Below are 51,044 nucleotides of genomic sequence, written 5' to 3' on the forward strand. Positions count from 1 at the left end.
GGTTGCAGTCGCGGCAGGCCATTCCTCTCGGAACACCCCGACAATATCTGATTGCGCTATTACAAGGGTGGGTTAGCGAAGCGTAACCCACCGCTTATCTCGCCAGTGGCGTGGTGGGTTACGCCTTCGGCTAACCCACCCTACGAAACCGTACGTGTGCGACAGCAATGCCGATCAAGCGCGTTGCAGCGGCGAGGTGCAACATCGCCGCGCTTCGAATGAGGACCTCTAGTTCATGAACCCAGCCCAGCGTGCACTCTGGTTCATCGAAAGCCATCTCGCCGAGCCGCTGACGCTCGACGAGATCGCCGAGATCGGTGGCGTGTCACGCTTCCATATGGTGCGGGCGTTTGCCGCGGCGACCGGCTTTCCGGTGATGCGCTACGTGCGGGCGCGGCGGCTCACCGAGGCCGCGCGTAACTTGGCGCGCGGTGCGCCGGACATTTTGTCGCTGGCGCTGGATGCGGACTACGGATCTCACGAAGCCTTCACCCGCGCGTTCCGCGACCATTTCGGCGTGACACCCGAAGCGGTCAGGGCGGCGACGTGCGTCAAACACCTCAAGCTTCAGGAGCCGATCCTCATGGACTCAACCATGCTCGACAATCTCGCACCGCCTCGTTTCGAAACCGCCAAGGCGTTCCTCGTCGCAGGCATCGCTGAGCGCATCTCCTGTGACAACGGCGCCGCCATCCCGGGCCTGTGGCATCGCTTCCATCAGGAGGTCGCCGACATTCCAGCGCAAGTGGCGCAAGGGAAAGGTCAAGTCGCCTATGGCGTCTGCTGCAACGGCGACGATGCCGGCAATTTCGACTATATCGCCGGCGTCGAGGTCTCCGATTTCTCTGACCTGCCGCGGCGCTTCGGACGCATCCGGATTCCCGAACAGCGCTACGCGGTGTTCACTCACACCGACCACGTCGCCTCGATCCGCCGAACCGTCAACACGATCTGGAATCAGTGGCTGCCGGCATCGAGCCTGAAGGCCGCGGACGCGCCGAATTTCGAACGCTATGACGAAAAGTTCGATCCCAAGACAGGCAATGGCGGCTTCGAGATTTGGGTGCCGGTGAAGGAGTAGGGCTGCGCAACGCTGGCATACCCGGCCGCTTGCTTGGCAAACGGAAGCGCCTTTGTCATAACGGCACGCAAACCTGCGTGCCGGACCGCCATCGGACATCCCGGCGACGCGATAAAAAGCCGGGAGGTTTCCGATGTCCAGCATCCGCCTAATCGCCACCGATCTCGAGTTTCCGGAAGGCCCGGTGGTGATGCCCGACGGCTCGGTCGTACTGGTGGAAATTCGCGGGGCACGGCTCACGCGCGTTTATCCCGACGGACGGAAAGAGATCGTCGCAAAAATGCCGGGCGGACCGAACGGCGCGGCGCTCGGCCCCGACGGCAAGATCTACGTCTGCAACAATGGCGGCTTCTCCTGGATCCCGACCGGCAAGATGATCATGCCGGGCCCGCAGCCCGACGATTATCTCGGTGGCTCGATCCAGCGGGTCGATCTGCAATCGGGCAAGGTCGAGACGGTCGTGACCAAATGCGGCGAGCATGACCTGCGCGGTCCCAATGATCTCGTCTTCGACCGGCATGGCGGCCTGTGGTTCTCCGACCTCGGAAAGCGTCGTGCGCGCGACATGGATGTCGGCGGGATGTATTATCTCAAGCCCGGGATGCAGGAGATCGTCGAGGTCGTGCACGGCGTGCTGCCGGCGAACGGCATCGGCCTGTCGCCGGATGAGAACACCGTCTACATCGCGGAGACGCCGACCGCGCGGCTCTGGGCCTATGAGCTCGCAGCGCCCGGCAGCCTGAAGCCGCGCGAAGTGATCTATCGCGGCGAGCGCGGCAAGCCGATCGCGGGGCTCGGCGGCTATCAGATGTTCGACTCGCTTGCGGTCGAGGCCAACGGCAATGTCTGCGTTGCAACGCTGGTCTCAGCTTGCATCTCGGTGATCGCGCCGGATGGCAGGCTGGTCGAGCAGGTCCCGACCGGCGACCGCGTCACAACCAACATCGCCTTCGGTGGCCCCGAGCTCAAGACCGCCTACATCACGCTGTCGGGCAAGGGTGAGCTGATCGCCATGGACTGGCCGCGCGGCGGATTGCCGTTGAATTTTCTGAATAAGTGAGACAAGTCGTTATTGCGAACGAAGCGAAGTAATCCAGAAGACCCTCACCCTGAGGAGCGCGCCATCGGCGCGCGTCTCGAAGGGCGAGGCCACCGGCCGGGCCTTCATCCTTCGAGACGCGCGTTCCGCGCTCCTCAGGATGAGGGCTTGCAGCCTGGATTGCTTCGTCGCTTCGTTGCTCGCAATGACGAAGGAGACACCATCAATGCCCTGGCCTGATCCAATCACCCTCCGCGGCGAGCATGCGCGGCTCGAGCCGCTGTCGCATCAGCATCGCGACGCCTTGGTGGAGGCCGTGAAGGACGGCGAACTCCAGAAGCTCTGGTACACCGCGATCCCCAAGCCTGAGAACATGGCGAAGGAAATCGACCGGCGCCTTGGCCTCCAGGCCGCGGGCTCCATGCTGCCTTTCACCGTGTTCGACGCCGAGGGCAAGATCGTCGGCCAGACCACCTACATGAACATCGATGCGACCAACCGCCGCGTCGAGATCGGCTCGACCTGGTACGCCAAGAGCGCGCAGCGCGGCCCGCTCAACACGCAGTGCAAGCTGCTGTTGCTGACCCATGCCTTCGAGCAGCTCAACTGCATTGCGGTGGAATTCCGCACGCACTTCTTCAATCACCAGAGCCGGCGTGCCATCGAGCGGTTAGGGGCCAAGCAGGACGGCATCTTGCGCAGCCATCAGGTGGCGCCGAACGGCACGCTGCGCGACACCGTGGTTTACAGCATCACCGCAGCCGAATGGCCGACGGTGAAGGCGCATTTGACCTATCAACTCAACGACAAGCCGCGCTGAGGCGGTTCGAGGCAAGATGGACAGATTTGATTATGTAATCGTCGGCGCCGGCTCCGCCGGCTGCGTGCTCGCGAACCGGCTCAGCGAAGACTCCAACACCAGCGTGTGTGTGCTCGAGGCGGGCCCGAGCGACTGGCATCCCTACATCCATCTGCCGGCGGGCTTCATCAAGACCTTTCACATGAAGAGCATCAACTGGGCCTACGAGCAGGAGGTAGGGCCCTGGACCGGCGGCCGCAGCATCTACGCGCCTCGCGGCAAGACGCTCGGCGGCTCGTCCTCGATCAACGGTCACATCTACAACCGCGGCCAGAATCTCGATTTCGACACCTGGGCGCAGATGGGCAATCGCGGCTGGAGCTATGCCGATGTGCTGCCATATTTCAAGCGGCTGGAGAAGCGGGTCGGCGAGGGCGAGGCGCTTTATCGCGGCCGCGATGGCAGCCTCACCGTCACCACCATGGAGTGGCGTGATCCGCTCTGCGAAGCCTTCATGGACGGCGCCGTGTCGCTCGGCATCCCGCGCAATCCCGATTACAACGGCGCCAAGCAGGAAGGCGTTTCCTATTGCCAGCGCACCATCGAGAAGGGCCTGCGCGTCTCCGGTGTGACTGCGTTCCTCAAGCCCGCGATGAAGCGGTCCAATCTGCATGTGCACACGCATGCGCACGCGACCGAGATCATCTTCGACGGTAAGCGCGCCGTCGGCGTACGCTATAGCAAGGGCGGCCGGGGCGGCACGCCGGTCGAGGTGCGCGCCAACAAGGAAGTGATCCTGTCGGGCGGCGCCTACAACTCGCCGCAGCTCCTCCAGCTCTCCGGCGTCGGCTCGCCAGATCTCTTGCAACAGTACGGCATCGCCGTGCGTCATGCGCTGCCGGTCGGCGAAGGCCTGCAGGATCATTATGCGCCGCGCACGGTGGCGCGGGTGAAGGACATCAAGACCATCAATGAGCTCCGCCGCGGCTGGCGTCTCTGGGTCGAGGCGATGAAATGGGCCACCGCACGCCGCGGCCTCCTCTCGCTGTCGCCGACCATGGTCTATTGCTTCTGGTATTCGGGCGAGAGCCCGGATCGCTCGGACCTCCAGCTCACCTTCACGCCGGCGAGCTACAAGGAAGGCGTGCAGGGACAGCTCGAGGACGAGCCCGGCATGACGGTCGCCTCCTGGCAGCAGCGTCCCGAAAGTCGCGGCCATGTGCGCATCCGCTCGAGCGATCCCTTTGCGCCGCCAATCATCCAGACCAACTATCTCGACGCCGAGCTCGACCGCCGCGTCATCGTCGGCGGCATGAAGCTCGCGCGCAGGCTTTTGAAGTCGGCGCCGCTCTCGCCCTATTACGCCTATGAGGATTTCCCCGGGCCCAACGTCAACAGCGACGACGAATTCCTGCACGCCGCCACCGAGCGCGGCACCACCACCTTCCACCCCGGTTGCACCTGCCGCATGGGCCCGGCCGAGTCCACCTGGGCCGTGGTCGACGACCAGCTCCGCGTCCACGGCCTGCAGGGCCTGCGCGTCGTCGACGCCTCGGTGATGCCGCGCATGATCTCGGCGAACTTGAACGCATCCACGATGATGATCGCCGACCGCGCCTCCGACCTGATCCGCGGCAGGAAGCCTATGGAAGCGGCAAACGTGCCGGAAACAGCGGTGGCGTGAGGGCGCTTCTTCGTAGGGTGGGGTAGCGAAGCGTAACCCACCTCTTTGCTTTCCACCCGTTACGGAAGTGGTGGGTTACGCTGACGCTAACCCACCCTACGAGCTGGCCCGGCTCAGTTGTAGTCGTGAGCGGCTACGTGCCGGTTCAAACGGAGATAGTCTGGATTGCTTCGTCGCTCCTCGCAATGACGAGATTGGAGCACGCGCGCACCACGCCCTCGCCGTCATCGCCCGCGAAAGCGGGCGATCCAGTAATTCCAGAGGCAGCGCGAGGGTACGGAGAGACCGCGGCGTACTGGATTCCCCGCTTTCGCGGGGAATGACACCGAAGTTTTGAGCAACGGCGCTGCGCCGTTGCAACTGGGGAGGGCTTAAACCTCCCGCCGGCTCAAGAATGCCAGCCGCTCGAACAGGTGCACATCCTGCTCGTTCTTGAGCAGGGCGCCGTGCAGCGGCGGGATCAGTTTGCGCGGGTCGCGTTCGCGCAGTTGCTCCGGTGTCATCTCCTCGTTGAGCAGCAGCTTCAGCCAGTCGAGCAGCTCGGAGGTCGAGGGCTTCTTCTTCAGACCGGGCACCTCGCGCACCTCGAAGAAGATGCGCAGGGCCTCTTCGACGAGGCGCTTCTTGATGCCGGGGAAGTGGACGTCGACGATGCGGCCCATGGTCTCGGCGTCGGGGAACTTGATGTAGTGGAAGAAGCAGCGGCGCAGGAAGGCATCCGGCAGCTCCTTCTCGTTGTTGGAGGTGATCATCATGATCGGGCGCTGCTTGGCCTTGATCGTCTCGCCGGTCTCGTAGACATGGAATTCCATGCGGTCGAGCTCGAGCAGTAGGTCGTTCGGAAACTCGATGTCGGCCTTGTCGATCTCGTCGATCAGCAGCACCGGGCGCTGCTCGGCGGTGAAGGCGTCCCACAGCTTGCCGCGCTTGATGTAGTTCTTGATGTCGGACACGCGCGCGTCGCCGAGCTGGCTGTCGCGCAGGCGCGATACCGCATCGTATTCGTAGAGGCCCTGCTGCGCCTTGGTGGTGGACTTGATGTGCCAGGTTAGAAGCGGGGCGTTCAACGCTTTCGCCACTTCCTCGGCGAGCACGGTCTTGCCGGTGCCGGGTTCGCCCTTCACCAAAAGCGGTCGCTCCAGCACGATTGAGGCGTTGACGGCGACCTTGAGATCGTCGGTCGCAACATAGTCCTTGGTGCCGGTAAACTTCATCGAGCGTCCTTGTTGATCATCGGGCGAGGTGTACCTCCGCCACAACATGAGAACGGCCGCTTCGAGCGGCCGTTCCGGATTAGGTCAAGCTGTTCAGGCCCGTCTTATCAGCGAAAGGATGACCAGCACAATCACCGCGCCGATCGTAGCGTCCAGGATCGAGCCGAACGTGCCGGTGGCGAGCCCGATGCCGAGCTGCGGCAGGATCCAGCCCGCAACCAGCGCGCCGATGATGCCGACCACGATGTTGCCGACCAGTCCAAATCCCGCCCCGTGGACAATTTTCCCCGCGAGCCAGCCGGCGATCGCTCCGATGATCAGCGCTGCGACAATTCCCATGGCAAAGATCCCCAAAACCAAGCCTCAACTGCAGCAATTCTAGAGCAAAAAGCCTCCCGGTCCAGAGCGTGGCGACCCGTCTCGCCCCTTGACGGGAGCAATCCGACGGGCAATCTCTTACTCATGTTCCTCCAATTCTTCACCTCATTGCGCGACGCGCAGGTCCCTGTGACGCTGCGCGAATACCTCACGCTGATGGAGGCGCTCGACGCCGACCTCGCGGACTTTACGGTCGAGAATTTCTACTACCTGTCGCGCGCCTCACTGGTGAAGGATGAGCGGAATCTCGACAAGTTCGACCGCGTCTTCGGCACCGTGTTCAAGGGACTGGAAAGCCTGCTCGACGCCATGGACAAGGCGGAGATTCCCGAGGAGTGGCTGAAGAAGCTCGCCGAGAAATACCTCACCGAGGAAGAGAAGAAGCAGATCGAGGCTATGGGCTGGGACAAGCTCATGGAGACCCTGAAGAAGCGGCTCGAGGAACAGAAGGGCCGCCATCAGGGCGGCAGCAAATGGATCGGCACCGCCGGCACCTCGCCGTTCGGTGCCTATGGCTACAATCCCGAGGGCGTGCGCATCGGGCAGGAGAAGAACCGCAACAACCGCGCCGTGAAAGTGTGGGACAAGCGCGAGTTCAGGGATCTCGACGGCAATGTCGAGCTCGGCATCCGCAACATCAAGGTCGCGCTGCGCCGCCTTCGCAAGTTCGCCCGCACCGGCGCGCCGGACGAGCTCGATCTCGACAATACGATCAAGCAAACCGCCAACCACGGCTATCTCGACGTCGTCATGCGCCCCGAGCGGCGCAACGCAGTCAAGCTCCTGGTGTTCTTCGACATTGGCGGCTCGATGGATTCGCATATCGAGCAGGTCGAGGAATTGTTCTCGGCGGCGAAAAGCGAGTTCAAGCACATGGAGTATTTCTACTTCCACAACTGCCTCTATGAGGGCGTGTGGAAGCAGAACAAGCGGCGTTTCACCGACCGCACGCCGACCTGGGACGTGCTGCATAAATATCCGCACGACTACAAGGTCGTATTCGTCGGCGACGCCTCGATGTCGCCTTATGAGATCATGGTGCCGGGCGGCTCGGTCGAGCACGTCAACGAGGAGCCGGGCTCGGTCTGGCTCGATCGCATCATCCGCACCTATCCGCATGCGGCGTGGCTGAACCCGGTGCAGCAGAAGCACTGGGACTATTCGGAATCGACCACGATCATTCGCCGCATCTTCGCCAACCGCATGTTCCCGATCACCATCGAGGGGCTTGAGGGGGCGATGAAGGAGTTGACGCACTAGCATCCCGTCATTCCGGGGCGCGCGTAGCGCGAGTCCGGAATCTCGAGGTCGTAATTGTTGATCGAGGTTCCGGGTTCGATGCTATGCATCGCCCCGGAACGACGAGCGTGACAACAAGAGGGAGAAGCACATGCCCCAAAATATCACCCGCGGCATCAAGGCGCTGATCGACGAGGCCAATGCCGAGATCGAAACGCTGTCGGCCAAGGACGCCATCGAAATCTCCAAGAACGGCGACGTTGTCATCGTCGACATCCGCGACCCCCGCGAGATCGAGCGCGACGGCCGTATCCCCGGCGCGTTTGCCTGCACCCGCGGCATGCTCGAATTCTGGATCGATCCGCAGAGCCCCTACGCAAAACCGATCTTCCAGGAGGACAAGAAGTTCGTTTTCCACTGCGCCGGCGGCCTTCGTTCCGCGCTCGCAGCCAAGACCGCGCAGGACATGGGCCTCAAGCCCGTTGCCCACATCGCCGGCGGCTATGCTGCCTGGCGCGACGCCGGCGGCCCGGTGGAAAAGTGGGAGCCGAAGAAGAAAGCCTGACTGGGACCGAGCTATCAGCCACGACGTCATGCCCGGGCTTGTCCCGGGCATCCACGTTCTTTCGCGACACAAGCAAGGCGTGGATGGCCGGGACAAGCCCGGCCATGACGACCTAGAAAGTTGCCGGAGACTACATCAATGACTGACGCCACCACCACCGATCCCCTCGTCTCCACCGAATGGCTCGCCGCCCACATTGGCGACGCCAAATTGACGGTGCTCGATGCCACCTTCAAGCTGCCGGGTGTGCTGCCGCTGCCGAAGGACGACTATCTCGCCGCGCATCTGCCGGGCGCGGTGTTCTTCGATGTCGATGCTGTATCCGACCACTCCAATCCGTTGCCGCACATGTTTCCGAGCGCCGAGCAGTTCGGCCGCGACGTCGGCAGTCTCGGCGTCAGCAATGCCGATACCGTCGTGATCTACGATGCCGGCGGCTGGGTCGCGGCGCCACGCGCGTGGTGGATGTTCCTGTCCTACGGCCACAGCAATGTGCGTATCCTCAACGGCGGCCTGAAGAAGTGGCGCGCCGAGGGACGTCCGGTCGAGAGCGGCGAGGTGAAGCGGAAACCCGCAACATTCAAGGCGAGCTATGATTCGAAGCGCGTGCGCAGCATGCAGCAGTTGATCGCGAACGTCGAAAGCCGTGCCGAGCAGGTGATCGATGCGCGTCCGGCCGAACGCTTCGAGGGCCGCGCCGCGGAGCCACGGCCGGGCATCCGCTCCGGCCACATCCCGGGCGCCCGCAACGTGCCCTATGCCCAATTGTTCGATGCCGCGACCGGCGAAATGAAGTCGCTCGCCGATCTCAAGCAGGCCTTCAGCGGCGCGGGCGTCAAGCTCGACGCGCCGATCGTGACGAGTTGCGGCTCCGGCGTCTCTGCCGGCGTGCTGACGCTCGCGCTTTACCGGATCGGAATCACCGACACCGCGCTTTATGACGGCTCATGGTCGGAATGGGGCCAGGAGGGCGGCCCGGTGATCGCGACCGGGCCGGCCTGAGGCCCGCTCAACGGGCGCGGGTGGTCGCCGCGTAGGCCGGCTGCCGGTATTGCTGCAGCGGCTGCGTGGCAAAGGGACTGAATATCTGCTGCACCTGCACTGGCAGCGGTAGCGGCCGGCGCACGATCCGCTGCCGCTTCTTGTTCGCGCGCCGCTTGGCGGCCTGCTTGTCGGACGTGTCGCTCGCGGCCTTGGCTTTCGTCGGCGGATCCTGCGGAGCGGCCGTCGCTGGATCGGCGAGCGCCGCGACCTCTCTGGTCCCCTCGGACGGCGGAGGCACGGTCGCTCCGGCCTGCTGCGGCTCGATTGCTGTGGCCGGCGTTGGGGCCGCCTCGATGATCGCGAGCGGGTCGGTGACTGGGGGCGTCGGCTCGGCCGACGCGGTTTGCGTCACCGGAGCCTCGGCTGGCGGAGAGGGAGCCTCAGTCGCGGGGGCTTCCCCGGCGACCGGCACGACCGGCGCGCTGCTCACCTCGGATGTCAGTGCGGCAGCCTGCTCAGGTCCGCTTTCGGGAAGGCCGATGGTCGGGACTTCATCCCGCACCGAGGTCGAGGGCGGCAGCGGCTCGGTGCGCAGCGTTGCGAGCACCGGCTGCGGCGGCTCGCTCGCCTGTGCGAACACCTGCTCCTGCGGGCCGTTTCGCCAGGACGGATTGCTGACGAACTGCTCATGCGTCGCCCGCAGCAGCGCGGCGGCCCCTAAGCCGAACACCAGGATGGAGGTTGACAACAGGATCGCGGCAAACAGGAAGCGGAAGCCGGGAAGCATCGAAGGGCAATTTCCGCCTTGGCAAGGTTGGTGCCGAGGCCCTTGAGCCATCTGAACGCGGTGACGGTACTGGCTTGCCGCCTTCGCCGCGCGGGAAATAGGTCAACGCGGAGGACGAATCAGGCTGATTCAAGAATACCCGAACACTCCTGAGCCTTTCCGTAAAAATCGGGGGCGGAGAGACCGGCAACCTGCGGCCCGTGCGATTTCCGTTTCGTGATGCACCTGAGCAACGGTCGCGCCGCCGATCACAAATCACCAAATCAGGCCCAAACCGGCCTGTTTTGTCTTGAATGCGCCGCGATCTTCGTCCATTTGCCCCTTAACGGTCCGGTCGGGCCTGGGGACTAAACTAGGGCGATGATGATCAAACATTTTCTGACGATTTGCGCTGCCGCAACAGCCGCTGCGGCGGGAGCCTCGCTCGCGCAGGCTCAGCAGAGCTATCCGGTCCAGCAGGCCCCGGTCTATCAGCAGGGCTATCCGTCCGAATATCGCCCCGGCGACCGCGTGCCGAATTTCGACGCGCTCGAGGATGACGACGACGCGATGCCGTCGCAGCCGCGGAACTCCGCCGCGCTGCCGCCGCCCGGCCCGTCCGGTCCCGTGATGTCGCCTGACGATCCGCGCTATGGCCGCCCCGCCGGCGCTCCGCCGGTCTATTCCAATAATGCGCCGCAGGGGCCGGTGATGTCGCCGGATGATCCCCGATATGGCCGGCCCGCCGGCCCGCCTGCGGTGATTTATGCCGACCGTCCGGCCGCGCCGCAGGGCGCCGACGACGGCCTGCGTCCGCCGGAAGGCGTCGGTGGACCCGCCGCGACCGGCGGTGTCCAGCAGCAGCCTGCCGGTCCGAATGGCCCGCCGATGACGGTTGCGGCGCTTCCCCCGGAGGAGCAGCCTGACGCGGCGCCCACGGAGTTGCCGGCGAACCTGCGTCGCCAGGAGGTCGCGTTCCAGACCAAGGAGCCGGCCGGTACGCTCATCGTCGATACCCCGAACACCTACCTCTATTACGTCCTCGGCAATGGCCGCGCGATTCGCTACGGCGTGCGTGTCGGCCGCGACGGTTTCACCTGGACCGGTGTGCAAAAGATCACCCGCAAGGCGGAGTGGCCAGATTGGCATCCGCCGACGGAAATGATCGAGCGCCAGCCCTATCTGCCGCGCTTCATGGCTGGTGGTCCCGGCAATCCGCTCGGCGCGCGCGCAATGTATCTCGGCTCGACGGTGTACCGCATCCACGGCACCAACCAGCCCTCGACGATCGGCAAGTTCGTCTCCTCGGGCTGCATCGGCATGCTGAACGAGGACGTCTCCGACCTCTTCGATCGCGTCAAGGTCGGTACCCGCGTCGTCGTGATGCCGGGCGGCCCGTCGCCGGGAACGGCGACCGCATCTGCCGCGCCGGCGCCCGGCGCTGCCGCACCAGCGCCGATGGCAGCCCAGGCCGGCCCGGCCCCGGGCAGGCAGCCGACCGTGGTGCCACCGCTGCCGGCGCCCGTCACGGTACGCTGAGCGCTTCGAAAGATCCTTATTGCGAAGGGCGTGCCATCGGCACGCCCTTTTCGTTTCAGGCCAGCCGCTTCGGCGGCTCGCTACCCTTCGTCCAGGCGTCGATCGCCTCGACCATCTGCCCGTAATGGATGCGCAGCCCGTCCGCGGTGGCGTAGCCGAGGTGCGGTGTCAGCACGACATTGTCGAGCTTGCGGATCGGATGATCGGTCGGCAGCGGCTCGACCGAGAACACGTCGATGCCCGCACCCGCGATCTTCTTCTGTTGCAGCGCCTCGAGCAGCGCTGCCTCGTCGACGATCGGCCCGCGCGCGGTGTTGACGAGATAGGCGGTCGGCTTCATCCGCGCGAGATCGGCGCCGCCGACCAGCCCGCGCGAGCGCTCGCTCAGCACCACATGGATGGTGATGATATCAGCCTTCGCAAACAGCTCCTCCTTGCTGGCGTAGCCGACGTCGATCTCCTTGCATTTCTCAGCAGTCAGATTCGGGCTCCAGGCGATGACGTTCATCCCGAACGACTTCGCGATTCCCGCGACCTTGCTGCCGAGCTTGCCAAGCCCGACAACGCCAAGCGTCCGGCCCTCGATCTCGATGCCGGCAAAACTCTGCCAGGGTTCGCCCGCATGCATGCGGGCGTTCTCGCGGCCGATGCCGCGGGTCAATTCCAGGATCAGGCCCATGGTGAGCCCGGCGGTCGGATCGCGGGAATATTGCGTGCCGCAGACAACGACGTTGCGCGCTTTCGCCGCTTCCATGTCGATCGCGGCGTTGCGCATGCCCGAGGTCAGCAGCAGCTTCAGCTTGGGGAGCACCTCGAACAGGCTCTTGGGAAACGCCGTGCGTTCGCGCATCGCACAGACGATCTCGAAATCCCCGAGCGCGCCTGCCGTAGCCTGCTCGGAGGCGAAGGGGTGATTGAACACCGTCACGTCGACACGATCGGAGATCTTCGACCAGTGAGCGACGTCTTGGGCGATGTTGAAATAGTCGTCGAGAATTGCACAGCGCAGCCGCGTCATCGGGAAAACCGTCCATCCATGGCGAGGGGCGATGGCGCGCGAAGGAGGCGCCATCGATCGAACCTTGCCATGCTTGCGCACAATCGGCGGCCGGCGCAAGCAGCAGGACTCTTCAAAAATCCGGCAGCAGGCGGGGCGTCAGAGGTCGCGCGGTTTCAGGCGGAACGGCGCGTCCATGCCGTGCTTGGCGCGCCAGGCGGGGCCGGGGCCGCGCATGTAGTGGAGTTCCGGGCGATAGGGGTTGAAAGCCGTGGCGAAGAACCGGACCCAGAACGCGCGGAGCTCGGCGAAGAGGGTGGAGCCTCCGGCTCCCGCCGGGACGGGATGAGCGGTTGTCTCGATCATTGCCATGATGCGGCCTCGCTGTTCTCCCCGCCGCTTCTGCCGCGGGTGGCGCTTTTTGTGGCGTCACGACCAGCTTTGGCCTGCTTTATTAAAAAATGGTTTCAATTGTAGGGATCGGCTGCCCGGATGGTGTCCATCCCGTATTCATCCGTGGTGAACGGAGGGAAAACGTTGCCCTTTAGGGGCAGGATCGCTACATCGGCGACAAGCAAGTTTCCTCAAATCGAAGGTTTCACGGGACCGATGGCGCGCCAGTTCGTCTATTTCATGGAAGGCCTGACCAAGAGCTACCCGACCCGCAAGGTGCTCGACAACATTCGCCTGAGCTTCTACCCGGACGCCAAGATCGGCGTGCTCGGCGTCAACGGCTCGGGCAAGTCGACGTTGCTCAAGATCATGGCCGGCCTCGACAAGGAGTACACCGGCGAGGCCTGGGTCGCCGAGGGCGCCCGCGTCGGCTATCTCGAGCAGGAACCGCACCTCGACCCCAAGCTCTCGGTGCGTGAAAACGTCATGCAGGGCGTCGCCAAGCAGAAGGCGATCCTCGACCGCTACAACGAGCTTGCGGTGAACTATTCCGACGAGACCGCCGACGAGATGACCAAGCTCCAGGACGAGATCGAGGCCCAGGGCCTCTGGGATCTCGACAGCAAGGTCGACCAGGCCATGGACGCGTTGCGCTGCCCGCCCGACGATGCCGATGTCACGAAGCTCTCCGGCGGTGAGCGTCGCCGCGTCGCGCTGTGCCGGCTGCTGCTCGACCAGCCCGAGCTGCTGCTGCTGGACGAGCCGACCAACCATCTCGACGCCGAATCCGTGTCGTGGCTTGAAGGGCATCTGCGCAATTATCCCGGCGCGATCCTGATCGTCACCCACGACCGCTACTTCCTCGACAACGTCACGGGCTGGATCCTCGAGCTCGATCGCGGTCGCGGCATTCCCTACGAGGGCAACTACTCGTCGTGGCTGGTGCAGAAGCAGAAGCGGCTCGAGCAGGAAGGCCGCGAGGAGGCCGCGCATCAGAAGACGCTGGCCCGCGAGCAGGAATGGGTTGCGTCCTCGCCGAAGGCGCGTCAGGCAAAATCCAAGGCGCGCTATCAGCGCTATGAAGAGCTGTTGAAGCAGGCGAGCGAGAAGCAGACCCAGACCGCGCAGATCATCATTCCTGTCGCCGAGCGGCTCGGCGCCAATGTCGTCGACTTCGAAGGCCTCAGCAAAGGCTATGGTGACCGCCTTTTGATCGACGATCTCACTTTCAAGCTGCCGCCCGGCGGCATCGTCGGCGTGATCGGCGCGAACGGCGCCGGCAAGACTACGCTGTTCAAGATGATCACCGAGCAGGAAACCCCGGACAGCGGCACCATCACGGTCGGCGAGACCGTGCATCTCGGCTATGTCGACCAGTCGCGCGATGCGCTCGACGGCAAGAAGACGGTGTGGGAGGAAATCTCCGGCGGTAACGAGCTGATCCTGCTCGGCAAGAAGGAAGTGAATTCGCGCGGTTACTGCTCGTCGTTCAACTTCAAGGGCGCCGACCAGCAGAAGAAGGTCGGCGCGCTGTCAGGCGGTGAACGCAACCGCGTGCATCTCGCCAAGATGCTGAAATCGGGCGCCAACGTCCTGCTGCTCGACGAGCCGACCAACGACCTCGACGTCGATACGCTGCGCGCGCTGGAAGAGGCGCTGGAGGATTTTGCCGGCTGCGCCGTCATCATCAGCCACGATCGCTGGTTCCTCGACCGCATCGCGACCCACATCCTCGCCTTCGAAGGCGACAGCCATGTCGAATGGTTCGAGGGCAACTTCCAGGACTACGAGAAGGACAAGATGCGCCGCCTCGGCCAGGACAGCATCATTCCGCATCGCGTGAAGTACAAGAAGCTGACGCGGTGAGTTCAGTATGATGCGGCGGACGCTCATTGCTGCGGTGATGGTGATCACCTGCTGCTGGTCGTCCGCTCATGCCGCCGACGCCGCCTTTACCCAGTTCATCGCTTCGCTCTGGCCGGAGGCGCAGGCCGCAGGCGTGTCGCGCGCGACGTTTGATCGCGAGACCGCAGGGCTCGAGCCGGATTACAAGCTGCCTGATCTGATCCTGCCGGGACGGCCCGCAACCGGCGCGCCGTCCCAGGCCGAGTTCGTGCAGGTGCCGGCTGATTACATCAAGGAAGCCTCGATCGCGCGGCTTGCCGGCGAGGGGCAGCGGCTCCTGCAGAAATATCGTGACGCGCTGACCCAAATCGAGAAGAGCTCCGGCGTGCCTGCCTCGGTCATGCTCGCGATCTGGGGACGTGAGACCGATTTTGGCCGCTACACGCTGCCTTATGATCTCGTGCGCGTGCTCGCGACGCAGGCCTATGTCGGCCGACGCAAGGACACGTACCGCAACGAGTTCATCCTCGCGCTGAAGATTCTCGGCGAGGGCGTGGTCACGCGCAAGGACATGCGGGCGTCATGGGCCGGCGCCACCGGCCTCACGCAGTTCCTGCCGTCCGAATACTACAAGCACGGCGTCGATTTCGACGGCGACGGCCGCATCGACATCTGGCATTCGGTGCCGGACGCGCTGGCCTCCGCCGCGCAGCAACTCGTCAACAAGGGCTGGCAGAGCGGCGTACGCTGGGCCTATGAGGTGCAGGCGCCGGCGAAGGTCGATTGCACCAGCGGCGTGCCGGAGGTGACGAAGCCGATTGGCCAGTGGCTGCGCGAAGGCTTTGTGCCGGTGCGCGGGCAGAAGCTGAGTACGGCTGAACTGGCGCAGCCGGCATCGCTGCTCCAGCCTGAAGGCATCTACGGCCCGTCGTTCCTGACCACGAAAAACTACTTCGTCATCAAGGAGTACAATTTCTCCGATCTCTACGTGCTGTTCGTTGGCCATCTCAGCGATCGCATGACGAGCCCGCTGCCGTTTGCGACACCCTGGTCAGCCTCGAAGCAGTTGCGAACAAAGGACGTCGAGGCGATGCAGCGCGGGCTGACGCGGATCGGGCTCTACAAGGACAAGGTCGACGGCAAGGCGGGCATGCTGACGCGCGCCGCGCTCGGCGCCTATCAGAAGTCGGCAGGGTTGAAGGTCGATTGCTGGCCTAGCGAAGAGGTGCTGCGCTCGATCCAGGCAACGCCTTAAAGCGCGATGAGATTAGGATGAATCGTCATCGCGCTTTAGGTTGTTGTGTGAGCATGATCTTTTCGGAAAACCGCTCCACACTTTTCCGGATCATGCTCTAGCGAGCACGAAAGAAAAAAGCCCGGCCGATGATTTCGGCCGGGCTTCGATCGCGGCGCGAGGTGCGCCCGTCGATCAACTCAGTAGCAGACGCGGACCGGGCGAACGACCCAGCCATAACCGTCCCAGTAACGCTGGCGCTGCCAGTAGCAGGGCGCGGGCGGCGGGGGCTCGGCCACGTAGACCGGGCCGCCATAGGCGGGGCGGCTTGCCGCGATGGCGCCGCCGACGATCGCACCGCCGATCAGCCCGGCAGCGAGGCCGGCGCCGACGCCGTCATGGGCCTTGGCGGGCGGAGTGGCGGTCACCAGCGAACCGGCGACCGTCGCAACCGTGAGGGCGGCAACTAAAGTCTTCTTCATGCTAAGGGCTCTCCTGGGAGAAGGCGCTCAAACGAGCGCCGGGTTTCAAAGGCTCACGCACACTCTGATGGAATTGGCCGTCCCGCTAGGAAGCGCGCAAATGGTCAATCCACCGTAAACGCACGCGGAGCTGTGACGAGAAAAAGCGGTCTTTTTCAGGCTTTTGGCTGAACGAAAGCCCCGCAAAAAACCGGCCGTTCCGGCACAAATCTGTGGGAAAGGTGGCCTCCTCAGCCGCAGACGCGAACGCGGCGCACGCGCCAGGCATAGCCATCCCAGAAGCGCTGCCGCTGCCAGACGCAGCCGCCGTAATAGTCGTCAGCGGCATAGCCGGGGCCCGGGCCGTAGTAGCGGGGCGGGGGCGGATAGCCGGGACCATCATAGTAACCGGGACCGGGTCCGTAGTAATACGGGGATGCCAGTGCGCCCCCGACGATGGCGCCGCCAACGATGCCGGCGGCCACGCCCGCGGCGACACCGCGCTGCGCATGGGCCGGCGCCGGCGCAAGTGCCGATGCGGCCAGTGTGGCGGCGGCAGCGAGTGCCAGGAGCGATTTCTTCATAGATTTTACCTTTCACAACGGACGCGGACGTGGTTCCGCACCCAAGGTTCCATATCCTGCTTGAATGATCAATGAACGGAATGCCCGCGGGAGGCGACGAACGCGTGCGGGAGGCGGCTCCCGCGAGGGCACGAAATCCGAGCAACAAGCCATGAACAGTCTGATGATGAGCGCCCTGATCGCTGTCGGGGCCACCTCGGTCTGCTTCGTCCTGATGACCCATGTGCAGAACCGCAGCCGGCGGCGCTCGCGCGCGGGTGCCGATGGCGGCGACAGCTACTCTGGCAGCACTGACGGCTTTTCGCTGGGAAGCTGGTTTTCCAGCGACAATTCATCGTCGTCAGTCGATAGTTCCAGCAATCCGATCGATAGCTCCTGCAGTTCCAGCAGTGACAGCGGCAGTGGTGACAGCGGCGGTAGCGACTGCGGCGGGGGCGGTGACAGCGGTGGTGGCGGAGGCGGCGACTAGGCCTGCGTTCGATTGCACCTTGATCCAGCGCAAATTGCCTCTTTAGATCCGTTCTAGGCTGAATCGCGGCTCAGTTTGGAATAGCTTCAAATACCGGTTTTTCCTTTTGCATCCGGCCGAGCCCTTAAATATCGATGATGGTGCATCACCGAAGGGCCTGCCGTTTTCCATGATCGTCTGTTCCTGTAACGTGCTGAGCGATGACGACATCCGCGCCGCCGTCGCCGATTCCGACGACGCCGTGCGACATGCCAAGCAGGTCTATGGCTGCCTCGGTTGTAGCGCCGAATGCGGACGCTGCGCGCGCACCATCAAGACCATCATCGATGAAGCTCTCGGCCCATGTGCCAAGTCCTGCTGTGCCGGCTGCCCGCACAGCCACCAGGTCGCCGCCAACGACGAGATCGTCGAGCCCGCCGAGTTCGCACTCGCAGCCTGCTGACTTCTTTTTTCTTCAATCGGCCGAGCTTATCCCCGGGTGCGACCCCGCGACGGGTTGCTCCCGTTCCAAACTTGTTTTAGATGCGTTCTAAATTCGGTTTATTACCGATGAGGCCGCAAGAGCTGGAGTGAATCATGCAGGGCGACGCGAAAGTTATCGAATATCTCAACAAGGCACTGCGTCACGAGCTCACCGCGATCAATCAATACTGGCTGCACTACCGCTTCCTCGACAATTGGGGCCTGCGCGACATGGCCAAGGTCTGGCGCAAGGAATCCATCGAGGAGATGGAGCACGCCGACAAGCTCACCGAGCGCATCCTGTTCTTCGATGGCTTCCCGAACATGCAGGTGCTCGATCCCTTGCGCATCGGCCAGAACGTCAAGGAGATCATCGATTGCGATCTCGCCGCCGAGATCAGCGCGCGCGCGCTCTACCAGGAAGCGGCCACCTACTGCCACAGCGTGAAGGACTACGTCACGCGCGACCTGTTCGAGAAGCTGATGAGTGACGAGGAGCACCACATCGACTTCCTGGAGACCCAGCTCGACCTGATCGGCCGCATCGGCCTCGAGCTCTACACCCAGAAGCACGTTGGTGGACTTGAGGGCGAGGGGCATTAGGCTCCGCACTCGCAACATGCACCGATGTCGTCCCCGCGAAGGCGGGGACCCGTAGTCACGGGCCGGTATTGTTGTGCGAGCTGGCAATTGCCAGTCTTGGTCTAGCCCGTGCGTCGATCCGTATCGTTGACGCAATAACGCCCGAGCGGCGGGCCCATGCTCAAATCATATGCGGCGCATGCGCGGCGGTTGATGCGATGCGAAATCAACGGCCGCGCGTTGCTCTCACATCGTCCGCTGCGGGGCGGTTTGGAGCAATTGCCGGAGCTGCTCGGCGTAGAACTTTGCGTTGCCGGTGGTGCCGTGGCCGCGCGTCTCCGTGCTCGCAGGGATCAGGAATAGGCGGCCGTTCTTGACCCGCTTCATCGCCGCTTCCGTAACGCCCGTCTCCGGCGGATTGCGCTCGTCGTCAGCGGCGTTGATCAGCAGCAGCGGTGCCTCGATCCGCTCCAGTCGTTCCGAAGCATCGTAGTCGTGCGAGGACTCCCACTGATAGACGAAGTCATTGGCATCCGCGGTGATTGGTGCGGCGAGCCGTTCGTCAACCATCTTGTCGGCCTTCGCCGCCGTCGGCGCCTGCGCCTGATAGGCGAGCGTCCCGCCGATGCTGGCGATGCCATAGGCGACGATGGCATATTTCATCATGCGCGGCTGGCTCGTGTAATTGCCACCGTTGTAGTCGGGATCGCTGCGGATGGTGTCGAGCATGATCCGCCGCATCATCCAGTTGCGTGATGCCATCTCGGTCGGCTGCGAGGCCATCGGCACCAGCGCATCCATGCTTTGCGGATATTTCTCGCCCCACAGCCAGGTCTGCATGCCGCCCATGGAATTGCCGATCACGAGGCGCAAGTGCTTGATGCCGAGGCCTTCCGTCACGAGGCGGTGCTGCGCCTCGACCATGTCGTCGTAATCGTACTTCGGAAAGCTCGTCTTCATTCCGTCGGACGGTTTTGACGATTTACCGTGGCCGACCGCATCGGGAATGATGATGTAATACTTGGACGCATCGAGGGGCTGTCCGGCGCCGAACAACTCGCCCGCGAAAGCCGGTGTCAGCATGCCGGCGGCCGATTGGCCGGTGCCGTGCAGCACCAGCACCGGCTGACCGGTCGGCTCGCCGATCGTGGTGTAGTGCAGTTTCAGCTCCGCCATGGTCTCACCGGTGTGGAACTTGAAATCCTTCGCGATCCAGTCGCCTTGTTTCGGAGCCGGGTAATCGGCCGCCATCGCCGGGATTGAGATGGACAGCAAAACGGCAGTAAGCATCGCGCCCGAAATCTTCATGTGTCTCTCCGCGCTGCGGCCGCCTTCATCCGGGCCGCTTCGCGGGCGATCTTATCAGCGTCACTTTGAGGATCGAGGGCGGATGCACCGCTGGCCACCAGAACATTTTCGCAATGTTGCGTCGCGCAAGTGGAATATTCGGCGGCCGGCCCAAGAGCCTGCCGGCTCATTCGTGCTTGAGAAAACCGAGTGCGTACCAGCCCCAATAAACCCTGTGGCGCTGGATCCGGCCCTTATCGATCTCCATGATCTCGACCAGCTCCATCTGGTCGCCGTCGGGAGAGACGCGTGGATATTCCCAGGTGACGATACGGCCGTCCGTGAAGAAACCTTGCTTGAAGCGCTTGCGCTGAGGCGGATTGGTCTGGAAGACGCGGGCAATGAAGCTGCGCAAATTGTCCTTGCCTTTGACGATTCCACTTGGGGTCTTCAGGAGGTGTTGGACCAGCGGGCTTTCGATGGATGCGTCATCCGCATAGAGCGCGAGCGCTGACTTGAGATCCTTGTTGCCGAGGGCTTCGTCCCACAGCTTGCAAATACGTTCGGCGTCGCTTTGGTGTGCTTCGTTGATCATGGTGTAATCCTCGGGATTCGGGGGATGTTCCCCGAGGATCGCAGGGCTGCGCCGCCAAAGTTTCACGGAATCCTGAAATGACCGCACTCTGGATGGTTGCGATGAGGCGGGGGCGCGCCCAGATCAGGGGTGGGAGTTTTTGATGATGATCGCACGAGTGTCGGTGCAATCGGGATTTTCGCGGCTCACGGAGGCTTTGAGCGATCCGGCGCGTGAGGCCATGGTGAGTGCCCTGTTCGGCGGCAAGGCCTTGCCTGCGGGCGAGCTGGCATCGCTTGCCGGCGTGTCGCCGCAGAGCGCCAGCGCGCATTTGCAGAAGCTGACGGACGCGCGCCTGCTCTCGGTGTGGCAGCAGGGCCGGTTCCGGTATTATCGGATCGCCGACGATGAGGTCGCTGGCCTGATCGAGAACCTCGTCAATCTCGCCACCAGGACCGATCATGCCGAACGAACGCGACGCATGCCGACACCGCTCCGGCAGTCGCGCACCTGCTATTGCCATCTCGCCGGCCAGCTTGGCGTGGCGCTGCTGGACGGTTTGGTGCGTCGCGAACTGATCGCGTTGCGCGGCCAGGACGGCTCTCTTACCGAGCAGGGCCTGGCCTGGTGTCGCGCCGAGGCAATCGACTTCAAGCCGGGCCGTGATCCTCACATGCGCCTCTGCAACGATTGGACCGAGCGTGTTCCGCATCTGGCGGGCCCATTTGCTAATGCGCTGCTGAAGCGGCTGGCCGAGACGCACGCGCTCGTGCCGCATCGCATTCCACGTGCGCTTCGTCTCACGCCGAAGGGGCGCGCCTTCTTCGAGCGGCTTGGCGTCCCCGTTCCGTTCTGACCCATCGTGGTGCCGATGACATCGGCGGACCCGGCATGTAGCATTGGGCTGACGCCGATCGTCCTCGAACAGAAGCGCCTTTCAGGAGGAACTTATGTGCCGCAACATCAAGACGCTGTTCAATTTCGAGCCGCCGGCGACGGAGGACGAGATCCACGCCAGCGCGCTGCAATTCGTGCGAAAACTGTCCGGCTTCAACAAGCCGTCGCAGGCCAATGAGGCGGCATTTGATCTTGCGGTGGCGGAGGTGTCGGAGGCCGCGCGACGACTCCTGACCTCGCTGCACACCCACGCGCCGGCGCGAGACCGCGCGACGGAGGCCGAGAAGGCGAAGGAGCGCTCGCGGCTGCGCTTCGGCTAGCGGCTTACGTGACCTGTCTCACGGTCGAGCACCTCGCGGCGCGCGAAGATGTTCGCCGGGGTTTTTGAGCAAACCCGGAGCATCACCATGAACCGCCCTCTGATCTCTCTGAAAGCCGGTGCCGTCATCTTCACGGCGCTGTGGACCGCCTGGATGATGTGGTGGAGCGGTTCCTACAGCAGTGCCAACTTCGTCATCCTGGCGGTCTGCGGCGCGGCGGTCGGCTATGTCTGGTACCGCGCCATGCGCTGGCAGTTCGAGCGCATGGGCATGCTGCCGCACAAGGATAACGGGTCCGCACACTAGGCGCGGCTGCGCTTATTTGTCCTTGTTGCCGTGCTTCTTCTTTTTCTTCTTTTTTCTGTGGTCGTCCTCGTCCGTCTCCTCGCTCGCGTCGCCAACGTAGATATCGGCATCGATGTCGTCCTGGACGGCGGCTTCCAGCGCCTCGCGCTCGGCGGCTTCGCGCTCGCGCTGGCGCCGCCGCTCGTCCCAGGCATCAAAGAGCTGCCCCAGCCATGGCAGCACCTGCTCGATCGAGGGCAACTGACCGGCCGGGCCGGGTTCGCCGCGCGGGCCTTGCGGACCGGCCTGTCCCTGCGGTCCGGCTGCCCCTTGCGCGCCGACAGGTCCCCGCGAACCAGCCTCGCCCGGCTTGCCTTGCGCTCCCGGTTTACCCTGCGGTCCGGCCTTACCGGCCGCCCCGGGCTTGCCCTGCGGCCCCGGCTTGCCGCGCTCACCGTCCGGGCCGCGCCGCCCGGGATGTCCCTGCGGGCCCGTTCGCCCCGGCTCGCCCTGCCGCCCACGCGGACCCTGAGGTCCCTGTCGCCCTTGCCGCCCCTGATCGTCTGCCACGCCACTACTCCTGATCGAGAAGCCCGTTAATTAGCGGCGTTTCACGACGGCAGCAATTGCGCGGGGCCGTTTTGCCGCGCTTGATCAACATCAACCAGCGGCGCGGCAAGCCATGGCATTGGATCGGCTGCGCGAGATTACCCCCCAAGCGGAGCCGTTGATGACCGCGGCATGGAAGATGCTCTTGCTGTTCATGCTGGTGTTCGCGATTGCCGCCGGGCTCGAGCAGGTCCTCGTGCCGGGCATCGTTCCGATCGCCTTTGCCGAAGAGCCGCAACCCTCCTGGGCGGTCATGACCGCCTTCCTGCTGCGCGCGATCGAGCTGACCGCGGCTTTCGTCGCGGCGCTGTCGCTCGCGATCGCGCTTGGCGTGACGCTCAGGAGATGGTGGCGCCGCCGCGCCGCGTCCTAAAGCGCGATGATGCCCATCGCACTTGAGGTCAGGGTCTCGAGTATGGTCCGCGCGCAAACGCGTTCCGCGTATGTCGCGACGGAAAACTGCTTCACGCTTTGCACTGACGCGGCCCTTCGGGTCCGGATCGTGCTCTAATCGTGATAGGCGGGCACGTCGATGCCTTCGGCTGCGTAGATCCGGATCTTGTTGCGCAGCGTGCGCACGGAGAGGCCGAGCACGCGCGCGGCGCGTGTGCGGTTGCCGTCGCAGCGGGCGAGCGTCTGGAGCACGAGCTCGCGCTCGATCTCGCCGACAGTCGACCCGATCAGGAGCGGAACGATTTCATTGGGGGAAAGAAGCTGCATAGCCGACGCGGACGCAGCAGAGTGAACAATGGTCATCAACACACCTCCCGACCAACGCCCGCTTCCATCGTTGAAAGCGGATCGAGAACAAACGACCCCCAAGCCGTAGTTCTACGGTGGTCGGGTTTGGTTAACGGATGGTTAACAACGACGGAATGCACCAGATGACCTTGGGATAACCGCAAAGTGGCCGCCATTGGCACAAGCTGCGTAGCCCGCTCACACGGTCCTGTAGCCGCCGTCGACCATCAAGATCGAGCCGGTGACGTAGGCCGACAGATCAGACGCCAGGAAGATCGCTGGGCCGACGATGTCCTCGGGCTTGCCGGTGCGCCCGAGTGGGGTGTGATCGAGGAAGGCCTGCACCAGCGCCGTATTGGTGGCGCGCACCTGGGCATTCAGCGGTGTCTCGATGAAGCCCGGTCCGATGGCGTTGACGCGCACACCTTCCTTGCCGAGCTCGGCGTGCGCAGATGCACGAAGGACTGGATCGAGCCGATATTGACGATGCTGCCTTTTGTGGCCCGCAGCGGCGCGAGATAAGCCTGCGTCATGTTGAAGACGCCGTTGAGATTGAGCGAGATGATGTCCTGCCAGTCCTTCGCGACGGCTTCGGTGTCCGCGGTGAAAGCGTTGCGGCGGGTGATGCCGGCATTGTTGACGAGGATCGAGACCTGCCCGATCTTTTCGGCAACTTCCTTTGCCAGTGCAAAGCAGGCGTCGCGGCTGGTGATGTCGAGGGCAAAACTGTCGGCGGTTCCTCCGGCGCTGCGGATCTCGTCCGCGGTGTCTGCCGCCGCGCCCGCGTTGATGTCGAACAGCACGACGGGCGCCCCTTCGCACGCGTAGCCTGTCGCGATCGCGCGGCCGATGCCGGATCCTGCGCCGGTGATGACTGCGACTGGTTGGCGAGCAGGGACATGGCGCTTCCTCGACTGCTTTTCTTGTGTTGCCGACAAGCTAATTCAAAACCGAACCAATCGAAACGCCAAGCTACCTTTGCGCGTTGCTGTCATCCCGTTTTGGATGCCGCGCGATCCGCGATGCGCCGATCAGGCCTCATTGAGGAGGCCGACGCCGGCAAGATGCGCGGAAATTCCCGCCGGATTCGTGTCGAAGTTTCGCGAAAGGCTAACCCGAAATTAAGACGTCGGAAACGCCGCGCTTGGCATACTCGCTTTCGTTGCTAAGTGTTGCGCACATGATGGACCGGATTGAATCCTGGAAGTTGGCCCTCGAACGTTTGCGGACCGCCCACACCGTCGACTGGGACGAGGCGGGCCGGCTTGCAGCCGAAATCGCGCGTGCAAGCACCGACACGACGCTGCGCCAGGCGGCCGAGCAGGCGATTCCGATCCTGCGTCAGGCAGCCCATGACGGGCAAGCCCACGACATTACGGTCGCGGCGCAGCGTCGCCTCGGTGTCGTGCTCGAGGTGATCCACGGCCTGACCGCGCCGCGCTTCGGCCGCCGCAACGCGTTGCCGAAGAAGCTCACCAACGAAGAACGCGCGCGCCGCACGCTCGGCCTGCCGCTCGCGGTTCAGCTCACCTGCGACGACATCCACCAGGCCTATCGCCGTCTCGCCAAGACCATGCATCCCGACCGCGGCGGCAGCGAGCAGGCCTTCCTCGACCTCGCCGCCGCGCGGGACATCTTGATCCACCCCGGCGCGCACAAGGACGCATGAGGCGTCAGCTTCTGTTCACGCAGCTTGGATAAGGCGCCTTCTCGCCCGCGACGATCGGGCAGAGGTCGATCGGACGCAGCTCGCGCAGGCGTGCCGGCCATTTCTCGTCGTCGAGCGGCGGCTTGCCGGAGGCGGGGCCGCGCTCGGCCCATTGAATGGTGTAGTAGTCGGCTTCGCCCTTCAGCGTGATCAGCAGCGCGGTTTCGCTGTGGCGCTCAGGGCTGGTGTCGACGCTGCCGCAGCCGATCACGGCGATGAATGCATCGGAGCCGCCGAATTTTGTGGTGCCGAGCGCTTTTGCGGCAAAACTCTCGGGGCAGGCGGATTTGAAGCCGCCGGCGATGTTGCCGGCGAATTTTTCCGGGGTAAGGCCCGGATTGCCGGAAACACCTTTCTCGCCGGTGACCGTGATCATCTGGCTCCAGGCTTGCGCGCTCTCGCCCTTGAGCGCGGCCTCGCGGATATAGTGACCGCCCTTGGTGTTCTCGAACACCGCGGCAAAATTCGACGGCATGTCAAAGCTGACAAGCTGGCTGAAGATCGGCGAGATCACGCGGAAGGATTGCAAGGTCTGCGCTTGCGCCGGCATCGCCAACCCCAGAAGCGACAGTCCGAGAACTGCAGCCTTCGCCATTACAATGCGCATCAAGCTTGTCCCCCTTGTCAAAACGCAGAGGGCAAGGACGCGGCTCGCGCCCTTGCCCCTTCGAAAGGTTCGCCGATCGACGAAAGCTTAGAGGGTGCAGTGACCCTTCTTCAGCGCATGCTCCTTCAGTGCGAGCGCGTCGACGAAGGTCGGAACGGAGCCGCTGACGCGATGATAGTCGGACGGCCACGGCGTGGTCGGAAGGCTCTCGTCCCAGATCTGGCAGATGCCGGTGTTCTGCCAGCGGATCAGGTGATAGCCGGCGGCTTCAGCGGGGCTGGTGGCAACGAAGGCAGCAGCAGCAATGCCGACAGCGGCACACAGCATGGAAAAACGACGCATGGATAGCTCCTCAAATGAAAGATGTGATGCTCCTCCCGACAATGTCTGGGGAGGCTGGTGCGGGCCGCTTGGGGAGTGCAGCCCGGACAACAGGTGAGTAGTTCCCTGGCCGAAACAGGTTCAAAGCCGGGCGCGTGGAAATCGCAGGAATTGGGCTGGAAAATGAGGGCTAACCGCCCGTGCAATGAAAAGGCGGATGACGCCGTCAGCGCATCCGCCCCGCAAGATCGATGATCTCTGCTTTCCGCTTACAGCGTGCAGCGGCGCTCGGCCCGCAGCTTGAGCTGCACGTCATTGGCGGCGGTGAACGTCGGCAATGATTTGCTGACCACCTTGTAGGTCGACGGCCACTCTGTCGGCTTGTAGCGCAGGTCCTCGTTCCAGATCTGGCAAATGCCGGTGTTGTCCCAGCGGATCACATAGTAGCCGACCTTGGCAGATGCCGGCACGGCAAAGACCGACGAGGCGATGCCGGCGACGGCACAAACAGCAAGAACGCGACGCATTGAAATTTTATCCCCTTGTTGACGCGTGAAGTCCGCAAAACTCGTGCGGCAAAAGCGGCCCCGTTGCAAGCCGATGCTGCCGTCGTTCACGTATATGTCAGTTGCGACGCGTTCGTGTCACTTCGCCAGCGACGCCACCGCTTCGATCTCGATCAGCATCCTCGGGTCCGGCAGCGCGTGGACTACACAGGTGGTGCGCGCCGGATAGGGCGGTGGGCCGAACGCGCCGGCATAGAGCGCATTCATCGGTGCGACATCGGAGGCGCGGGTCAGCAGCACATTGACCTTGGCGAGATCGTGTACCGTCGCGCCTGCTTCCGTCAGCACCCGCTTGATGTTGATGACGACGTTGGCGAACTGCGCCTCAAAACCCTCGGGCAGCGCGCCATGGGCGTCGAAGCCGGGAATGCCCGAGATGAACAGGAGATCGCCGACGCGGGTGGCAAAGGACAGCGGCGGCGCCTTGACGTGCGGCGGCGGTGCGAAATGCTGGATCGGCATGGGTCACCTCGTGTCATGGAGAGTCGCGTAGCCCGCATGAGCGTAGCGACATGCGGGATTTCATCAAGATCCCGGATATCGCTTCGCTCATCCGGGGGAGGCGGCTCGCCCTGCTCCGACAAAATGTCGAAAACAACCCCATGCAAAGTAGAAATGGACGAAAAGGTGCCATTCGGGAAGACCGAAAAGGCGGTTGACACGTCGGGCAAATCACCAGCACAATTCCACAGTGGCGTTCCGTCCTCCTCTCCCCACCCACGGCGAGAGGGGCGCACCATGCGCGCTGCTGTCGCCTGCCGAACATTTTGCCGCCGCGATCCATCGGATAGATTCGCGCGTCCTGATTCGCTTATCCCCTGCCAACCATTTTTCGGAGTCGCCCTCATGAAGTTCGCATCCACCCTCCGCGCCGCGCTCGTCGCCGTCATCGCCTTCGCCGGCCTCTCCACCGCCGCGCGGGCCGACAGTGGCTTCGTGACGCTGACGATCTACAAGGCGGGCTGGATCATCGGCGGCTCGGGCGGCTCGGGCGTGCTCAACTTCCGCGGCCGCGCCTATCCGCTCTCGACCGGCGGCCTCGACTACGGCCTCGTGTTCGGCGGCTCCAAGACCGTGCTGCGCGGCCGCGTCTCCAACATCTTCCGCCCCTCCGATGTCGCCGGGGTCTACGGCGCCGCCGGTGCCGGCCTCGCGGTGGGCGCCGGCGCCCGCGCCATCGTGCTGACCAACCAGAAGGGCGCCGTGCTGGAGCTCTCCGGCACGCAAGTAGGCCTGATGGCGAACGCGGACCTCAGCGGTCTTGCGATCACGATGCGGTAGACGAGGTGCGTAGGGTGGGCAAAGGCGCGAAGCGCCGTGCCCACCATCTTTCCTTGACTGAGACAGAAGTGGTGGGCACGCTTTGCTTTGCCCACCCTACGAGCTACGAACCGACCGCCGCATGAATCCGCTCGCAATGCGCGACGAGATTCTCGTGCGCATCGACGAACGCCTTCAGCGGCGTCGGGATCGGGAAGAAGTGGATGTTAGCGAGAAAGCCGTAGATGCCGGCATCGACGCTGGTCGGCGCCGGCCCGTGCACGAAACCCTGCGCAGGCACGATCTCGGCCAGCACCTCGAGATCGGCGAGCCCCCGCGCATAGGCCTGGTCAGGCGTGTAGCGGCCGATGCCCTGAAAATAATAGCGCTGCGCGTTGTACGCCTTCGCCTTCTCCAGCCCCTCCGCATCCACTTTCGGATGTTGCGTCATGAACGCGTCGCAAAACGCCCCGACATAGCGCTCGTCCTTCCAGCGCGAATACGACATCACCCAGTAGAGATCATCCAACATGCGCGTGACGAGGAGATTGGTCCGACGCTGTTCCGGTGAGAGGCCGGCATCGATGGTCAGCCGATACTTCGCGATTGCGTGCGCGATGATCGTCTCGCTGTCGCCGATCGTCTCGCCGTCGTCGACGACATAGGGCAGCTGCCCGCGCGGCGCGGCGGAGGCATCGAACACATGCTCGTGCACGAACGGCACGCCCGCGAGCTTCAGGAACGCGTAGACCTTGAGGCCATAGCCGTTGTTGTCGGCGACGCCGAAGAGTTGAGGGTAGGAATAGAGGGTCAGCATGGGTGCAAGCTCTCCATCGATCCGCGGAGCGAGATACACGAGATGCGCAACGCGGGAGCAAAGCTACGTGGCATTTTGACAGCATTGCGTTGCCAAATCCACAGGTGTCGTCCCGGCGAAGGCCGGGACCCATACCGCGGGATTTATCGACTGCGGGTGGCAGGAGTACCGGGCGACGAATCTTCGCCAAACCGCTCCCTGGGGTTATGGGTCCCGGCCTTCGCCGGGACGACGCCGAGTGTGGGGTGCTATTCCGAACCCACCCTAAGCAGCGATCCACGCCGCAAGCTCGCGCCAAGGCTCCAACGTCCAATGGCCGGATGCGGCGCCGGACGGGGAGGTGAGGACGAACACGTCGGGAAATTGCCCATCAGCCTGCTGCCGCCCGAGCGAGATCATCGCGGACGGCTTTCCGTAGAACAGGCTCGCAGCCTTCTTGCTCGTGAACGCGATCGTCTTCGGACGATATTTCTTCATCTTGCTCCGAAACCCCGCCACGTCGATCGTTTCAGCCTCGATCTGGTGATCCATCCCAGCGCCGGACTTGGAGAGATCGGTGAAGCCGATCCCGAGTTCGAGCAGCGCCGCGAACTCGCCCGGCTGATAACGCCGCGGCGTGATGCCGGCTTCATGGATCGCGCGCCAGAAGCGGTTGCCGGGATGGGCGTAGTAGTGCCCGAGTTGGGCTGAGCGCGTGCTGGCGGCGGTGCCGACGAAGACCAGGCGAAGATTGGCGCGAAGCTGGTCGGGGAGGCGGTGGAAGGCGGTCACGGGCAAATCAGAGGTCCATAGGTTTTGTAGCCCGCATGAGCGTCAGCGATAATGCGGGGTGGCAGCGAATCCCGGATATCGCTTCGCTCATCCGGGCTACGCTTGCTGTCGGACATCGAAGGGGCCAATGAAACTCGCATGCGGCGGGCGAGCCGGCGGCTCGGACCGACGGCTACCATTTCTACCCTTCGTATCCTATACCTCGGTGATGAACCGTGAAGAATTGGCTGCCGCCTATGCGGCACCCGGCCGCCACTATCACAACCTCGCGCACATAGAGGACTGTCTCGCTGCGCTGGCGCAGGTGGAAGCGCTCTCAGTGCGCGAGCGCGAGATCCTGACGGAGGCGATCTGGTGGCACGACGTCGTCTACGATCCGACCCGATCGGATAACGAAGAGCTCAGCGCCCAACTGGCCGAACGGCACGTCGGCGCCGATATCAGCCTCGAAGTCGGCCGCTTGATCCGCCTGACGAAAACGCACGAGGTCAAGGCGGATGATCGCCTTGGCGCGATCCTGATCGCGATCGACCTCAGCATCCTCGGCGCAGAGCCTGCACGCTACGATGCCTATGCCGCCGCCATCCGGCAGGAGTTCATCCACGTCAGCGATGCCGACTATCGCGCCGGCCGCGCCAGGGTGCTTCGCCGGTTTGCCGCCCGCCCGGTCATCTATCCCGATGCCGGCTTCGCCGCGAAGTACGATCGGCGCGCCCGCGACAATCTCGCGCGTGAATTGGCGTCGTTGAGCTGAAGCAGCGGCGCTCTCACCCGGGTGCATCTCTTTAGGTGGTTAAACAGAAAGCCGGGCTTTCGCCCGGCCTCTTCACTTTCGCTGGATGTTCGGATCAAGCTCGAACACGACGGGCAGAGAGTCTCACAGCGCCCGGTTACTCTCCTTCACCTTCTCCGCATCCAGGTACACGCTCGAGCCCATCTCCTTGAACTTCTCGCTCATCTTGGCCATGCCGTCCTCGATGGTGCCGGCCATCGACATGCCGACATTGTTCGGGTCGTTCAGCGTTGCCGCGTAATCCCGCACGTCCTGCGTGATCTTCATCGAGCAGAATTTGGGACCGCACATCGAGCAGAAATGCGCGACCTTGTGGGCTTCCTTCGGTAGGGTCTCGTCGTGGAAGCTCTTTGCCGTATCCGGATCGAGGCCGAGGTTGAACTGGTCGGTCCAGCGGAATTCGAAACGGGCGCGGGAGAGCGCGTCGTCGCGGAGCTGGGCGGCCGGGTGACCCTTGGCAAGATCGGCGGCGTGGGCCGCGATCTTGTAGGTGATGACGCCGGTCTTGACGTCGTTGCGGTCGGGCAGGCCGAGATGCTCCTTCGGCGTGACGTAGCAGAGCATGGCGCAGCCGAACCAGCCGATCATGGCCGCGCCAATGCCTGACGTGATGTGGTCATAGCCCGGCGCGATGTCGGTGGTCAGCGGTCCAAGCGTGTAGAACGGCGCCTCGCCGCACTCTTTCAGCTGCTTGTCCATGTTGATCTTGATCTTGTGCATCGGCACGTGGCCGGGGCCCTCGATCATGACCTGGCAGCCCTTGTCCCACGCGATCTTGGTGAGCTCACCCAGCGTCTCGAGCTCGGCGAACTGCGCGCGGTCGTTGGCATCGGCGATCGAGCCCGGACGCAGGCCGTCGCCCAGCGAGAACGAGACGTCATACTTGCGCATGAGGTCGCAGATTTCGTCGAAATGGGTGTAGAGGAAGCTCTCCTTGTGATGCGCCAGGCACCACTTCGCCATGATCGAGCCGCCGCGCGAGACGATGCCGGTGACGCGGTTGGCGGTGAGATGGATGTATTGCAGGCGCACGCCGGCGTGGATCGTGAAATAGTCGACGCCCTGCTCGCACTGCTCGATCAGCGTGTCCTTGTAGAGCTCCCAGGTCAGCTGCACCGGGTCGCCGTTGCACTTCTCCAGCGCCTGGTAGATCGGCACGGTGCCGATCGGCACCGGCGAGTTGCGCAGGATCCATTCGCGGGTGGTATGGATGTTGCGGCCTGTGGAGAGGTCCATCACGGTGTCGGCGCCCCAGCGGATCGCCCACACCATCTTCTCGACCTCTTCCTCGACCGACGAGGTCACCGCCGAGTTGCCGATATTGGCGTTGATCTTGGTGAGGAAGTTGCGGCCGATGATCATCGGCTCGAGCTCGCTGTGATTGATGTTGCTCGGAATGATGGCGCGGCCGCGCGCGATCTCGGAGCGCACGAACTCCGGCGTGATGAAGGCGGGCACCGCGGCGCCGAAGCTTTCGCCGTCGGCAAGCGCCGCTTCCGCGCGTTCGAGCTGCTGCTTGCGGCCAAGGTTTTCGCGGGCGGCGACGTAGATCATCTCCTTGGTGATGATGCCGGCGCGGGCAAACTCGAGCTGCGTGATCTTGTGTCCGTCGAGGCCGCGCAGCGGCTTGTGATAGGCACTGAACGCACGGGCGGCCTTCTCGGCGGAGACGCCGCCATTGTCCTCAGGCTTGATCGTGCGGCCCTCATACTCCTCGACGCCGCCGCGCTCCTGTACCCAGGCCTTGCGATTGCGGGACAGGCCCGCGTTGACGTCGATCGTCACGCTCGGATCGGTGTAGGGGCCCGAGGTGTCGTAGACCGGCAGGTTCGGCTCGCCGGCGCCTTCGGAGAGGATGATCTCGCGCAGCGGCACGCGCAGATCGGGCGCTGCCTCCGGGGATGCAAAGATCTTGCGCGAGGAGGGGAGCGGGCCGGTGGTGACGGCGGGGATGGTTTTTTCAGGGTTGGAGCGGATGTTCATGAAAGATCCTCCTTACTAATTCGTTGGTATCGCTGCTTCGTTGGTATCGCTGCGCGAAAGACAAATGCCGCTGTCATCCCCGCGAAAGCGGGGATCCAGTATTCCAGAGGCCGTACCGTAATACGGAGAAGCCGCGGCGTACTGGATCGCCCGGTCAAGCCGGGCGATGACGGCGGTGTGTGTAACGAGATGCATCACGCAGCCTCCTTGCTACTAAGCCCGAGCCATTGTTTGACCCGCGCATCCGGGTCGGCATTCTGCGTGACGTCGCTGACGACGGCGATGGAATCCGCGCCCGCTGCAAAGATCTCCGCGGCGTGCTCGAACTTGATGCCGCCGATCGCAACCAGCGGGATGCTGCCGACGCGCTTCTTCCATTCGGTGATCTTTGGAATGCCCTGCGGTTCGAAGCGCATCGATTTCAGCGTGGTGAAGAAGATCGGCCCCAGCGCGACGTAGTCGGGCTCGGCCGCGAGCGCGGTCGCAAGCTCTGCGTCGTCATGGGTGGAGATGCCGAGCGTCAGGCCGGCATCGCGGATGGCCTTGAGGTCGGCGTCGACCAGGTCCTCCTGACCGAGATGCAGATGCTTTGCACCGGCGACGATCGCCGCGCGCCAATAGTCGTTCACGACGAGTTTTGCCGGCGTGCCGTTCGTCACCGCGAGCGCGTCGGTAACGATCTGGAGCGCTTCGGCGTCGTTCAGATTCTTGGCGCGGAGCTGGATCGTGCCGACGCCGAGCTTGGCCAGGCGCTCGACCCAGGCGAGGCTGTCGACGACGGCGTAGAAGGGATCAGGATACGCGTTGCGATCAGGATACGGCATGCCAGAACGGGGTCCCAACGACAGGGGTTGACGGGGAGGCGAAGTCGCGGGCGTCCATCAGCCCGGCCTCGTAAGCGGTGCGGCCGGCCTCGACGCCGAGGCGGAAGGCATTCGCCATCGCGACGGGATCGGCGGCTTTTGCGATTGCAGTGTTGAGCAGCACGGCGTCATAGCCGAGCTCGAGCGCATGGGCGGCGTGGCTCGGAGCGCCGATGCCGGCGTCGACCACCAGCGTGACGTCGGGCAGTCGCTCGCGCAGCAGTTTCAGGGCATCGCGGTTGATGATGCCCTTGGCGCTGCCGATCGGCGCGGCCCACGGCATCACCACCTTGCAGCCGGCGTCGACCAGCCGGTTCGCGACGGAGAGATCTTCGGTGCAATAGGGGAAGACCTCAAAGCCGTCCTTGATCAGGATGGTGGCGGCTTCGACGAGACCGACGACGTCGGGCTGAAGCGTGTCGTTGTCGGCGATGACTTCGAGCTTGATCCAGGACGTCCCGAACAATTCACGCGCGAGCTTTGCGGTGGTCACAGCCTCGCGCACACTGCGGCAGCCGGCGGTGTTCGGCAGCACGGTGACGTCGAGCTCGCGGATCAGGTTCCAGAAGGTGTCCCCGGTCTTGCCGCCGGCCGCCTCGCGCCGCAGCGATACGGTCACGATGTTCGAGCCAGATGCGCGGATCGCGGCCTGCATGATCGCGGGCGAGGGATAGAGCGCGCTGCCGATGAGCAGGCGGGAGGCAAAGGATTTGCCGTAGAAGGTCACCATGTCTGAGGTGTCTCCTCAATAGACTCTATCGTCCCGGCGAAGGCCGGGACCCATAACCAAAGGCCGTTGTTGTGACAGTCGATCGTTCCCCTAATGCAGCTGTCATCCCCGCCACCGGGTCTCGCCTTCGGCGAGCCCGATGACAGGCTCCAGCGGGGGTCCAGCATTCCAGAGGCGGCGCGGCTAGAACCGAGAGGCCGCGGCGTACTGGATCGCCCGATCAAGTCGGGCGATGACAGCGGAGTATGTGGCGTGTGCTCGCGCAACATCAGCGGTGTGGCCGGCGTGTGTGCCTTCATCACCTCATCCTCCCTGCCGCGGCGTGATGATCTCGATCTCGTCGCCGTCCCTGAGGCTCGTCTCGGCCCAGCGGCTTTTCGGCACCACGTCGTAGTTGAGCGCGATGGCGAAATGCGTGCCTTCGTAGTCGAGCTCGGTGAGTAGCGCGCCCACGCTCGCCGAATTCACCTCGCGTTGCTCGCCGTTGATTGTCAAACGCATTGGACGCTCACGCGCATTGCATCACCTCATTGTCGATCTGGCCGCGCTCGACGTAAGCGAGCGTCAGCTCGGCGAGCGCCGGCGCGAGCAGGAAGCCGTGGCGGTAGAGGCCGTTGACGGCGATCCTGTCGCCGCGAACGCCGATGCGCGGCAGATTGTCGGGGAAGGCAGGCCGAAGACCCGAGCCGAATTCGACGATGCGGGCTTCGCCGAAAGCGGGGTGCACCGCATAGGCCGCGCCGAGCAGTTCCAGCGCGGAGCGGACGCTGACGCCGGTGTCCTCCGCCTCGATCGAGGTCGCGCCCAGCATGAACAGGCCCGCCTCGCGTGGGATCACGTAGAGCGGCCAGCGCGGATGGATCAGCCGGACCGGGCGGGCAAGCTGGACCTCGCTGGTCTCGATCAGGATCATCTCGCCCTTGACGCCGCGCAGCTCCGATTGTTGCTCTCGCGCGGCAAGTCCGCGGCAGTCGATCACGATGCCATCGAGATCCCCAGCGCTGACGTCGCTGGAAAACTTGATGGTGCCGCCGGCGGCGCGGATGCGCTCATGCAGTTTTGGCAGCACGCGGCGCGGCTCGACATGGCCCTCGGTCGGGAAGAACAGCGCCTCGCGGAAGCGCCCTTCGAGTGACGGCTCGAGCGCCGCAAGGCCGGCGGCATCGAGCCGCTGATGGCCCTGCGTCATCCTTGCAAAGCGCTCGAAATCGTTGCGCTCGCGCGGAAGCGCCACGACCAACGAGCCGTTGAATGGCGTATCCGGCAATTCGCGCCGCCAGATGTCGAGGGAGCGCAGGCCGAGCCGGCTGATGATGGGCTCGGCGACCTCGGCCTCGCAATAGGGCGCGAGCATCCCGCCGGCCCAGTGGCTGGTGGCGTCCGTCATTGCCGCGTCACTGCGCTCGTGCAGAGTGACGGCGTGGCCGGCCTGCGCGAACAACAGCGCCTGCCAAGCCCCTGCGATGCCTGCGCCGATGATGGAAACCGGTGAATCCGGTCGTTTGGTCGTCTGGTACATCCCTGTCCCTTCGCCGGCATGACCCGGATCAGGTTCAAAGGGTCACCGCGGTCCTGGGCGTTCCCACCCATTTAGCGGTATCTCAGCTCCTCCTCGGAGCACCCCTCGGAACAACGCTAATGTATGCCAGTGACGCTGTGTGTCAACGCGTATCCCCAAATCGTACCCCGGACGCGGCGCAGCGCGATCGCGGTGCGCCGCTGAGCCGGGGCCCAGATAAGGAGACACGAGGTCGGAACCGGCATGGGTCCCGGTTCAGCACTGCGGCACTTCGCGCCGCAATGCGCCCGGGACACGAGAATCTATTTCTGGGCCTGCGCCCTCGCGTTGGCGACGTTTCGCGCCAGCCGCTTGTGCGGCGCGAACATGGGCTGCGGGTTGCCGTTAGGCTCGAGCCAGGCATTGCCGACAGCATCCGCCTGCTGCGCCATCTGCATCCGCTGCTGCTTTGCGGCGTAGTAATAGCCGCCTGCATAATAACGAATAGCTCGGCCGTAATCGCCATTCGCGGCGCGATAGGCGCCGGCGAGGTATTTCACGGCATAGGTGAGGTTGGTCTCGGGATCGCGCAGGCCTGCGGCATCCCCGCTGTAGCCGACCCCGCGGGCGGTCGCGAGCTTGATCTGCATCAGCCCGATCGTGCCGCCATGGCCAATCAGATGCGGCTGATAGCGGCTTTCACGCATGATGACGCGGTGAACAAGCGCTTCCGGCACGCCGTTCGCGCGCGCATGCGCGGCAACCATCTCGGAATACTCCGCTTCGCCCGCGACTGCAGCGTGCGACAATGACACTCCGGCCGTAATTGCGGCGGCAACGATTAAAGCTTTCATCGAATGTCTCTCGGTCGAATTGACCTGCCTGTTCGCGTTAGGCCCGTGGAACACGGCGATGATGTGGCGAAACGTCGCCGTCAAAAATTTCCGGGCGCGCCGTCGTCTTTACGACTTAAACATGCGTTAAGTTCACTGCAGGTGAGGTGCAGCAGGCTGAGGCCGCACGCGACAGCGGGCCTGTCCATTCGCGCATCTGCCGAAGAATGGCTAAAAAAGCACAAATCAAAAAAAAACACGTATCGGGAGACGTGCCATGACCAGATCAGATTTGATTCAATCAGACCTGACGCACTCTGACCTGATTCAAGCGGACATCGGCGACATCCCCAAGCAAAATCCCTGTGCGCAATGCGGCACGCGGATCGCGCATCCCGACTGGATCGAGCCGGGCAATGGCCGGGTTTCCTATCTCTGGAAATGCCGCGCCTGCGGATATCGCTTCGAGGCGATCGCGATCTACGACGAGCCGGCTCCCGAGCACGCGCTCGCCGCCTGAAGCATTCGCATTACGCCGCCAGGCGGTTCGGTTGCCAGATCGGCAGCTGCATGCGCACGATCAGGCCGTTCGGCTGGCGATCGTGCAGCGACAACTCGCCGCCATGGGCGATCGCGATCGCGCGTGCGATGGAAAGGCCGAGCCCGAAGCCGGTGGTGTCGTCCATGTTGCGCGCGTCGTCGCCGCGCACGAATGGCTCCAGCATCTCCTGCTTGCGCTCGTCGGAAATGCCGGGACCGTCGTCTTCGACGTCGATGGTGAGCCTGGTGCCGGCGACGTCGAGGCGGATCGTCACCTCGGCGCCGAAGCGCACCGCGTTCTCGACGAGGTTGGTGATGCCGCGATGCAGATCGTCGGGACGCGCCGCGGCGGTCGCCTGGGCGGGACCATCGTAATGCACGGTGTAGCCCATGTCGGCGAACTGGTCGGCGATCAGTTGCAGCGTGCTTGCGATGTCGACCAGCGTCACCGCTTCCATCCTGCGGTCGTTACGCAGGAGTGAGAGCACCGATTCCAGCATCGACCGCATCTGGTCGAGGTCGATCAGCATGCGCTTGCGATGCGTCTCGTCCTCGATGAACTCCGCGCGCAGGCGCAGCCGCGTGATCGGTGTGCGCAGGTCATGGCTGATCGCCGCCAGCATCCTGGTGCGGTCGGCCATCAGCCCCGCGATCCGCTCCTGCATGCGATTGAGCGCGCGAGCGACGGAACGGATCTCTTCAGGCCCGCGCTCCGGCAAGGGCTCGGCAGTGCCGTCGAGGCTGAAGCCTTCGGCGGCGCGCGCGAACGATGACAGCGGGCGGGCCAGCGCATGTGCGGCCCACAGGCCCAGCATGGTGACGCTGATCAGCGCGAACAGCAGCGTCATCATCCACGGCCCGCCCCAGAACCGCGGCGGCCGCGGTCCCGGCTCGACGCGGCCGGCAATCATCGTGCCGTCGGGCAACTGGATGCCGACCCGGTGCTCGTCGCCGTCGGGCGACAGCGCCATCACCTTGTAGCCGTGACCGAGGTGTCGGCGGATGCCGTGCAGGTGCTGGCCTTCGGTGTCCTCGATCGCAGTGGCCGTGCCTGGCGCGAGCTCGACGATGTCGAGTGAGGGGAACGCGCGGGCGATGTCGGCGATGAGCCGCGGCCGCTCGCTCGCGCCGGAGCTGCCGAGCAGCAGCGCGGCATTGGCCAGTTGATGCGAGCTGTCCGGCGGCATCTCGGCGCGGTCCGGCCTGCTGATCAGGAAGCTGGCGGTGAGGATCAGGTGAAGCGCGATGATCGACGCCACGACGAGGGCGGCGATCTGTCCGCCGATGCTCCTGAGATGGAAGAACCCGAACAGATTCATGGCGGGCCGCTTGAGGTCAGCTGTTCAGGGGCGCCGTAACCGCTTCCGTCCTCGGCGTGAACAGATAGCCGCCCGAGCGCACCGTCTTGATGATGGTGGGATCCTGCGGGTTGGGTTCGATCTTGCGGCGGATGCGGCTGACCAGCACGTCGATGGAGCGCTCGAACGAGCCGGTGGCGCGGCCCTGCGTGAGATCCAGCAGACTGTCGCGCGACAGCACGCGGCCGGGTCGCTCGCAGAAGGTGCGCAGCAGGTCGAACTCCGCGCTCGTCATCGCGACGCGCGCCCCGTCGGGGTTGCGCAGCTCGCGCAGTCGCAGGTCGATGCGCCAGCCCTCGAAGGCCAGCGTGCTCGCGCCTTCGATCGAGCTGGCGGCCTGCGCCGCGGCCTGCCGGCGCAGCACCGCGTTGATCCGCGCCAGGAGCTCGCGCGGATTGAACGGTTTCGGCAGGTAGTCGTCCGCGCCCATCTCGAGCCCGACGATGCGATCGACGTCCTCGCCGCGCGCGGTCAGCATGATGATCGGCGTCTGCGCCTCAGAGCGCACCTTGCGGCAGAGGCTCAAGCCGTCCTCGCCGGGCAGCATGACGTCGAGGATGATCAGGTCGACGCGATGGTCGGCCATCGCGCGCGTCATCTCGCGGCCGTCGCTGACGGCGGTGACGTTGCAGGCGTTGTTGCGCAGGTATTTCGCAATCAACGTCCGAGTTTCGCGGTCGTCCTCGACGACCAGGATGTTGGGCGAAGGAATAGCCATGTGCTCTGTTTGTCGGAGATTCGGTTTGAAGGGCGAAGTTTTTTGTTTCCGGATGTTTCTGAAGGCGCTTTCCGCAACGTCCGGTAACGTCCTGAAAGGGTGACGGCAAGGTCTCGTTAAGCCCGTTAACCATACCGTGGCGCCGTAAGTTAAGGAACCCCGCAAAACCCACGGAGCCATCATGACTTCGATCTCGGCGGCCTCCGCCGGCACCTATCAGTCGCCGCTGCAGCGGTTGCAGCAGGAATTGCAGTCGGAGGTCTCGGCCGGCACGATCTCGTCGTCGGATCAATCCGCCCTGTCGACCGCGCTCACCGACATCGATTCGGCGATCCAGCAGAGCCGCTCGAGCGATTCGTCCAGCGGCACCACATCCTCGCCGGAGGACATGAAGTCGAAGATCGACGACCTCATCGCCAATGAGGTCTCGAACGGCACGCTGACCTCCGACCAGGCCACCGAGCTGAAGGGCGTGTTCCAGTCCACCTTCGCCAACGGCCCGGGCGGCGCCGGTGGCCCGGGAGGCGCAGGCGGACCGCCGCCCGGCCCGCCACCGTCGGACGACAGCTCCTCCACCTCGTCCAGCTCCTCGACGGACTCGACCAGCAGCAGCTCGAGCGACAGCACCACCGCCGAGATCCTCCAGCAATTCCTCCAGGCGCTCCAGCAATCGATGTCGTCGTCGACCTCGTCCTACGGCGCTTCCGGAAATGCGAACAGCTCGTCGAGCAGCTCGCAGATCTCCGCATTGCTCATCGACTACAAGACCTGACCGCGACGCCAGGTCGGCGCAGTCCCCGTCGTCTCTCGCGCGTCTCCCAGGACGCGTGACGAGTCGGCGGGGAACTGTGCGCGGCCTTCGCGTTCGATTCAAAATCTCTTCGTTGCGGAACTTGCGTCGCGATGCAACGCGCGCGAAGCGTGCAACGAAATTGCCGCAGGTTTGGAACTGCCGCCCGACATGCGAGGTTCTCTCCGCACGAGTTTTCGATGAAGGAGAGGACACCATGTTGATGAAATCGATCGCGGCCGGCCTTGCCGGTTCCGCGTTGCTTGTAACTGTCGCGTTTGCCCAGAATCCGACGACCACTGACAAGGCATCGAACGCGGCAACCACGACGACGTCGTCGGCATCGGGTGACTGGCGCGCGTCGAAAGTGGTGGGCCTGAAGGTCTACAACGACGCCAACGAGAGCGTCGGTTCGGTCAATGATCTGTTGATGGACAAGAGCGGCAACATCAAGCTCGTCGTGCTGGGCGTCGGCGGCTTCCTCGGCATGGGCGAGCACCTCGTCGCTGTGCCGTTCGACAAGGTGAAATTCTCGACCGAGCCGGTCTCCTATAGCGGCACGGCCAGCAACACCAAGCCGCCTGGCAGCCCGCCATCGAGCACGACCACGGGCGCCGCGCCGAGCACCAGCAAGTCTTCGACCTCGTCTTCGTCGAAGTGGTATCCGGACCACGCCGTGTTCAACGCAACCAAGGACGATCTGAAGAAGATGCCGGAGTTCAAGTACTCCGAGTAATGCGGTTCAATTGACGTTCAAACGCAACGCGCCCGGCTGGTCCGGGCGCGTTGTCGTGTCTTCTTCATTGCGGAGCTTGTGAAAGCTCAATGCCCCACCAGCGGGCAACCACCCTTGTCGAGCGGACGGAATGCCTCGTCGCCGGGCACGGTGGCGATCAGCTTGTAGAGGTCCCACTCGCCCTTGGACTCCTCGGGCTTCTTGACCTCGAACAGATACATGTCGTGCACCATGCGGCCGTCGATGCGGATCTTGCCATTCTTGGCGAAGAAGTCGTTGATCGGGGTGGCGCGCATCTGCTCCATCACCTTCGGCGCCTCGTCGGTCTTGATGGCCTCGATCGCCTTCAGATAGTGCATGGTCGCCGAATAGAGCCCGGCCTGGATCATGGTCGGCATGTGTCCGACCTTGTCGTTGAAGCGCTTTGAGAAGGCGCGCGTCTCGTCGTTCATGTCCCAATAGAAAGCATCGGTGACGATCAGGCCCTGCGTCGCCTTGATGCCGAGCGAATGCGTGTCGGTGATCTCCTGGAGCAGCGCGATCATCTTCTGCCCGCCTTGCGTGAGGCCGAACTCGGACGCCTGCTTCAGCGCGTTGGTGGTATCGCCGCCGGCATTCGCCAGCGCCACGACCTTGGCCTTGGAGGCCTGTGCCTGGAGCAGGAAGGATGAGAAGTCGGAGGAGTTGAGCGGATGGCGGACGTCGCCGAGCACCTTGCCGCCGCTCTCCTTCACGACGTTAGCGGCGTCGCGCTCCAGCGCCTGGCCGAAGGCGTAGTCGGCGGTGACGAAGTACCAGGTGTCCTCGCCGCGCTTCACCATCGCCTTGCCTGCGACGTTCGACAGCGCATAAGTGTCGTAGGTCCAGTGCACCGTGTTGGGCGAGCATTGAGCGCCCGTGATGTCGGACGAGCCGCCGCCGGAATTGATGTTGATCTTGTTCTTCTCGCGCGTCAGCGCCGAGATCGGCAGCGCCACCGACGAGGTCGGCACATCGAAGATCGCGTCGACCTTCTCGTTGTCGTACCAGTTCCGCGCGATGTTGACGCCGACGTCGGGCTTGTTCTGATGGTCGGCAGCGACCACCTCGACCGGCTTGCCGGCGACCTTGCCACCATAATCGGCTACCGCCATCTGCACCGCGGCGAGCGAGCCCTTGCCGGTGGCGTCGGCGTAGAGGCTCGACATGTCCGTGAGCACGCCGATCTTGACGACGTCGTCGGAAATCTGCGCCTGCGCCGCGCTGCCGCTGGCCGCAACAGCAAGACCCGCCGCGACGGCGGCAAACAGTTTATGCATGGTTTGTTCTCTCCCTGTGTCGTTGTTTGGGTATCGTTACGGGAATGGTTCTAGCGGCAATCGGTGGCCGCAGCTAAGCGATCCCGGTCATGGCGGAATGCAAAAAGGGAAGGGGCGGGCGCTGTTCCTTCGCCTCTCCCCGTAGGAACGGAAAGAGGAGCAGCGCCTGGATTAGTAGCCCGCATGCAGCGTAGCGGAATGCGGGACCGGTGGTCCCGGATTGCGCTGCGCTCCATCCGGGCTACTGCAGTTGCACATGTGAGAAGCTTCGAGACGAACTTCTCACATCCCCGATAGCTTCGTCACATACACGTTCAGCGAGCCGCCGGCTTCCGCGATGATGCGGAGCGTCTTGGAATCGAACGCGATGTCGGCGAGCGTCAGGCTGTCGATATTCGCCTCGACGCGCAGGCCGTCCTCGGTCTTCTGATAGTCGGCGATCGCGGCCGCGATCTTGTCGCGTGCGTTGGCGGCGATCGGCTTGAGGTCGAGCGTCGCCTTCTGCACCAGCGCCTGCTGCAAATGCGGCACCACGGCGCGCGCCGCGGCGCCAAGGAGCCCGAATGCGGCCTCGGACTCCACCGCGAGCTGGATGTCAGCGAGCCGCAGCGTCTGCTGCGCCTGGTCGAGCATCGGCCGCCCCCAGATGTGCACGGTTGCCTCGGCACCGAGGCCGAACCAACTCTTCTTCTCCTTGGCGCGCACCAGAAGCGAGATCAGCAGCCGGTCGCCCGAGGGAACCACGTTGACGCTCTTCACGGTCACGTCGACCGGACCCGAGCCGTCTTCCGGATAGGTATGGCCGACCATCTGAGCAGCGATGAGCTTGTTGATCTCGGTGAAGGGCACGTCGATCGGCACGCCGATGTTCACGCCGGTGCCGGTCGGCGGCACGATCGAGATCTTTTCGGGGAAGGGGCACTCGGGCTTGGTCTGGGTCGTGGTGACGCGGGTCTCGGCCTCGATGCCAAGCAGGAGTGTCACGGCCTGCGCATCGACGCGCGGCTGCGCCGCGATCGCACGGATCGGCTTCATCTCCAGCCACAGCGGCGGCAGTGCGGCCGAGGATCCCGAGCCCAGCGGCATCGAGCGGCAGGCCTTGATCCACTGCGCTTTCGCATTCTCGCGCAGGCTCGGATCGTTGCGGATACGTTCGGCGACCACGTTGAGCTGATCGCCAACGGTTTTGTCGATCAGCGGCTTGACCTGCGCCGGCACGTTGACCTTGGCGCCGGCGACCGAGAGGTTGGTGTCGCCGAGATTGACCTGCGCCCCGAGATTCGGCTCGAGGTGCCAGTTGGTGGCAAGTTTCGGGCGCGAGGTGATGACCACGTTGCCCTTGATCTCGGCGCTGGCATTCAGGTTCTTGATGTTGACGGCGCCAATCTGCTTGGCGGCGTTGTTGCCGAGCACGCTGCCGAGCGCCTCGCCGAGCGCGCCGGTCGCTTTCGAGGACAGCGATCCCGTGACGTTGAGCTTGCCGCTGATCGGCGTCGACAGCGTCAGCACGTCCTTGTCGCCGCTCGCGGCAATCGGCCCGCGCGAAGCCGTCCAGCCGATATCGGCGTCCTGCAGGATCTGCGAGACCGGATTGTCGGCCTTGCCGGTGAAATTGCGCGCCGCGCTCTTGTCGGCAGCCTCGCGGATCGCCGACAGCGAGATCGCAACCGGCGCCACCACGATCGAGCTCTTCGAAACCGGTGGCAGCGGCGGCAACTGCGTGACCGCGGGCGCTGTTCCTGCGCCGCGCGGCGACAGCCAGTCCATGGCCTTCAGGCTCGCGAAAAACGACACCGCGATCACCGCGATCGCGACCAGAATAGTCTTCAAGTTCAACGTCAGACCCATCAATCCCCCAAACCGGCCCCGGCTTGCGAGTCTACAGGGCGGGGGAACGCGGCGCCAGAGTGGCCGAAACCGGGCGGAGATGCACCGCGGCGGCGGGATCGACCTCACTGTTGCGCACGATCGAGTGATCAAGAAAACCGCCCGGCGCTGTCGAACCGGCGCCGGCCCGTACGTCTGGATAGGGCCGACCGGCCACATCGCGCGGCCGGCGGCATCCTTCCAGGAGGCGCAGATGACGACCGACCTCAAATATCTCGTGCTGACGGCGATGCTGACCGCCGCCTTGTGGATTCCTTATATCGTCTGCCAGGTCAGGACCAACGGCCCGCTCGAGCCGAAGAACTATGCCGACCCCGCCCTGCCGCGGCCGGTGCCCGCATGGGGCCAGCGTGCCAACCGCGCCCACCTGAATGCGATCGAGGTGTTCGCGCCGTTTGCAACATTGGTCATCGTCGCGCAACTTGCGGGCCAGGCCAATGCGACGACTGCGTTCTGTGCCGCAAGCTTCTTCTATCTGCGGCTTGCCCACGCCGTCGTCTACCTGGTCGGCGTTCCCTATGTGCGAACCATCCTGTTCACGCTCGCATTCGTGGCGGAGGTCGTGATCTTCTGGGAGGTGATCAGGTAGCCTGTTTGGTGCGGTCCGCTATCGGAGGGTGGCGGTAAGGACCTCGTGCAACAACCGCGGTTCGCGGCCTGACAGACGTTCCACGTCGCCGGTCACGATATTGAAGTCGCCCGCCGCGAACCGCCTTTCGATATCGACCATGGCGTCAATGTACTCCGGGGGGATACCTGCCTGCAAAAGCCCGCCGCGAAGTTGCGCTTCGTCCAGCACCAGGAAGCGTAAGGGCGTTCCCGTGATTTCAGATATAAGGGCGGCGCGTTCCGCGCCGGTCAGTGCCGCGCGACCCGTCGTACTGTAAATGGCTCCGGCGTGACCCTCACCAAGCAGCGCGCCTGCTGCTGCGGCCGCGACGTCCTCCCGGGACACGAAGGCGACGCGGTTCTCGCCGAGGCCTGGCAGGCCCCCCGATCCGAGCGCCATCGCTGCCACCTGCGCAAACGACTCGGCGTAATAGTTCATCCGCAGAATGGTCCAGCGCGGCGCCGTCCTCATCAAGTGCTGCTCACCCGCCCAATAGGCAGCGTACATCTCGCGTGCAGGCGCCTCGCGGGTGGCGGCCGAGGACATCAACACGATATGCTTGACTCCGGCGCCCACCGCAGTGTCGATGGCCGTAATGAAATGACGATCGCGCAGGCCCGGGCGGACGTCGGCGCTTGGGATGATGAGCAGTCGCTCGATCCCTTCATAGGCTTTGATGAGCGTTTCCGGCCGATCGTAGTCGCCGAGCCGCCCTGCCGCGGGAGGCTGTACAGTCTCCGGGGTACGCGAGATGCCCACGAGCTCGTGGTGCGGGTCCCTTGCCAGCAGTTCTGCCAGGACGGACCTTCCGAGCTGTCCGCTAGCGCCGCTGATTCCGATCTTCATTGCGATACCTTTCCTATCGTTACGCACATTATGTTTGTGACGATATGTTCGATATCGATTAGCTTCGCAAGAACGCACAATTTGGTGCGTTCGCGATCATCTTTGTTCGCGGTCAGTGAGATGAGATGAAAGCGTCAGCGAAGAAAGCCGAATGGGTCGAGCCGGGCTGGGAAGACCACGATGATTGTCGCGCGGTCTTGCAGGTTCTGGATCGCGTCGGCGACAAGTGGACGGTGATGGTCGTCGGTGTATTGTCGAAGGGGCCAATGCGCTTCAACGCGACGATGCGCCTCATCGACGGCATATCGCATCGGATGTTGACGTTGACGCTCCGCGGCCTCGAACGCGATGGGCTGGTCAAGCGCACGGCCCATGCAACGATTCCGCCGAAGGTCGAATATGAGCTGACAAGGCTCGGGCGTTCCCTGATCGAGCCGCTGAAGACGGTTGCCGCCTGGGCCAGGCGAAATCGCAGGACGATAGAGGCAGCGCGAGTGCAGTTCGATGCGAGAAAACCGGGGTAACGCCGGGCAATTTTTTTGATTGACCGGGCATGGAGCTTGAGTACGGCGGGATGCGGCCCGTTGCTGGTGCGGTTAGTTGCGGTTCATTCATCCGCTGCTCCCGTCCAGGAACAGCTTCATCAGGATCTCATCGAAATATTGGCCGTCCTGCTTGAGCGCCTTCGGTTCGCGACCGTATTCGATGAACCCGGCGCTGAAATAGAGACGCAAGGCGGGTTCGTTGTCGCTGACGACTGACAACTGAAGCTGTTCGACTCGTTGCGCCGCATGCGCCACGACGGCGTCGACGAGACGACGTCCCACACCGAAGCGGCGCGCCGCTGGCCGCACATACATGCCCCAGAGCATTGCCTTGTGCCCGGTCTTTGTCCCCTCCTGCCGGCGAAAGCCGGCGACGCCGCACAACTCCTGTTCGATGAAGGCGCCAAAAACGTCAGAGGCCACGAGGCGCTCCTCGAACCAGGAAAGCGCCATCTCGTTCTCGCGCACAAACACGCTGGCGTAGGCCCCCGGATGGGCCTCGAGCGCCTCCAGCCTGATCTGTCGATAACTCGCCGCATCGGCTGGCGTGAGCAGTCTGACGGCGGCAGTGTTGTGGTCAGCTGAAGGCATGTCCTGCTTCGTCTCCAATTCAACGCATGGCCGTTGCAAAGACGTCCTCGAACAGGCTGAGCATCGCGGCCCAGGAGCGACGATCCGCGTCGGCATGATAGGCGTGGTTCGGTACGCTTTCGCCAATGAGCTCGGGGTTGGTGAAGCCATGCGCCGCACCGCCATAGACATGGGCCTGCCAGTCGACGCTGGTCGCGCGCATCTCGCGCGCGAAATCCGCAAGCTGCGTCAGCGAAACCAGCGTGTCGGCGGCACCGTGACACACCAGGACTCTCGCCTTGATGTTCGCGGCATCCTCCGGCCGCTCGTTCGGGAAGCCGCCATGAAAGCTCACGACGGCCGCAAGGTCCGCACCGGTCCGCGCCAGCTCCAACGCCGTGCTGCCGCCGAAGCAATAGCCGATCGCGGCGAGCCTGGTGGCATCGACCATGTCATGCCCGGCAAGGGCCAGGCGCGCCGCCTCCGCCCGCTCGCGCCAGCGCGCAGTGTCCGCGCGCAAGGCATTCATCAGCTCGATCGCCTGCGGCACGTCAGGGGCCGTCTTGCCGTTGCCGTAGAGATCGGCCACGAGCACGACAAAGCCAAGCGCGGCCAGTTGCTCCGCGCGGGCGATCGCATGCGTGCCGATGCCGCGCGCGTCGGGGAACAGCACCACGCCGGGGCGGAGGCTGGCGGCTTCATCGGCAACGAGAATGCCCTGAAGCTCGGAGGCGCGATCGCGATATCCAAGAACAGTCTTTTTCATCCTGATGCTCCTCGTCGGACAAACTGACCACACGGATTGCACCTGGACAACCCTTGATTGTCACTCGTTTCGCTGGATGCCACTATGTTGAATGTATAAGTCCATGCACGAATACAATGAAGGAAACTCATGGCGAGCACCGTCTTCGATTCCGCGCTGTTCCGCGACATGTTTGGCACCGCCGAGATGCGCGCAGTGTTTTCAGATGACGCGCTGGTCGGCCGCTACCTGGAAACCGAGGCGGCGCTCGCCCGTGCCCAGGCTCGCGCCGGCGTGGTGCCGAAGGACGCCGCGGCCGCGATCGACGCCGCCTCGCGCAACATCAAGCTCGATTTCGACAAGCTCCGGCACGAGACCGAGATCGTGGGCTATCCGATCCTGCCGCTGGTCCATCAGCTCTCCGAGGCCGCCGGCGAGGCCGGCCGCTACGTCCATTGGGGCGCGACCACGCAGGACATCATGGACACCGCCAACGTGCTCCAGATCCGCGCGGCGCTCGACATCGTCGCGCGCGACCTGAAGGGGTTGCGCACGATCCTCGCCGACCTCGCGCGCAGGCATCGTGATACGCCGATGGCCGGCCGCACCCATCTCCAGCAGGCCCTGCCGGTGACCTTCGGCTACAAGGTCGCGATCTGGCTGTCCTCGATCGACCGGCACATCGAGCGCGTCGACCAGGCGCGGCCGCGCATCCTGCTCGGCGAGTTTTCGGGCGCGGCCGGCACGCTCGCCTCGGTCGGCGACGGCGGCCTCGAGATGCAGCGCCTGTTTTGTGAAGAACTGGGGCTGCACCGGCCGCCGATCACCTGGCACGTGGCGCGCGACGGCATCGCGGAAGCGGTGACGCTGCTCGGCCTCATCACCGGCACGCTCGGCAAGATCGCCACCGACGTGATGCTGATGTGCGCGACCGAGTTCGGCGAACTCTCCGAGCCGTTCGTGCATGGCCGCGGCGCCTCGTCCACCATGCCGCAGAAGCGCAACCCGATCTCCAGCGAGCTGATGCTCGCCGCCGCCAAGGCGGTGCGCCAGCATGTCGCCACCATGCTCGACGGCATGATCCACGATTTCGAGCGCGCGACCGGTCCCTGGCATCTCGAATGGGTGTCGCTGCCGGAGAGTTTTTTGCTCACGGCGTCCTCGCTTGCCAATGCGAAGTTCATGCTGGCGGGTCTGGTCGTGCACGAGGACCGCATGCGCGCCAATCTCGGCCTGACGCACGGCCTCATCGTCGCCGAAGCCGTCATGATGGCCGCGGCACCGAAGCTCGGCCGGCAACACGCGCATGACGTCGTCTACGACGCCTGCCGCAAGGCGATCGAGGGCGGCGGCGATCTCGCCGGCATCCTCTCCGGCGTTCCCGAGATCGTGGCTGCGCTCGGCGGCGTCGATGCCATCCGTCGCCACTGCGACCCCGCGAACTATCTCGGGCTCTCCGGCCAGATGGTCGACCGCGTGCTCGGCGGGTGACCTGTAGCCCGGATGAGCGAAGCGACATCCGGGGAGTTGGCCCCGCATATCGCTTCGCTCATGCGGGCTACGACGGCGCACGCTTGGAAGCCGCGGTCTTCGGCGCAAACGAGAGCGGCCCCCAAGGTTGCCGGGACCGCTTGCTTTGCAGTTTTTGTCTCGGCGTTTACCGCGTTGCGCTACCGCAGCTCGGCGCGGCGGTCGGTCATCGGAAGCACGACGACCTTGGTGCCGACGTTGACGCGGGAGTAGAGGTCGGTGACGTCTTCATTGGTCAGCCGGATGCAGCCGGAGGAGACGTGCTTGCCGATCGTCTCGGGGGCGTTCGTGCCGTGGATACGGTAGACGGTGCCGCCGAGATACATGGCGCGGGCCCCTAACGGGTTGCCGGGACCGCCGGCCATGTGGCGCGGAAGATAAGGCTGGCGGGCGATCATTTCCGGTGGCGGGGTCCAGTCCGGCCACTCCGCCTTCTTGGTCACCGACTGGGTGCCCGACCAGGTGAAGCCGTCACGGCCGACGCCGATGCCGTAGCGCACGGCCTGGCCGTTACCGAGCACGTAATAAAGATAGGTGTTGGGCGTATCGATGATGATGGTGCCGGGCGCCTCGCGCGTTGCGTAAGCGACGACCTGGCGGCGGAAGCGGGCGGGCATCTCGACGCTGTCCTGATCCTCCGACGGTGCGGCCTGATAGGACGGCGCAGGCTGATAGGGCTGATAGGGTTGCAGCGGCTGCGGTACAGCAAAGCCGGGCGGCGGTGTGAAGAAGGGGAAGAGCTGCACGGGTGCGGCATGTGCCGGACCGGCAAACGCGACTGCGGTGATCGCAACTGCGCTGAGCGCAACAGCGCGCGAATACGTCTTGAACGTGTCCAGATTGAACATTGATCGCCCCTGTTGGATCGGATTTTTGATCACCGCGGCGCCTTGCGGTGTTCCGTTGCCCAGACTCGTAATGGCGAAAAGTTTCGGGACGTTTGCGCGGAAAACCGAAAACGGTTTCGTCGCGGCAAGGATTGTTTCATGACAGTTTCGTGGCCGTGCCGACCCGTTAACGAACAAAACAGTGGGCCGACACTTCTGTGACGTCACACGCCTGAAATATCCTTCGTTGATGGTCCTAAGCCGAGAATCATCAAACTCTCGGGATTTCCCCATGCGGGTATTAATCGCGACTGACGCCTGGCATCCGCAGGTTAACGGTGTGGTGCGGACGCTGACCTCGCTCGCCAGCGCCGCCAAGGCGCTCGACGTCGAGATCGAATTCTTGACGCCGGATGGCTTTTCTTCGCTGCCGTTGCCGACCTATCCGGGCCTGCGCATCGCGCTGCCCAGCCGGGCCGAGATCGCACGGCGGATCGAAGCGGCTGCGCCCGAAGCACTGCACATCGCAACCGAAGGCCCGATCGGCTGGGCGGCGCGGGCCTATTGCCGCCGACGCGGGCTCGCCTTCACCACCTCCTACACCACGCGCTTCCCGGAATACGTTTCGGTCCGCACCGGCATTCCGGACAGCGTCGGCTACGCCGTGCTGCGGCACTTCCACGATGCCGCCGCCATGACGATGGTGGCGACGCCGTCGCTGCGCCAGGAACTGTCCGAGCGCGGCTTCAAGCGGCTCGGCTTCTGGACCCGCGGCGTCGACACCACTCTGTTCCATCCCGATGGTCCGGCAAAGCTCGACCTGCCGCGGCCGATCTTCATGACGATGGGCCGCGTGGCGGTGGAAAAGAATCTCGAGGCGTTCCTCTCGCTCGATCTGCCCGGCACGAAGGTCGTGGTCGGCGATGGCCCGCAGAAGGCGCAGCTCGAGAAGAAGTATCCGAACGCCGTCTTCCTCGGCGAGAAGAAGGGCGCGGATCTCACCTCGCATCTCGCAGCCGCCGACGTCTTCGTATTCCCGAGCCTTACCGACACCTTTGGCGTGGTGCAGCTCGAGGCGCTCGCCTGTGGCACGCCGGTCGCGGCGTTTCCGGTGACGGGCCCGAAGGACGTCATTGCCGATCATCCGATTGGCGCGATCGATGACGATTTGCGCGCCGCATGCCTGCGCGCGCTGACCATGTCGCGCGAGACCTGCCGCAACTTCGCGCTGGCACGCTCCTGGGAAAACAGTGCGCGTCAGTTCGTCGGAAATCTCACCTCACTCCAGCCCAGCCGCTCGCTGCGCCCGACGCCCGTCATGGCGCGGCGGCCGGTGCGGGGTTGATTTGGAACATCTGAACCAAACGGGACTTTGCTAATGGCCAAAATCATGAAGTTTGAAGATTCGCAGCAGCTCGACCTCGACCGCGGCACGGTCGAGCAGGCCTATGACCGGTGGGCGCCGGTCTACGACCTCGTGTTCGGCGGCGTGTTCGCCAAGGGCCGGCAGGCCGCGATCACGGCGACCAACAAGCTCGGCGGCCGCGTGCTCGAAGTCGGCGTCGGCACCGGCATCTCGCTGCCGATGTACGCGCCGAACGTCCGCATCTTCGGCACCGATATTTCGGAGGCCATGCTCGACAAGGCGCGCCGCCGCGTCTCGGAGCTGAAGTTGAAGAACGTCGAGGGCCTCGCGGTGATGGACGCCGAGAAGCTCGAATTTCCCGACAACTCCTTCGACGTCGTGATGGCGCAATATGTCGTCACCGCCGTTCCCAACCCGGAAGTTGCGCTGGACGAGTTCGCACGCGTGCTGCGTCCCGGCGGCGAATTGATCATCCTGACCCGCGTCAGCGCGGATGCCGGCATGCGCCGCTTCATCGAGCAGAAGCTCCAGCCGGTGGTGCGTCACCTCGGCTTCCGCACCGCCGAGTTCGCCTGGTCGCGCTACGCGAAGTGGCTCGCGGGTGCGCATGGCATGGAGCTCGCCGAGCGCCGCCTGATTCCGCCGCTCGGTCACTTCTCGCTGGTCCGCCTCCGCAAGGTTCAGGTCGCCAAAGCAGCCTGAGCCAGCGGCTCCACGCGTTCATGCGTCACCGCGTCGCGCACATCGTCATATGACAAAATGATGATGTCACACGCCCTACATCGAATCCCTATATCTCCTTAGCCGAAGCCTTTTGGGGGAAAGAATGATCAAAGAATTCCTTGAGCAGCTGCGCATCCAGCGCTGGGACGACCACCGCTACTATCACCACAGCCGCAT

58 protein-coding genes, 2 pseudogenes and 1 riboswitch are annotated in these 51,044 nt (G+C 64.1%); of the genes and pseudogenes, 28 read left to right on the forward strand and 32 right to left on the reverse strand.

What is annotated here, in order from left to right; genetic code table 11:
• Nucleotides 1-235: 235 nt before the first annotated feature.
• The 4 genes from SO156_RS33595 to SO156_RS33610 all read left to right on the forward strand — a co-directional run bounded on the left by SO156_RS33595 (nucleotide 236) and on the right by SO156_RS33610 (nucleotide 4,603).
• Nucleotides 236-1,081: an AraC family transcriptional regulator gene (locus tag SO156_RS33595; RefSeq protein WP_458147640.1), complete on the forward strand. Its 846-nt coding sequence runs from the start codon at nucleotides 236-238 to the stop codon at nucleotides 1,079-1,081.
• A 133-nt stretch (nucleotides 1,082-1,214) separates the two neighbouring features.
• Nucleotides 1,215-2,141, forward strand: a complete 927-nt coding sequence (locus SO156_RS33600; protein WP_498537775.1) for an SMP-30/gluconolactonase/LRE family protein — start codon at nucleotides 1,215-1,217, stop codon at nucleotides 2,139-2,141.
• 205 nt (nucleotides 2,142-2,346) lie between these two features.
• The gene (locus SO156_RS33605) at nucleotides 2,347-2,940 is read left to right on the forward strand and encodes a GNAT family N-acetyltransferase (protein ID WP_458147638.1); all 594 of its coding nucleotides are present in this window, start codon (nucleotides 2,347-2,349) and stop codon (nucleotides 2,938-2,940) included.
• A gap of 16 nt (nucleotides 2,941-2,956) precedes the next feature.
• Nucleotides 2,957-4,603 carry a GMC family oxidoreductase gene (locus SO156_RS33610; RefSeq protein ID WP_498537776.1) on the forward strand — a complete coding sequence of 549 codons (1,647 nt, stop codon included), beginning with the start codon at nucleotides 2,957-2,959 and terminating at the stop codon, nucleotides 4,601-4,603.
• A 371-nt stretch (nucleotides 4,604-4,974) separates the two neighbouring features.
• Here the strand turns inward: SO156_RS33610 and SO156_RS33615 are convergent, their stop codons facing one another.
• Together SO156_RS33615 and SO156_RS33620 are read right to left on the reverse strand one after the other, a co-directional pair.
• A complete protein-coding gene (locus SO156_RS33615; RefSeq protein ID WP_027522430.1) occupies nucleotides 4,975-5,817 on the reverse strand; it encodes an AAA family ATPase in 843 nt (280 codons plus the stop codon).
• A 93-nt stretch (nucleotides 5,818-5,910) separates the two neighbouring features.
• The gene (locus SO156_RS33620) at nucleotides 5,911-6,156 is read right to left on the reverse strand and encodes a GlsB/YeaQ/YmgE family stress response membrane protein (RefSeq protein WP_458147636.1); all 246 of its coding nucleotides are present in this window, start codon (nucleotides 6,154-6,156) and stop codon (nucleotides 5,911-5,913) included.
• Nucleotides 6,157-6,279: 123 nt separating this feature from the next.
• Here SO156_RS33620 and SO156_RS33625 point away from each other — a divergent pair, with 123 nt between their 5' ends.
• The 3 genes from SO156_RS33625 (at nucleotide 6,280) to sseA (ending at nucleotide 9,001) form a co-directional block, all read left to right on the forward strand.
• Nucleotides 6,280-7,455, forward strand: coding sequence for a vWA domain-containing protein (locus SO156_RS33625; protein WP_498537777.1), 1,176 nt, complete (start codon nucleotides 6,280-6,282; stop codon nucleotides 7,453-7,455).
• Between the two features lie 130 nt (nucleotides 7,456-7,585).
• Nucleotides 7,586-7,999: a rhodanese-like domain-containing protein gene (locus SO156_RS33630; RefSeq protein ID WP_458147634.1), complete on the forward strand. Its 414-nt coding sequence runs from the start codon at nucleotides 7,586-7,588 to the stop codon at nucleotides 7,997-7,999.
• Nucleotides 8,000-8,137: 138 nt separating this feature from the next.
• Nucleotides 8,138-9,001 (forward strand): 3-mercaptopyruvate sulfurtransferase, encoded by an 864-nt coding sequence (gene sseA, locus SO156_RS33635; protein ID WP_498537778.1) that lies wholly within the window; start codon nucleotides 8,138-8,140, stop codon nucleotides 8,999-9,001.
• Between the two features lie 7 nt (nucleotides 9,002-9,008).
• On the opposite strand, the gene SO156_RS33640 is transcribed toward sseA, so the two are convergent.
• Nucleotides 9,009-9,770: a hypothetical protein gene (locus SO156_RS33640; protein WP_498537779.1), complete on the reverse strand. Its 762-nt coding sequence runs from the start codon at nucleotides 9,768-9,770 to the stop codon at nucleotides 9,009-9,011.
• A 360-nt stretch (nucleotides 9,771-10,130) separates the two neighbouring features.
• Between SO156_RS33640 and SO156_RS33645 the strand changes: the two genes are divergently transcribed.
• Nucleotides 10,131-11,288, forward strand: coding sequence for a L,D-transpeptidase (locus SO156_RS33645; RefSeq protein WP_458147631.1), 1,158 nt, complete (start codon nucleotides 10,131-10,133; stop codon nucleotides 11,286-11,288).
• A 55-nt stretch (nucleotides 11,289-11,343) separates the two neighbouring features.
• Here SO156_RS33645 and SO156_RS33650 read toward each other — a convergent pair whose 3' ends face one another.
• The gene (locus tag SO156_RS33650) at nucleotides 11,344-12,306 is read right to left on the reverse strand and encodes a D-2-hydroxyacid dehydrogenase family protein (RefSeq protein ID WP_498537780.1); all 963 of its coding nucleotides are present in this window, start codon (nucleotides 12,304-12,306) and stop codon (nucleotides 11,344-11,346) included.
• A 138-nt stretch (nucleotides 12,307-12,444) separates the two neighbouring features.
• Complete coding sequence (locus SO156_RS33655; protein ID WP_458147629.1) at nucleotides 12,445-12,657, reverse strand: hypothetical protein; 213 nt, start codon at nucleotides 12,655-12,657, stop codon at nucleotides 12,445-12,447.
• Nucleotides 12,658-12,894: 237 nt separating this feature from the next.
• On the opposite strand from SO156_RS33655, the gene ettA reads away from it, so the two are divergent.
• Together ettA and SO156_RS33665 are read left to right on the forward strand one after the other, a co-directional pair.
• Nucleotides 12,895-14,544 carry an energy-dependent translational throttle protein EttA gene (gene ettA, locus SO156_RS33660; protein WP_498537781.1) on the forward strand — a complete coding sequence of 550 codons (1,650 nt, stop codon included), beginning with the start codon at nucleotides 12,895-12,897 and terminating at the stop codon, nucleotides 14,542-14,544.
• Nucleotides 14,545-14,551: 7 nt separating this feature from the next.
• Nucleotides 14,552-15,778, forward strand: coding sequence for a lytic murein transglycosylase (locus tag SO156_RS33665; protein WP_498537782.1), 1,227 nt, complete (start codon nucleotides 14,552-14,554; stop codon nucleotides 15,776-15,778).
• A gap of 179 nt (nucleotides 15,779-15,957) precedes the next feature.
• On the opposite strand, the gene SO156_RS33670 is transcribed toward SO156_RS33665, so the two are convergent.
• Nucleotides 15,958-16,239 carry a hypothetical protein gene (locus tag SO156_RS33670; RefSeq protein ID WP_458147626.1) on the reverse strand — a complete coding sequence of 94 codons (282 nt, stop codon included), beginning with the start codon at nucleotides 16,237-16,239 and terminating at the stop codon, nucleotides 15,958-15,960.
• 230 nt (nucleotides 16,240-16,469) lie between these two features.
• The gene (locus tag SO156_RS33675; RefSeq protein ID WP_458147625.1) at nucleotides 16,470-16,802 is read right to left on the reverse strand and encodes a hypothetical protein; all 333 of its coding nucleotides are present in this window, start codon (nucleotides 16,800-16,802) and stop codon (nucleotides 16,470-16,472) included.
• Nucleotides 16,803-16,953: 151 nt separating this feature from the next.
• Here SO156_RS33675 and SO156_RS33680 point away from each other — a divergent pair, with 151 nt between their 5' ends.
• The 3 genes from SO156_RS33680 (at nucleotide 16,954) to bfr (ending at nucleotide 18,336) form a co-directional block, all read left to right on the forward strand.
• On the forward strand, nucleotides 16,954-17,271 hold the full coding sequence (locus tag SO156_RS33680; RefSeq protein WP_498537783.1) for a hypothetical protein: 318 nt from the start codon (nucleotides 16,954-16,956) through the stop codon (nucleotides 17,269-17,271).
• A 169-nt stretch (nucleotides 17,272-17,440) separates the two neighbouring features.
• Nucleotides 17,441-17,713 (forward strand): (2Fe-2S)-binding protein, encoded by a 273-nt coding sequence (locus SO156_RS33685; RefSeq protein ID WP_283040766.1) that lies wholly within the window; start codon nucleotides 17,441-17,443, stop codon nucleotides 17,711-17,713.
• 134 nt (nucleotides 17,714-17,847) lie between these two features.
• A complete protein-coding gene (bfr, locus tag SO156_RS33690; protein WP_027522416.1) occupies nucleotides 17,848-18,336 on the forward strand; it encodes a bacterioferritin in 489 nt (162 codons plus the stop codon).
• Between the two features lie 225 nt (nucleotides 18,337-18,561).
• On the opposite strand, the gene SO156_RS33695 is transcribed toward bfr, so the two are convergent.
• Together SO156_RS33695 and SO156_RS33700 are read right to left on the reverse strand one after the other, a co-directional pair.
• Nucleotides 18,562-19,623 (reverse strand): alpha/beta fold hydrolase, encoded by a 1,062-nt coding sequence (locus SO156_RS33695; RefSeq protein ID WP_498537784.1) that lies wholly within the window; start codon nucleotides 19,621-19,623, stop codon nucleotides 18,562-18,564.
• 166 nt (nucleotides 19,624-19,789) lie between these two features.
• Nucleotides 19,790-20,197, reverse strand: a complete 408-nt coding sequence (locus SO156_RS33700; protein ID WP_458147622.1) for a nuclear transport factor 2 family protein — start codon at nucleotides 20,195-20,197, stop codon at nucleotides 19,790-19,792.
• Between the two features lie 142 nt (nucleotides 20,198-20,339).
• Between SO156_RS33700 and SO156_RS33705 the strand changes: the two genes are divergently transcribed.
• The 3 genes from SO156_RS33705 (at nucleotide 20,340) to SO156_RS33715 (ending at nucleotide 21,699) form a co-directional block, all read left to right on the forward strand.
• Nucleotides 20,340-21,032 (forward strand): ArsR/SmtB family transcription factor, encoded by a 693-nt coding sequence (locus SO156_RS33705; protein WP_498537785.1) that lies wholly within the window; start codon nucleotides 20,340-20,342, stop codon nucleotides 21,030-21,032.
• Nucleotides 21,033-21,126: 94 nt separating this feature from the next.
• On the forward strand, nucleotides 21,127-21,393 hold the full coding sequence (locus tag SO156_RS33710) for a DUF2277 domain-containing protein (protein WP_458147620.1): 267 nt from the start codon (nucleotides 21,127-21,129) through the stop codon (nucleotides 21,391-21,393).
• 87 nt (nucleotides 21,394-21,480) lie between these two features.
• Complete coding sequence (locus SO156_RS33715) at nucleotides 21,481-21,699, forward strand: hypothetical protein (RefSeq protein WP_498537786.1); 219 nt, start codon at nucleotides 21,481-21,483, stop codon at nucleotides 21,697-21,699.
• Between the two features lie 12 nt (nucleotides 21,700-21,711).
• Here SO156_RS33715 and SO156_RS33720 read toward each other — a convergent pair whose 3' ends face one another.
• Complete coding sequence (locus tag SO156_RS33720; RefSeq protein WP_458147618.1) at nucleotides 21,712-22,248, reverse strand: collagen-like domain-containing protein; 537 nt, start codon at nucleotides 22,246-22,248, stop codon at nucleotides 21,712-21,714.
• Between the two features lie 160 nt (nucleotides 22,249-22,408).
• Between SO156_RS33720 and SO156_RS33725 the strand changes: the two genes are divergently transcribed.
• On the forward strand, nucleotides 22,409-22,660 hold the full coding sequence (locus SO156_RS33725) for a hypothetical protein (RefSeq protein WP_458147617.1): 252 nt from the start codon (nucleotides 22,409-22,411) through the stop codon (nucleotides 22,658-22,660).
• A 134-nt stretch (nucleotides 22,661-22,794) separates the two neighbouring features.
• Here SO156_RS33725 and SO156_RS33730 read toward each other — a convergent pair whose 3' ends face one another.
• Together SO156_RS33730 and SO156_RS33735 are read right to left on the reverse strand one after the other, a co-directional pair.
• Nucleotides 22,795-23,043 carry a helix-turn-helix domain-containing protein gene (locus SO156_RS33730; protein WP_458147616.1) on the reverse strand — a complete coding sequence of 83 codons (249 nt, stop codon included), beginning with the start codon at nucleotides 23,041-23,043 and terminating at the stop codon, nucleotides 22,795-22,797.
• Between the two features lie 183 nt (nucleotides 23,044-23,226).
• A pseudogene (locus SO156_RS33735) lies at nucleotides 23,227-23,929 on the reverse strand (SDR family NAD(P)-dependent oxidoreductase).
• Nucleotides 23,930-24,208: 279 nt separating this feature from the next.
• On the opposite strand from SO156_RS33735, the gene SO156_RS33740 reads away from it, so the two are divergent.
• A complete protein-coding gene (locus SO156_RS33740) occupies nucleotides 24,209-24,697 on the forward strand; it encodes a J domain-containing protein (protein WP_498537787.1) in 489 nt (162 codons plus the stop codon).
• Between the two features lie 4 nt (nucleotides 24,698-24,701).
• On the opposite strand, the gene SO156_RS33745 is transcribed toward SO156_RS33740, so the two are convergent.
• The 4 genes from SO156_RS33745 to SO156_RS33760 form a co-directional block, all read right to left on the reverse strand.
• A complete protein-coding gene (locus tag SO156_RS33745) occupies nucleotides 24,702-25,343 on the reverse strand; it encodes a hypothetical protein (protein WP_498537788.1) in 642 nt (213 codons plus the stop codon).
• 87 nt (nucleotides 25,344-25,430) lie between these two features.
• The gene (locus SO156_RS33750) at nucleotides 25,431-25,685 is read right to left on the reverse strand and encodes a hypothetical protein (protein WP_498537789.1); all 255 of its coding nucleotides are present in this window, start codon (nucleotides 25,683-25,685) and stop codon (nucleotides 25,431-25,433) included.
• 248 nt (nucleotides 25,686-25,933) lie between these two features.
• Complete coding sequence (locus tag SO156_RS33755; protein WP_498537806.1) at nucleotides 25,934-26,191, reverse strand: hypothetical protein; 258 nt, start codon at nucleotides 26,189-26,191, stop codon at nucleotides 25,934-25,936.
• Nucleotides 26,192-26,308: 117 nt separating this feature from the next.
• Nucleotides 26,309-26,692: a RidA family protein gene (locus SO156_RS33760; protein ID WP_498537790.1), complete on the reverse strand. Its 384-nt coding sequence runs from the start codon at nucleotides 26,690-26,692 to the stop codon at nucleotides 26,309-26,311.
• A gap of 384 nt (nucleotides 26,693-27,076) precedes the next feature.
• On the opposite strand from SO156_RS33760, the gene SO156_RS33765 reads away from it, so the two are divergent.
• A complete protein-coding gene (locus SO156_RS33765; RefSeq protein ID WP_458147423.1) occupies nucleotides 27,077-27,511 on the forward strand; it encodes a hypothetical protein in 435 nt (144 codons plus the stop codon).
• A gap of 103 nt (nucleotides 27,512-27,614) precedes the next feature.
• Here SO156_RS33765 and SO156_RS33770 read toward each other — a convergent pair whose 3' ends face one another.
• On the reverse strand, nucleotides 27,615-28,307 hold the full coding sequence (locus SO156_RS33770; RefSeq protein ID WP_498537791.1) for a glutathione S-transferase family protein: 693 nt from the start codon (nucleotides 28,305-28,307) through the stop codon (nucleotides 27,615-27,617).
• Between the two features lie 264 nt (nucleotides 28,308-28,571).
• On the reverse strand, nucleotides 28,572-29,084 hold the full coding sequence (locus tag SO156_RS33775; RefSeq protein WP_498537792.1) for a mismatch-specific DNA-glycosylase: 513 nt from the start codon (nucleotides 29,082-29,084) through the stop codon (nucleotides 28,572-28,574).
• 202 nt (nucleotides 29,085-29,286) lie between these two features.
• On the opposite strand from SO156_RS33775, the gene SO156_RS33780 reads away from it, so the two are divergent.
• Entirely contained in the window at nucleotides 29,287-29,832 is a 546-nt protein-coding gene (locus SO156_RS33780) for an HD domain-containing protein (RefSeq protein ID WP_458147431.1), read from the forward strand.
• Nucleotides 29,833-29,955: 123 nt separating this feature from the next.
• Here SO156_RS33780 and thiC read toward each other — a convergent pair whose 3' ends face one another.
• The 6 genes from thiC to SO156_RS33810 form a co-directional block, all read right to left on the reverse strand.
• Nucleotides 29,956-31,854, reverse strand: coding sequence for a phosphomethylpyrimidine synthase ThiC (gene thiC, locus SO156_RS33785; RefSeq protein WP_498537793.1), 1,899 nt, complete (start codon nucleotides 31,852-31,854; stop codon nucleotides 29,956-29,958).
• Nucleotides 31,855-32,048: 194 nt separating this feature from the next.
• Complete coding sequence (locus SO156_RS33790; RefSeq protein ID WP_458147419.1) at nucleotides 32,049-32,678, reverse strand: thiamine phosphate synthase; 630 nt, start codon at nucleotides 32,676-32,678, stop codon at nucleotides 32,049-32,051.
• The gene (locus tag SO156_RS33795) at nucleotides 32,665-33,447 is read right to left on the reverse strand and encodes a thiazole synthase (RefSeq protein WP_498537794.1); all 783 of its coding nucleotides are present in this window, start codon (nucleotides 33,445-33,447) and stop codon (nucleotides 32,665-32,667) included. The genes SO156_RS33790 and SO156_RS33795 overlap by 14 nt, the downstream gene beginning before the upstream one ends.
• A gap of 303 nt (nucleotides 33,448-33,750) precedes the next feature.
• On the reverse strand, nucleotides 33,751-33,948 hold the full coding sequence (gene thiS, locus SO156_RS33800) for a sulfur carrier protein ThiS (protein ID WP_458147417.1): 198 nt from the start codon (nucleotides 33,946-33,948) through the stop codon (nucleotides 33,751-33,753).
• 7 nt (nucleotides 33,949-33,955) lie between these two features.
• Nucleotides 33,956-34,966 carry an FAD-dependent oxidoreductase gene (locus tag SO156_RS33805; protein WP_498537795.1) on the reverse strand — a complete coding sequence of 337 codons (1,011 nt, stop codon included), beginning with the start codon at nucleotides 34,964-34,966 and terminating at the stop codon, nucleotides 33,956-33,958.
• Nucleotides 34,954-35,082: riboswitch (TPP riboswitch) on the reverse strand. Its footprint overlaps the gene before it by 13 nt.
• A gap of 186 nt (nucleotides 35,083-35,268) precedes the next feature.
• Entirely contained in the window at nucleotides 35,269-35,799 is a 531-nt protein-coding gene (locus SO156_RS33810) for a transglycosylase SLT domain-containing protein (protein WP_498537796.1), read from the reverse strand.
• A gap of 256 nt (nucleotides 35,800-36,055) precedes the next feature.
• Between SO156_RS33810 and SO156_RS33815 the strand changes: the two genes are divergently transcribed.
• Nucleotides 36,056-36,298 carry a hypothetical protein gene (locus SO156_RS33815; RefSeq protein WP_498537797.1) on the forward strand — a complete coding sequence of 81 codons (243 nt, stop codon included), beginning with the start codon at nucleotides 36,056-36,058 and terminating at the stop codon, nucleotides 36,296-36,298.
• A gap of 10 nt (nucleotides 36,299-36,308) precedes the next feature.
• On the opposite strand, the gene SO156_RS33820 is transcribed toward SO156_RS33815, so the two are convergent.
• Both SO156_RS33820 and SO156_RS33825 read right to left on the reverse strand, forming a co-directional pair.
• Complete coding sequence (locus SO156_RS33820; protein ID WP_458147414.1) at nucleotides 36,309-37,637, reverse strand: ATP-binding protein; 1,329 nt, start codon at nucleotides 37,635-37,637, stop codon at nucleotides 36,309-36,311.
• A gap of 16 nt (nucleotides 37,638-37,653) precedes the next feature.
• A complete protein-coding gene (locus tag SO156_RS33825; RefSeq protein WP_458147413.1) occupies nucleotides 37,654-38,394 on the reverse strand; it encodes a response regulator in 741 nt (246 codons plus the stop codon).
• 181 nt (nucleotides 38,395-38,575) lie between these two features.
• Here SO156_RS33825 and SO156_RS33830 point away from each other — a divergent pair, with 181 nt between their 5' ends.
• Both SO156_RS33830 and SO156_RS33835 read left to right on the forward strand, forming a co-directional pair.
• Complete coding sequence (locus SO156_RS33830) at nucleotides 38,576-39,166, forward strand: hypothetical protein (RefSeq protein ID WP_498537798.1); 591 nt, start codon at nucleotides 38,576-38,578, stop codon at nucleotides 39,164-39,166.
• 235 nt (nucleotides 39,167-39,401) lie between these two features.
• Nucleotides 39,402-39,920, forward strand: a complete 519-nt coding sequence (locus SO156_RS33835; RefSeq protein WP_458147411.1) for a PRC-barrel domain-containing protein — start codon at nucleotides 39,402-39,404, stop codon at nucleotides 39,918-39,920.
• Between the two features lie 86 nt (nucleotides 39,921-40,006).
• On the opposite strand, the gene SO156_RS33840 is transcribed toward SO156_RS33835, so the two are convergent.
• Nucleotides 40,007-41,218, reverse strand: a complete 1,212-nt coding sequence (locus tag SO156_RS33840) for an ABC transporter substrate-binding protein (protein WP_458147410.1) — start codon at nucleotides 41,216-41,218, stop codon at nucleotides 40,007-40,009.
• 282 nt (nucleotides 41,219-41,500) lie between these two features.
• Entirely contained in the window at nucleotides 41,501-43,066 is a 1,566-nt protein-coding gene (locus SO156_RS33845; RefSeq protein ID WP_498537799.1) for a DUF4403 family protein, read from the reverse strand.
• A gap of 232 nt (nucleotides 43,067-43,298) precedes the next feature.
• Here SO156_RS33845 and SO156_RS33850 point away from each other — a divergent pair, with 232 nt between their 5' ends.
• Nucleotides 43,299-43,694, forward strand: a complete 396-nt coding sequence (locus SO156_RS33850) for an MAPEG family protein (RefSeq protein WP_498537800.1) — start codon at nucleotides 43,299-43,301, stop codon at nucleotides 43,692-43,694.
• A gap of 18 nt (nucleotides 43,695-43,712) precedes the next feature.
• Here SO156_RS33850 and SO156_RS33855 read toward each other — a convergent pair whose 3' ends face one another.
• A complete protein-coding gene (locus SO156_RS33855) occupies nucleotides 43,713-44,561 on the reverse strand; it encodes an NAD(P)H-binding protein (protein ID WP_498537801.1) in 849 nt (282 codons plus the stop codon).
• Between the two features lie 125 nt (nucleotides 44,562-44,686).
• Here SO156_RS33855 and SO156_RS33860 point away from each other — a divergent pair, with 125 nt between their 5' ends.
• Nucleotides 44,687-45,085, forward strand: a complete 399-nt coding sequence (locus SO156_RS33860) for a winged helix-turn-helix transcriptional regulator (RefSeq protein ID WP_498537802.1) — start codon at nucleotides 44,687-44,689, stop codon at nucleotides 45,083-45,085.
• Between the two features lie 87 nt (nucleotides 45,086-45,172).
• On the opposite strand, the gene SO156_RS33865 is transcribed toward SO156_RS33860, so the two are convergent.
• Complete coding sequence (locus SO156_RS33865; RefSeq protein WP_498537803.1) at nucleotides 45,173-45,697, reverse strand: GNAT family N-acetyltransferase; 525 nt, start codon at nucleotides 45,695-45,697, stop codon at nucleotides 45,173-45,175.
• Nucleotides 45,698-45,716: 19 nt separating this feature from the next.
• The gene (locus SO156_RS33870) at nucleotides 45,717-46,442 is read right to left on the reverse strand and encodes a dienelactone hydrolase family protein (protein WP_498537804.1); all 726 of its coding nucleotides are present in this window, start codon (nucleotides 46,440-46,442) and stop codon (nucleotides 45,717-45,719) included.
• A 129-nt stretch (nucleotides 46,443-46,571) separates the two neighbouring features.
• Between SO156_RS33870 and pcaB the strand changes: the two genes are divergently transcribed.
• Entirely contained in the window at nucleotides 46,572-47,912 is a 1,341-nt protein-coding gene (pcaB, locus tag SO156_RS33875; RefSeq protein WP_498537805.1) for a 3-carboxy-cis,cis-muconate cycloisomerase, read from the forward strand.
• Nucleotides 47,913-48,078: 166 nt separating this feature from the next.
• On the opposite strand, the pseudogene SO156_RS33880 reads toward pcaB, so the two are convergent.
• A pseudogene (locus tag SO156_RS33880) lies at nucleotides 48,079-48,799 on the reverse strand (L,D-transpeptidase).
• Nucleotides 48,800-49,070: 271 nt separating this feature from the next.
• Here SO156_RS33880 and SO156_RS33885 point away from each other — a divergent pair.
• Complete coding sequence (locus SO156_RS33885; protein WP_458147402.1) at nucleotides 49,071-50,123, forward strand: glycosyltransferase family 4 protein; 1,053 nt, start codon at nucleotides 49,071-49,073, stop codon at nucleotides 50,121-50,123.
• A 33-nt stretch (nucleotides 50,124-50,156) separates the two neighbouring features.
• Nucleotides 50,157-50,846 (forward strand): class I SAM-dependent methyltransferase, encoded by a 690-nt coding sequence (locus SO156_RS33890; RefSeq protein WP_458147401.1) that lies wholly within the window; start codon nucleotides 50,157-50,159, stop codon nucleotides 50,844-50,846.
• The last annotated feature ends 198 nt before the right edge of the window (nucleotides 50,847-51,044 follow it).

Source organism: Bradyrhizobium sp. UFLA05-125 (genome assembly GCF_059803515.1).

Excerpts from the sequence above, each read along its gene's own strand:
- SO156_RS33820 (WP_458147414.1), bottom strand. The coding sequence starts at position 37,637 with ATGAATCTGTTCGGGTTCTTCCATCTCAGGAGCATCGGCGGACAGATC.
- SO156_RS33700 (WP_458147622.1), bottom strand. The coding sequence starts at position 20,197 with ATGATCAACGAAGCACACCAAAGCGACGCCGAACGTATTTGCAAGCTG.
- SO156_RS33850 (WP_498537800.1), top strand. The coding sequence starts at position 43,299 with ATGACGACCGACCTCAAATATCTCGTGCTGACGGCGATGCTGACCGCC.
- SO156_RS33650 (WP_498537780.1), bottom strand. The coding sequence starts at position 12,306 with ATGACGCGGCTGCGCTGTGCAATTCTCGACGACTATTTCAACATCGCC.
- SO156_RS33670 (WP_458147626.1), bottom strand. The coding sequence starts at position 16,239 with ATGAAGAAGACTTTAGTTGCCGCCCTCACGGTTGCGACGGTCGCCGGT.
- SO156_RS33600 (WP_498537775.1), top strand. The coding sequence starts at position 1,215 with ATGTCCAGCATCCGCCTAATCGCCACCGATCTCGAGTTTCCGGAAGGC.
- SO156_RS33830 (WP_498537798.1), top strand. The coding sequence starts at position 38,576 with ATGACTTCGATCTCGGCGGCCTCCGCCGGCACCTATCAGTCGCCGCTG.
- SO156_RS33755 (WP_498537806.1), bottom strand. The coding sequence starts at position 26,191 with ATGCGTCGCGTTCTTGCTGTTTGTGCCGTCGCCGGCATCGCCTCGTCG.
- SO156_RS33860 (WP_498537802.1), top strand. The coding sequence starts at position 44,687 with ATGAAAGCGTCAGCGAAGAAAGCCGAATGGGTCGAGCCGGGCTGGGAA.
- SO156_RS33745 (WP_498537788.1), bottom strand. The coding sequence starts at position 25,343 with ATGCGCATTGTAATGGCGAAGGCTGCAGTTCTCGGACTGTCGCTTCTG.
- bfr (WP_027522416.1), top strand. The coding sequence starts at position 17,848 with ATGCAGGGCGACGCGAAAGTTATCGAATATCTCAACAAGGCACTGCGT.
- thiS (WP_458147417.1), bottom strand. The coding sequence starts at position 33,948 with ATGCGTTTGACAATCAACGGCGAGCAACGCGAGGTGAATTCGGCGAGC.
- SO156_RS33750 (WP_498537789.1), bottom strand. The coding sequence starts at position 25,685 with ATGCGTCGTTTTTCCATGCTGTGTGCCGCTGTCGGCATTGCTGCTGCT.
- pcaB (WP_498537805.1), top strand. The coding sequence starts at position 46,572 with ATGGCGAGCACCGTCTTCGATTCCGCGCTGTTCCGCGACATGTTTGGC.
- SO156_RS33885 (WP_458147402.1), top strand. The coding sequence starts at position 49,071 with ATGCGGGTATTAATCGCGACTGACGCCTGGCATCCGCAGGTTAACGGT.
- SO156_RS33740 (WP_498537787.1), top strand. The coding sequence starts at position 24,209 with ATGATGGACCGGATTGAATCCTGGAAGTTGGCCCTCGAACGTTTGCGG.
- SO156_RS33665 (WP_498537782.1), top strand. The coding sequence starts at position 14,552 with ATGATGCGGCGGACGCTCATTGCTGCGGTGATGGTGATCACCTGCTGC.
- SO156_RS33825 (WP_458147413.1), bottom strand. The coding sequence starts at position 38,394 with ATGGCTATTCCTTCGCCCAACATCCTGGTCGTCGAGGACGACCGCGAA.
- SO156_RS33615 (WP_027522430.1), bottom strand. The coding sequence starts at position 5,817 with ATGAAGTTTACCGGCACCAAGGACTATGTTGCGACCGACGATCTCAAG.
- SO156_RS33685 (WP_283040766.1), top strand. The coding sequence starts at position 17,441 with ATGATCGTCTGTTCCTGTAACGTGCTGAGCGATGACGACATCCGCGCC.
- SO156_RS33855 (WP_498537801.1), bottom strand. The coding sequence starts at position 44,561 with ATGAAGATCGGAATCAGCGGCGCTAGCGGACAGCTCGGAAGGTCCGTC.
- SO156_RS33710 (WP_458147620.1), top strand. The coding sequence starts at position 21,127 with ATGTGCCGCAACATCAAGACGCTGTTCAATTTCGAGCCGCCGGCGACG.
- SO156_RS33795 (WP_498537794.1), bottom strand. The coding sequence starts at position 33,447 with ATGGTGACCTTCTACGGCAAATCCTTTGCCTCCCGCCTGCTCATCGGC.
- SO156_RS33640 (WP_498537779.1), bottom strand. The coding sequence starts at position 9,770 with ATGCTTCCCGGCTTCCGCTTCCTGTTTGCCGCGATCCTGTTGTCAACC.
- SO156_RS33845 (WP_498537799.1), bottom strand. The coding sequence starts at position 43,066 with ATGGGTCTGACGTTGAACTTGAAGACTATTCTGGTCGCGATCGCGGTG.
- SO156_RS33610 (WP_498537776.1), top strand. The coding sequence starts at position 2,957 with ATGGACAGATTTGATTATGTAATCGTCGGCGCCGGCTCCGCCGGCTGC.
- SO156_RS33715 (WP_498537786.1), top strand. The coding sequence starts at position 21,481 with ATGAACCGCCCTCTGATCTCTCTGAAAGCCGGTGCCGTCATCTTCACG.
- SO156_RS33865 (WP_498537803.1), bottom strand. The coding sequence starts at position 45,697 with ATGCCTTCAGCTGACCACAACACTGCCGCCGTCAGACTGCTCACGCCA.
- SO156_RS33815 (WP_498537797.1), top strand. The coding sequence starts at position 36,056 with ATGACCAGATCAGATTTGATTCAATCAGACCTGACGCACTCTGACCTG.
- SO156_RS33780 (WP_458147431.1), top strand. The coding sequence starts at position 29,287 with ATGAACCGTGAAGAATTGGCTGCCGCCTATGCGGCACCCGGCCGCCAC.
- SO156_RS33730 (WP_458147616.1), bottom strand. The coding sequence starts at position 23,043 with ATGACCATTGTTCACTCTGCTGCGTCCGCGTCGGCTATGCAGCTTCTT.
- SO156_RS33725 (WP_458147617.1), top strand. The coding sequence starts at position 22,409 with ATGACCGCGGCATGGAAGATGCTCTTGCTGTTCATGCTGGTGTTCGCG.
- SO156_RS33630 (WP_458147634.1), top strand. The coding sequence starts at position 7,586 with ATGCCCCAAAATATCACCCGCGGCATCAAGGCGCTGATCGACGAGGCC.
- SO156_RS33655 (WP_458147629.1), bottom strand. The coding sequence starts at position 12,657 with ATGGCAATGATCGAGACAACCGCTCATCCCGTCCCGGCGGGAGCCGGA.
- SO156_RS33870 (WP_498537804.1), bottom strand. The coding sequence starts at position 46,442 with ATGAAAAAGACTGTTCTTGGATATCGCGATCGCGCCTCCGAGCTTCAG.
- SO156_RS33620 (WP_458147636.1), bottom strand. The coding sequence starts at position 6,156 with ATGGGAATTGTCGCAGCGCTGATCATCGGAGCGATCGCCGGCTGGCTC.
- sseA (WP_498537778.1), top strand. The coding sequence starts at position 8,138 with ATGACTGACGCCACCACCACCGATCCCCTCGTCTCCACCGAATGGCTC.
- SO156_RS33790 (WP_458147419.1), bottom strand. The coding sequence starts at position 32,678 with ATGCCGTATCCTGATCGCAACGCGTATCCTGATCCCTTCTACGCCGTC.
- SO156_RS33760 (WP_498537790.1), bottom strand. The coding sequence starts at position 26,692 with ATGCCGATCCAGCATTTCGCACCGCCGCCGCACGTCAAGGCGCCGCCG.
- SO156_RS33705 (WP_498537785.1), top strand. The coding sequence starts at position 20,340 with ATGATGATCGCACGAGTGTCGGTGCAATCGGGATTTTCGCGGCTCACG.
- SO156_RS33595 (WP_458147640.1), top strand. The coding sequence starts at position 236 with ATGAACCCAGCCCAGCGTGCACTCTGGTTCATCGAAAGCCATCTCGCC.
- SO156_RS33805 (WP_498537795.1), bottom strand. The coding sequence starts at position 34,966 with ATGTACCAGACGACCAAACGACCGGATTCACCGGTTTCCATCATCGGC.
- SO156_RS33835 (WP_458147411.1), top strand. The coding sequence starts at position 39,402 with ATGTTGATGAAATCGATCGCGGCCGGCCTTGCCGGTTCCGCGTTGCTT.
- SO156_RS33890 (WP_458147401.1), top strand. The coding sequence starts at position 50,157 with ATGGCCAAAATCATGAAGTTTGAAGATTCGCAGCAGCTCGACCTCGAC.
- ettA (WP_498537781.1), top strand. The coding sequence starts at position 12,895 with ATGGCGCGCCAGTTCGTCTATTTCATGGAAGGCCTGACCAAGAGCTAC.
- SO156_RS33770 (WP_498537791.1), bottom strand. The coding sequence starts at position 28,307 with ATGCTGACCCTCTATTCCTACCCTCAACTCTTCGGCGTCGCCGACAAC.
- SO156_RS33680 (WP_498537783.1), top strand. The coding sequence starts at position 16,954 with ATGAACAGTCTGATGATGAGCGCCCTGATCGCTGTCGGGGCCACCTCG.
- thiC (WP_498537793.1), bottom strand. The coding sequence starts at position 31,854 with ATGAACATCCGCTCCAACCCTGAAAAAACCATCCCCGCCGTCACCACC.
- SO156_RS33840 (WP_458147410.1), bottom strand. The coding sequence starts at position 41,218 with ATGCATAAACTGTTTGCCGCCGTCGCGGCGGGTCTTGCTGTTGCGGCC.
- SO156_RS33645 (WP_458147631.1), top strand. The coding sequence starts at position 10,131 with ATGATGATCAAACATTTTCTGACGATTTGCGCTGCCGCAACAGCCGCT.
- SO156_RS33625 (WP_498537777.1), top strand. The coding sequence starts at position 6,280 with ATGTTCCTCCAATTCTTCACCTCATTGCGCGACGCGCAGGTCCCTGTG.
- SO156_RS33810 (WP_498537796.1), bottom strand. The coding sequence starts at position 35,799 with ATGAAAGCTTTAATCGTTGCCGCCGCAATTACGGCCGGAGTGTCATTG.
- SO156_RS33765 (WP_458147423.1), top strand. The coding sequence starts at position 27,077 with ATGAAGTTCGCATCCACCCTCCGCGCCGCGCTCGTCGCCGTCATCGCC.
- SO156_RS33675 (WP_458147625.1), bottom strand. The coding sequence starts at position 16,802 with ATGAAGAAATCGCTCCTGGCACTCGCTGCCGCCGCCACACTGGCCGCA.
- SO156_RS33605 (WP_458147638.1), top strand. The coding sequence starts at position 2,347 with ATGCCCTGGCCTGATCCAATCACCCTCCGCGGCGAGCATGCGCGGCTC.
- SO156_RS33695 (WP_498537784.1), bottom strand. The coding sequence starts at position 19,623 with ATGAAGATTTCGGGCGCGATGCTTACTGCCGTTTTGCTGTCCATCTCA.